The sequence below is a fragment of the Desulfocastanea catecholica genome, from assembly GCF_054657295.1.
This window is the reverse complement of sequence record NZ_BAAHYZ010000008.1, coordinates 115344-173014: the sequence shown is the minus strand read 5'-3', so window position 1 is coordinate 173014 and position 57671 is coordinate 115344. Positions and strand designations below refer to the sequence as shown.

Sequence of the window (57671 nt, the reverse complement as noted above, 5' to 3'; positions counted from 1 at the left end):
GGTCTGGCTGAACCTGCTCAACAATGCCGCAGATGTTATCGGCCAGGATGGTGAGATACATGTGCAATCGAAACTCCATGCCGACGAAGGCAGGCTGGTTGTCAGTATCGCCGACACCGGCAAGGGGATTGCCGCGGAACACCTGGGCAAAATCTTTGATCCGTTCTTTACCACCAAGCAGGTCGGCAAGGGCACTGGTCTGGGGCTTTCCGTCTCCTTTGGCATTATCAAGGATCATGGCGGTAAGATCTTTGCCGTCAGTCCGCCCGCGGAAGAATATCTGCCAAAGGATTTTTCAAGAAGAGACAATTTCGGCCCCGGCGCCGTCTTTGTCGTCGAACTGCCTTTGGCAGATGGCCGAAAGAATGCAACCGGTAAAGACCGCAAAAGCGAGGAGGAGAAGGCAGAGGAGGCCTCTCTTTTTTCTTGATCTGCCGCTCCCGGATATGCTTTTCTTCCTGCGCTTCTCTGGCCGTGAAAGCGCAATGAGGGCAGAGGCCTGTACAAAAATAATCAAACAAAAAGGTGAAACACCATGAGACAAATGACAGAAAAAAATCGTCGTATCGTACTGGCCTCGCGCCCGGTCGGTGCCCCGACATCAGACAATTTCCGCCTGGAAGAAGTGGCCGTTCCGGTGCCGGCAGAAGGAGAGGTGCTGCTGCGCACCATCTACCTGTCCCTTGATCCGTATATGCGCGGCCGGATGAGTGATGCCCCATCCTATGCGCCGCCGGTCGAAATTGATGCGGTCATGGTCGGCGGCACGGTTTGCCAGGTTATCGAGTCCCGCAATGCTGATTTTGCGGCAGGAGAATGGGTGCTTGGCCAGAGCGGCTGGCAGCTCTATGCCGTATCGGATGGCACGCAGCTGACCCGGCTGGGTAAAAATCCGGCACGTCCGTCCTATGCTTTAGGGATTATGGGCATGCCTGGCTTTACCGCCTATATGGGCCTGCTGGACATTGGTCAACCAAAGGCGGGTGACACCCTGGTGGTGGCTGCAGCCACCGGTCCGGTTGGGGCAACCGTAGGGCAGCTTGGCAAATTGAAAGGCTGCCGCGTGATCGGCGTTGCCGGCGGGGCTGAAAAATGCAAATATGCTCAAGAGACGCTCGGTTTTGATGCGTGTCTTAATCACAAGGATGAAGATTTTGCCGACCAGCTGCGACAGGCCTGTGCCGACGGCATCGACATCTACTACGAGAATGTCGGTGGAAAGGTATTTGATGCCGTTTTGCCCTTACTCAATGTCGGCGCAAGGATTCCGGTCTGCGGTCTTGTCTCAAGGTATAATGCGACAAAACTGCCGGACGGGCCTGATCGTCTGTCGCTTCTCATGGGCAAGATTCTGGTCAAACGAATCAAGGTGCAGGGCTTTATCATCTTTGACGATTATGGCCATCGCTATGATGAATTTGCCGAGGAGATGACGAAATTGCTGCGCGCCGGGAAAATACACTACCGTGAACAGATTGTTGACGGCCTCGAGAACGCGCCGGAGGCATTTATCGGCCTGCTGGAAGGCAAAAATTTCGGCAAACTGGTGATTAAAGTCGCTGATGCGCAGTAATGAGAGAGCAGGGCGGTGCCAAGAGGGCAGTAAAATGGTTCTTGCCCTGGGCCACAGTCCTGCCTGTCTGTATCGACCTGTAAACGTATCATTGCTACCCTAGGGCTAACCGAGATTTCTTTCAGTGCCCCTTGCAGGGCACCAAGGAGGACGCGATGGAGGCATCTCATAACAGCAGTGACAACAACAAAGCATGTGATCGTAAAACTATAGACAAGCTGAAACGAGGTTTTGCCTATAAGCTTTTTTACCAGCAGGGGGTATGGGCCCAGAACGCATCACTCAACGATTATTATCTTGCGGTAAGCTATACGGTTCGGGACCGCATGCAGCAGCTGTTCATCAACTCGATTCGAGCTCTCCTGGAAAAGGACAGCAAGATCGTCTGCTACCTGTCCGCCGAGTTCCTGATGGGACCCCATCTGCACAATAACCTGATCAACCTGGGCATCTTTGACCAGATCGCCCAGGCGGCCGCGGAATCGGGACTTGATCTGCAGCAGATCATCGACCATGAAGAGGAACCCGGCCTGGGTAACGGCGGCCTGGGCCGGCTGGCCGCCTGCTACATGGATTCCTTGTCCAGCCTGCAGATCCCCGCCATAGGGTATGGTATCCGTTATGAGTTCGGCATGTTCGATCAGACCTTCGAGAATGGCTGGCAGAAGGAACTGAGCGATCGCTGGCTGCAGCCGGGCAACCCGTGGGAGTTCAAAAAATCGGACATGGCCGTGGAAGTAGGCACCGGCGGACATACCGAACGATACACCGACGACCAGGGCAAATTCCGTGTCCGCTGGGTACCGGGACGTCTGGTCAAAGGTATACCGTACGACACGCCGGTGCCGGGCTACCGGGTTAATTCCGTCAGCCTGCTCCGGCTGTGGAGTGCCGAAGCGCCAAAGAGTTTTGATTTTGACGACTTTAATACCGGCGACTATTTCGGTGCGGTGGAGGAGAAGATGCTCGCCGAGAACATCACCAAAGTTCTCTATCCCAATGACGAGCAGTTCAAGGGCAAGATGCTCCGCCTGCGTCAGCAGTATTTCTTCGTCTCCTGCTCACTACAGGACATGATCCGCATCCATCTGCTCCAGTATCCTGATCTGGACAATTTTCACGAGGGTTTTGCCGTCCAGCTCAATGACACCCATCCGGCCATTGCCGTGCCCGAATTTATGCGGCTGCTGGTCGATATCCATCACTACGACTGGGATCAGGCCTGGGGGATCGCCACTCGCACCTTTGCCTACACCAATCACACCCTGCTCCCCGAAGCGCTGGAAAAATGGCCGGTAGCGATGCTGCAGCAGCTGCTGCCCCGGCACCTGGAGATCATTTACGAGATCAATCAGCAGTTCTGCGACCAGGTTCGGCTGAAGTATCCCGGTGACGAGGATGTGGTGCGACGGATGTCGATTATTGATGAATCGGGAGTGCGCTATGTCCGCATGGCCAACCTTGCCTGTGTCGGCAGTCATACGATTAACGGGGTGGCCGAACTGCACACCAGGCTGCTGAAGGAGCACACCCTGGCAGATTTTCACCGGCTGTGGCCGGGCAAGCTGATCAATGTCACCAACGGGGTCACGCCGCGCCGCTGGATGGTGGTCAGCAATCCGCGCCTTGCGGAACTGATCACCTCCGCCATCGGTGAGGGGTGGATTACCGACCTGAACAAGTTACAGGCGCTGGAATCGCTTGCCGACGATGCTTCATTTTGCGAGCAGTGGATGCAGGTAAAGTTCGAGAACAAGCAGAATGTCTGCAGCATGTTCGCCTGCGACGGGATACCGCTTTTCAATCCACATGCCCTGTGCGACGTCCAGGTGAAACGGATTCATGAGTACAAACGGCAGCATCTCAATCTGCTGCACATCATCACCTTGTATAACCGCATAAAAAACAATCCCGGCCTGGATATTCCCCCGCGGTTTTTCGTCTTCGGCGGCAAAGCCGCCCCGAGTTATTCCATGGCTAAACTGATCATCAAGCTGATTAACTCGGTGGCCGAGGTGATCAATGGCGATGCCGAGGTCAACGATCGTCTGCAGGTTTTTTTCATCCCCAACTTTAATGTGCAGATCGGCCATATCATCTATCCCATGGCCGACCTCAGCGAACAGATCTCCCTGGCCGGCAAGGAGGCCTCGGGTACCGGCAACATGAAGTTCTCCATGAACGGTGCCCTGACCATCGGCACCCTGGATGGGGCGAATGTGGAGATCCGTGAAGCGGTCGGTGCGGAAAATTTTTTCCTCTTCGGCATGAACGTGCAGGAAGTCCAGGCGCGGCAGGCCATCGGCTATGATCCGCAGGCGATTTACCGCGAAAACGACGAACTGCAAGCGGCCATCAACCTGATTGCCACCGGCCATTTTTCCCATGGCGATCACGGCCTGTTCCAGCCGCTGATCAATTCTCTGCTCTATGACGATCCCTACATGGTCCTCGCCGATTACCAGGCCTATGTCGAATGCCAGCACCAGGTGGGCGCGGTCTTTCGCGACCAGCAGCGATGGACGAAAATGGCGATTCTCAATGTCAGTCGGATGGGCAAATTTTCTTCGGATCGTTCGATTGCCGAGTACTGCCAGAAAATATGGGATGTCAAGCCCTTCCCGGTGCCCCTCAAGCTCCAGCGGCTGCCGGAGAATGGCATTAAATTTCCCAAAAGAAGCAGAATTATTCGGACCTGACCGAGGAGGTTTTCCGAGAATAGGCTAAAGCTGTACAGAGATATTTCGGCAATAGGTCTCGCGCAGGCGGAAAGAGCCGAGGGCGGCGATGACGGCAAAGATCAGCATCAGCAAAAAGCCGTGGTAATAATCCGTCTCTGCATAGATGCGCAGACCATTTTCCATGGTTCCGTCCCAGGAGAGATCGGCAATATAGCCAAAAAGCGGCTGCATAAGCGCGGTACCGATAAAACAGCCGGTATTGACCACGCTCACCGCCATGCCGGACAGGTTGGGGTGGATGATCTCTTTGGCCGCGGCAAAGGTCAGGACAAAACCTGAGCCGGCAAAGCCCATAAAGCCAAAGAGCGCCAAACCGCTGAAACCCGGGGACCAGGGGAGGTACATCAATGTGAGCCAGGAGAGGATGTAGCCGAGCACACAGGCGATGAGGATCGGTTTTCTCCTGCCGATCCGGTCGGAAAACCAGCCGAAAAAAAGCGCCCCAACGGCAAAGGCGAGCAGCATGGTGGTCATATGACTGGCCGCAGAGGCCCTGTCCAGTCCGTGAACATCGCGCAGGTAGGGGATGCCCCACAGCCCCATAAACGAGTAGAGTCCGCCGATCATGCCGAACTGTACCCAGAAGCCCGGCCACAATCGAAGAAAAGAAACAACCGAGGCCAGGTTTTTCAGCCAGTTGCCAGCCAGGGCGCCGCTCTGGGTCTCGGCATGCACATTCGGCGCAGCAAAGCCGAGATCTTCAGGCCGGTTTTTGACAATAAAAAAACCGAGGACGGCAAGGGCCAGGGAGAGAAAACCGATGCCGATAAATACCGTCCGCCAGGCAAATATCGTCAGCAGCGCCGATAATGGCGCCGCGGCCAGCACCGAGCCAAGATTGCCGATGAGCAGGGTCAGACCGCTCATGAAGCCAAAGACCCTGGCGGGAAACCAGACAGAGTTGCTTTTCATGATGGAGATAAAAACCACCGAAACACCAAGGCCGACGAAAAAACGGCCGACACAGGCCACCTGAAAACTGTCGGCCATACCGAAGACAATCGAACCGATTCCGGCAACAAGATTGCCGCCGATGACCGAGGTCCTGGTACCGAGGGTGTCGGCAATGACCCCCGAGGGAATCTGCATGCAGGCGTAGACGAAAAAATAGATGGCCGACAGCGTGCCCAGCTCAGTGCCGGTGCTCTGGAAGGCGGTCATAAGATATTCAGAGACCACCCCCGGGGCCATACGATGGAAATAGACGAGGATATAGGTGAGGATGAGAACGCTGAAGACCGACCACTTGGCCAGGGCAAAGGTCAGCAGGCGAGGTGTCCTGGCGGTAGAAATGTTCTGCATGGCTGGTGTTCCTTTGTGGGCATGAGGTGCGGGCTTATCGCGGATTTGTCGTTTTTTGTCGAGCAATCCTGCTTGCGGCGTGCACTGTACAAAGAGGACAGGGCGCTGTCAATAAACTTATAATGTTTTAATATTACAAATGCTTATGTGATAAGTATAAGTGGCACGCAAGGGATTGGTCTGTGGGACGAGGCTGCATGAAAAGCTGACGACACTTCAGGGCCGAGCTTGACTGTACATTCTTTCGACCTATATTTTTGGCGTCTTATCAAACAAGGCAAACTCGTAAAACCCAAAATTTTCCATGCACATAAACTTTTTCTCCAACAGGAACAGACGACTATGGTTGATATGAATAAACTTCTTGGCCAGCTGCTTGGCAGTGGCGCGGCCAGTGGCTTTGCCGGGGGATTGGCCGGCGGCCTTGCCGGAAACATGCTGTCCGGCAAGAAGGGGCGCAAGCTGGGCGGAAAAGCTCTCAAACTAGGCGGACTGGCTGCGGTCGGTGCACTTGCTTATTCAGCATACCAGCGTTACAGCGAACAAAATGCCGGAGCGTCCCCATCGCCCCAGTTGTCCCGGGCAACCGCTCCTGCGAGTCTCACGCCAGCTCCAGCCGGCTCTGCATTCATGCCAAGGGAGAACGATGTTGCCGCCAAGGAAGAATTGGGACTTCTCCTGGTGCGGGCGATGATAGCCGTTGCGCGAGCCGACGGTCGTCTTGATGCACAGGAGAGCCAGGCCATTTTTCAAAAGATCCAATCCTTAGGGCTGGACCCGGAAAGTCAGAATCTGCTGGTACAAGAGATGGGCCATCCTGTCGATATGGACGCTATCGTCAACAGCGCCACCAGTCCCGAGGTTGCGGCAGAAATCTACGCGGCATCACTGCTGGCCGTAGAGGTCGATTCCGCCGCGGAAAAAGCCTATCTCGGCATGCTGGCTGCACGCTTAGGGCTCCCTGCGCAACTGGTCGTCGAGCTTGAGCGGCAGGTGGAAGTGCAAAAAACATTCGCCGAGTAGAATATATTTCAACCTTCAATGTTGATCACTGCTGCTCGAGCCTGTCCTGCACCCGTGCACTGGCATTGATAAGGGTTCTGCGCAGTTCGGCTTCAAGAGTTTCAAGCTGGATCGCTGCTTCGGCGCGTTTTCTGCGTCCTTCGTCGGCGATACTCAGGCTCTCCTCAATGGTTTCGATCAGGGAGGCATTGGCCTGCTTCACTGCTTCGATATCAAATACGCCGCGTTCGATCTCGCGCCGCGCTTCGATGTTGCCCTGCCTGAGGTTGTCGGCATTGGCTTTGAGTAATTCATTGGTCAGATCACTGGCAGAGCGGATGACGTCGGCCGCCTCGCGGGAGCGGTGTATGGTCACCGCCTGGGCCAGTTGCTGTCGCCACAGAGGCAGGGTGTTGGCGGTGGTGGAGACGATTTTGTTGATCAGTCCCTTGTCGTTCTCCTGGACCAGACGGATGCTGGGCAGACTCTGCATGGCTACCTGACGGGTCAATTTAAGATCGTGTACACGCCGCTCGAGGGCATCACGATTGGCACGCAGATCGCGTAATTGCTGTGCCACGGTCATAGAGCTTCCTTCCTGTGCGGCGCGTTCCATCGCTGGGATATCCTGTTCGTCGAGCTGCTTGAGCTTTTCTTCCCCTGCGACAATGTAGCGTTCCAGGTGATGGAAATACTCCAGATTGGCAGCGTAGAGACGATCAAGCTGGGCGATATCTTTCAGGAGTTGCGTTTTGTGTCGCTCCAGGTCATCACCGATGGCGTCGATCTGGTTGCGTACCTCCTCATAGCGCTGGAGGAACTCAGCCACAGGCTTGGTTTTTCCCAGCAGGCGGGCAAAAAATCCAGGCTTGCGATTGGGATCAAGCGTACCCAGGTCGAAGTTACGCACCGTACCCACCATGCGGTTCAGTGCCTCTCCGGCAGGTCCCGTGTCTTTGTTGCGCACACCCTCGAGCATGTCGTCGGAGATGCCGGCTAACTGCTGCTGGGCCGGTGCACCGAAATAAAGCAGGGAGTGGGTGTCGTTGAGGTCAATCTGCTTGATCAGCGCATCAATCTCCGCTCGCTCCGGAGGAGCCGCCTGGTGGTAAGGCACCGGTGGCCTGCCCTGCAGCAGACCTGCTTCAATACTTTTACGTTCTGTTTCGTTTATCATCCTTCCTCTTCCCTTTTTAAAATGAGTGTGCCGGAACCTTCAGCAGCCGAAGTAGTCATTAATTCAGCCCTTCACTCTTGAGCTGATTCTCCAGCACCTCCATATCCACGTCAAGATCACGCAGGTCATTCTCCAGCAGGCGCTGGTACTGCTGCCCGAACACCTCCTCTATGGTCACCAGTACCCGACGGAAATTATCCTCCAGGGTCTGGTTGCGAAGATGTGTATGCGTCTCGGCATAGCCGTTGACGACACGTTGCGCACCATCAAGATAGGTGTTGAGGAATTTGCGTGCACGGCGAAAATCTCTCGGGTCTCGGGCTATCTCCGTCAGAATGTCCCGGGCAAGAGCGATAATTCGAGTGAGGCGCTCGTTCAGCTCGGGCTGGTCGATGCGGCTATTGGCCTGCTCAATGCTGAAAATCTGCTGCTCCGCCTGCTGCAGCGCCTCTGCGACATGCTGCATGTTACCGGTATACTCTTTCACTTTAACCGTCAGCTGCCGTGCATCGACACCGTAAAGCAAAACAAAAGCAACAAAGGCACCTCCTCCAAAACCAATGGCGATGGGCAGGTCGTGGCCGGCACCTGCCCATGCAGTCAAGGCCGTAGCCAGGGCCGTTGTCAGTCCGCCCATGGTCTTCAAAGGCCAGCGGATACTCTTTTGAAATCGCCGCTGCCGTTGGTTTACCTCCTGGCGAAAGCCATGGCGGGTGAGCATCGCGCCGGCGAGAAACAGGCCATATGAGCAGGCGTTGCCGACAAAAGCAGCAAATTGCCCGCCGGCCAGGGCAAGCAACAGAGCAGGAATCAGCGGTAGAGGCAGCAACCATAACAGTGTACATTTACGCGGCGTGAGGGCAGCCGCCCGCTGCCTGCGTTGCCGATAGCTCTGCACCGCTTGTGCTTTCTGCCGAGCCAGTTTTTCCAGGTCGGCCACTCCTCTGGGAAACCATTGCCCAAAGAGCTTGCTCCCCTCCGTGGCCATTGATGCAAGGATCCGGGTCCATTCTTGATGTGGTCTTTTGCCCATGATTATACGGCCAATAACGCCTGCACGGTCGCCACACCAACTGTGGCAAACAACAGGATCAGTCCGAGAAATTTACGTAAAAATTTTGACACCGTGGCTTTCCTCCTCAAAGAGTATTGCGCATATCCTGCCCGTCAAATTCACCTTTTGTCACTTTAGATTAAGGAAAACGGCGAAATGAAGACATTCCCGCTGGTTATTTCTTGTGCATGATATGGTAAGTATGAATTCTGTATGCGTGAATGGCTGCAGTAAAATTTGCAGTTCAGGTTGTTGTTCGGCAGGAGTTGAAAAATAACGATGAGGCGTGATATGTCGCTTGACAACAGAACGGGTGAGCGGGCTCCGGACTTTACTTTGCAAGACGGAGATGGCCGGGAAACCCGGCTGCAGGATTATGCGGGAAGCTGGCTGCTGATGGTCTTTCACCGCCATTTTGCCTGACTGCCCTGTCGCGAGCATCTGTCACAGTTGTGGCAGCAAAAAGCAGATTTCGCACAACTGAACATCAAGGTGATAGTCATCACTTTTGAGCCGGTACAACGGCTGGCTTTTCCAGCCGAGAGGGAGGCGATGGATTTCCCTTATTATGTTGATGAAGAGAAAAAACTGTATAAATATTATGGGTTGTTCAAGGCAGGATTCTGGGATTTGTGGGGGGTTCGAACCTGGGTGACCTATGTGCATCTGCTGCTGAAAGGATGGAAAATCGTAAAATCCACCAGTGATATTTATCAACGCGGCGGTGATGTGCTCATTGATCCCCATGGTGTGATTCGTTTGCATCATATCGGCAGGGGCCCTGCCGACAGACCCGACCCTGCCCTCATCTGCAAACTTGTTGAAGACAATTCCTGAGCAAAAACAGAAGAAAATCTGTTTGCATTGATTCAAGCCACAGAAAAATGCATGTTTGGCGGTGATGGTCTGAAAAATACGGGTTAATCGGGCAGACCGAGGACGCGCTTCGCGTTGGCAGTGGTGTACTGCGCGGTAACTTCGCTTGGTTCACCGCGTAGAGCTGCCAGCGCTTCCAGCACCTCGGGGAGGTAAGCCGGGTGATTGCTTTCGCCCCAGTGACTGGCCGGCGGGATGTCTGGTGCGTCCGTTTCCACAACCAGTGATTGCTGTGGAAGTTCCGAGGCAACCTTCCTGATCCGTCTGGCGCGATTATAGGTAATTGTCCCACAGATACCGATGGCAAAACCGAGCTTGATAAAGTGACCGGCCTGCTGCAAACTGCCGCTGAAGGCATGGACGATCCCGCCATGAACAAAATGTTTTCTTCGCAGAGTCGCCAGTACCTGGTCATGGGCTTTGCGGACGTGCAGAAGAATCGGCAGCTGGGCGGCCGCGGCTATATTCAGTTGTTGTTCAAAGAGTTGCTGCTGGGCTATACGGTCAACGCCGTCGACATAGTAATCAAGGCCGATTTCTCCGATAGCCACCGGTCGGCGGGAGTTGCCTGGCTGACTTCTGCCGACCAGCTCCTTCAGTTCTTCCAGGTGCCCCGGCCGATGGTGAGCAAGATAGAGTGGATGCAAACCTGGTGCGGCAAATAAGCCCTGCTCTCTGCTGCACAGCGCCATGAGTCGTGACCATCCTGCCTGCGTCACCCCCGGTAAAATGAATTTTTCAACCCCTGCAGCTCTCGCGTCGGCGAGAGCTCTTATGAACTGTTGAAAATGTGCCTCCATGTCAAGGTGGCAATGGGTGTCGATTAATTCCATCATTTGTGTCGGAGTAAATTTTTTCTCTGGTGGTTCGGCAAGAGGTGCATTTGCGGAAATATACCATGGTCGACCTCTTTTTTACATACTGCCGACGGCTGTTTGGCCTGTTCGAGACGATCATCTCGACTCGTTCATGAATATCATAAAATAAAGATAAAAATTCAGTAGTACTGCATTTTCATCTTTATTTTCATTTTAAATAACTTTTTCTTTGAACAATTTTGCATTATGTTATAAATACACAGTGTGAATGTCGCAAAAACACAACATATTTTTCGAATCCATCGAAAAGGGGTAGATATGTCTTTGCAAAAGAAGAAGATCCATATTCTCACTATTCTTTTTAAGAACCTTCGGAAAACCAATCCCCAGCTTGTGCCTTCTGCAACTATTGCCGCTCAGGTGGGTATAAACCTGGCGGAACTGCAACCGATATTAAAGAGTATGGAGGGCATAGGCATCATACAGTCCGATCCCGATCTGCAGTTCAATCTTATTACCAGAAAAGGACTTGCCTGGCTCGATCAGCGAAGTTCGTACCTTCACGCTCCACGCCAGAAAGAATGTGTGGTGAGTAGCCCGACGTTCACCTGATCTGAGTTATCCGCTCTATTTTTCCAGTCATCCTCCCCCCTCGAAGTAGCCCTTGAATACTACTGCCATGTAGTGGTATGATCGCCTGATACCTTTTTTTTACCACAAAAAATCAGCAATAATTTTCAGTATGGACAAGTCGAGTCAGCAAACGCACGATCATTATATCAAAGCCTTGATGGACATCAGCCAGGCAATCACCTCGGATCTTTTTCTTGAGGATCTCTTTAAACTGATTGTCATGGTCACCGCCAAAGTCACCGGCGTTGAGATCTGTTCACTCTGGCTGGTTGATGAAAATTCAGACCCCCCGGTTATCCGGCTGAAGGCAACCCAATCTTTTGAACCGGCCTATGTGAAAGATCGTGTGTTGCAATTGCACGAGGGGGTTGTCGGCCTTGTCGTATCCACCCAGCAACCCTTGGTTATCGATGATGTCCTGAAGAACGAAAGGTTCAAGGAAAAAGAGATGGCGAAGAAGCTCGGGCTGGTGTCCATGGTGGGTGTGCCGCTTCAGGGTAAGGAAAATAAAGTGGCCGGGGTCCTGAACTGTTTCACCTCCAAACCCCACGTTTTTTCGGCAACGGATATCAATATGCTGACGGCCGTGGCAAGTCAGGCGGCAGTGGCCATCTATAACACCAATTTAATTATCAAGACGAACATAATCGAGCAGGAGCTCAAATCGAGAAAAAAGATTGAACGGGCCAAGGAAATCTTGATGAAAAGAAGAAATTTGAACGGCGAAGACGCCTACCGCTGGATCCAGAAGAGAAGCATGGATACGCGCAAGACCATGCTGGAGGTTGCCGAGGCTATTCTCCTGGCCGATGAAATCTGAGTCGAGGTGTCATCCACCTGGCATGTTTCCCGTTTACCGGGGGTATTTTATTTTTTCTTGACATCAATCTTTAGTTGTACTAAAAACTGTCAGCATAATTAATTGCTGTACAACGGCGTACGGCAAGCTCATTTTTAGACAAAGGCGTCTGTTTCTCCATTTGGGGACAGGTGCTTTTTTTTTGCCCGCTGGAAGGCATGCAAATTGAGGATCTGCTCCCTGGGTAATTAATGATTCTGAAAAGGAGGATGCCCTATGCGTTTTGAAAAAATTAATGATGTCCTGGGGACAGCGAACAGAGGAAACCCTGCTGAGTCCGGATTGTGTACTCTCTGCCGGGCGGACTGTGCCGGCAAATGCGAAACCTGGAAATCAAGCCTGGAAGGTCGAAAACTGCTGTACCCCCGCGATTTCGGTCTGGTCACCGCCGGCGCGAATAATAACACCCACGTCGGTGTTTCCTATAATTCCCTGCGGATTCAGGGGTATGCCTATGGTTCGATGGGTCTAGCCGAACAGATGACCCATGACCCGGACGACTGTATCTTTCCCAATGTTGACCTGACAACCGAGTTCGGCAATACCATCAAGACGAAATGTCGCCTGCCGCTGATGACCGGGGCTCTCGGTTCGACATTTATCGCCGCCAAGTACTGGGACTCTTTCGCAATCGGCTGTGCCCTTACTGGAATTCCCATTGTCATAGGTGAAAACGTTGTCGGTGTCGATAAGGAGTCAACTCTCGGCGGCGGGAGAATTACCAGTGCGCCCGAGCTCGACCGCCGGATCGATACCTATCTGCGCTATTATGAAAACTATGGGGCGATTATTGTCCAGATGAACGTTGAAGATACCAGAAATGGTGTTGCTGAGTACGTTGCGGAAAAATACGGCAATAAGTGTATCATCGAACTCAAATGGGGCCAGGGCGCAAAAAACATCGGCGGTGAAATTCAGGTAACAAGCCTTGATTACGCCATTTTCCTGAAAGAAAGAGGCTATGTTGTCGATCCTAATCCAGCGTTGCCCGAGGTACGGGAGGCTTTTGCCAAAGGAGCCATTAAATCCTTTGCCAGACACAGTCGATTAGGTGGAACGAATTTAAGCACGGTGGAAATGGTCCGAGAGGATTTCATGAAATCGGTTGAATATCTGCGAAGCCTGGGTTTTGAGCGGATTTCCTTGAAAACAGGTTCCTACGGCATGGAAGAACTGGCCATGGCCATCAAGTTTGCCTCGGATGCCGGTCTTGATCTTCTGACCATCGACGGTTCCGGCGGCGGCACCGGCATGAGTCCGTGGAACATGATGCAGAGCTGGGGCGTGCCATCGATCAATCTGCATGCAAAGGCCTATGAGTATGCCGCGCTGCTTGCGGCAAGAGGTAAAAAGGTGGTTGATCTCTCTTTTGCCGGCGGTTTTGCCCTGGAAGACAGCATCTTTAAGGGACTGGCTCTGGGGGCGCCCTTTACCAAACTGATCTGCATGGGACGTGGCATAATGATTCCCGGCTTTCTTGGCGCGAACATTGAAGGTGTTCTTCATCCTGAAAGAAGGGAGCGGGTGAACGGCAACTGGTCGTCCCTGCCGAAATCGGTTGCCGACCTCGGCGATTCCCCTGAAAAAATCTTTGCCTCCTATTTTGATGTGCAGGAAAAAGTGGGCAAGAAGGAAATGGCGAACATCCCCTATGGCGCTATTGCCATGTGGACCATGGCCGACAAGCTCGCATGCGGTATCCAGCAGCTGCTCGCCGGCGCCCGCAAGTTCAAGATTGACCAGTTAAGCCGTAATGACATTTTTGCCGCCAACAGGGAAACGGCCCGGGAAACCGGTATTACCTTTATAACGGAGGCCAATAACGAGAGTGCCCTGCGCATTCTCGCCTCGTAAGTCAGGCTGAAAACAGCCTCTGACGTGCCGTTTACGGCAGGTTTGCAGCAGACCGGAAAAAACCGCCGGTCTGCTGCAGCCTTCTTGTCAACCTTCGACGCGTGCGGGCCTCAGCAGCCGCTCCGGCTGTTTTGCCGGGATATTATTTGTCGAATTTAAACCAGAGCAGTTTCGCCGGCGTTTCCGTGGTATTTCGCCACTGACCAGGGATATTCTTGTTCAGATAAATGGTATCACCGGAATTGACGGTATAGGGCTGATTGTCGACGGTCATTTCCAGACGGCCTTCCAGGAGATAGCCCAGTTCCGCCCCTTTATGCGAGAAAAAGTGGCCGAGAAGTTTTTTTCCGGGCGCAATGGTGATGCTCACCGCTTCCACCGGTGCGTCAATATCCGCCGGCAGAAGTAATTGCGCCTCAGCATCCTGGGGGGCGATATTTTTCAGAGATGTGGTCGATCTTTCCTCGGCCGAGTAGATATACACATTCCCCCCAAGTCCATGGCCGCGAAAAAAAGTGGCCACTTCCACCGAAAGACTCTCGGCAATGCGGAACAGTGCGGGCAGCGAGGGATAGATGAGATTTTTCTCAACCTGGGATATGGTGCTGGGCGTTACCCCGGTCAGTCCGGCGAGGTCTTTTTGCGAAATACCCCGCATAAGCCGCATGCTTCTGATTTTTGCGCCAAGATCAAACTTGGTCTTTATCTGCCGCTGACTTTCAAAAACAATATCCGTGTCTTCGCACAGATAGATATGATGTTCATTGAGATATCTGGAATCGCGTTTTTCCGCCTTGAGAATCTTCAGGGAGGACTTGCCGCGGTGTATCGAAAGATCGATGGCCACCTGGGCGATTTTATTAATATTTGCCTTTAACCTGTTGGAGTGGGCGCCTTTCTCGATTAACCAGTAGGCTATCGTGTCCAACTCATACAGGCGAGGACAGGTTTTTGCGTAGAAATCGACAACCTGCTCTTCTCCGCCCCAGAGGGATTGCATGCCGGTCAGGCTATCGAGAATAAAATGGACATCTCCGGACAAATTCCTGTGCAGGCCGTATATCGCTTCGCCGACGCGGCTGGAATTGTCCGGTTCGTTGACCTTGATGACCTGGTAAGGCCAGAGAGCGCCGTCTTTCTCATAGAATTTGTCAAAAACCTCGGATCTGTTGCCTTTGCCATTGGTAAAACAGTCGAGGATGGTCAGATTCTGGCTCTTCGCCAAAGGGCCAAGAAAAGAAACGACATTTTTCGGCGACCGGTCGAAGGTTACGTAGATGAGGGGTTTTTTTGCGGCCAGCGATTCCCGGATAAAATGAAGCGCAAAGACGGCGGAAAAGCTTCCGGCGTCCTCGTACCAGAGGACATTGTCGCCGATATACAGATCCCCGAGCAGGGTGTCCAGCTCGGCAATGCCCGAGGAGACACGTTTTTTTTCGCCGCTATTTGCCGATGTTTTAGGAAGAGTCATATGTCCCGAAAGGAAGAGGAATTGGTTGTCATATGTGTTGCCTGTCGACCTTTGGTCACCTGAGCGATAAATTTGCTCATAGATCCCAGCACAATTGGCTGGGCCTCCAGGTGCGGGATATGGGCGCAGTCGGCAATGATCTCCAGCTGGACATGACCTGCACTGTGCAAAGCAATAGATTCGACTTGATCAATTAAACCATAATGGTCTTTCTTCCCGTGAATCGCCAATATCGGCACCGCGATACTTGGCAAAAGATATTCGATATTCCAGTGTTTGAATCCTTCGGAGAGCCAGATTTCCGACCAGGCCCTGAAGACCGTTTCTGTTTTTTCTCCATGATATTGCGCTAGACCCTGGAGCTTGCCTTGCGACCACGCTGCCGCGGCACCTTTAATTCCGGCAATGGTTTGCTGATCGACAAAGACATGGGCCGCCTCGGAAATAATTCCCCGCAAAAAAGATGGCTGCTCCGCGCCATAGATTAAACTGATGCTTCCGCCATCGGAATGGCCGATTAAAATAAAGGGCGTCTCGGGAATAATACTGTGCAAAAGTTTTGGCAACTCCTGCAGGGCGGCGGTATGCATAAAATGAATGGTAAACCCCTGCGTCAAGGGAGAAGATTTGCCGTAGCCCATGCGATCGTAGACCAGTCCCGGGCAGCCGGTCGCTTTACATAACAGTTCGGGAAAGTCGCGCCACATGGCTGTACATCCCAATCCTTCGTGCAGGAAGACGAGATACGGCAGAGCCGGATCGCCCTCAAGCAGCTGGTAATGAACGAGGTGGTTTTCTTCGATTTTCAGGGTTGGCATAGCCTGCTCCTTGTGGGGTATATTCTACGAACTGTCAATATTTACCAGTGCCGGAGATGTGCGAAAGAGGTCTTTACACTGAACCTTGGGTACGGGTAAAGGCAGATGACAAAGCAGATTCGGTGCTGGTGGATGTTTACAAAAAATAACCAAATTTGTAGACAAATAACAAGCAATACAATAGATTCATGGGGCTAAAGGAAAAGGCTGTCAAGTTTTTGGGAAATTTGACCTGTCTTACATTATGACTTCCCATCATTTTGCAGGAGAGCAATGGGTTGCGAGACGCATGGTGATGAATCTCATCCGCAGATCAATAGAGACGAGTGTAAAGGGTGCGGCAGGTGTATCGACGCCTGTCCGAAGGATTGTCTTCGTTTTTCAGAGAAGATGAACGTGAAGGGATATGTCCCCGCGGAATATATTGGCGAGGGATGTATCGGCTGCGCTATATGCTTCTACAATTGTCCCGAACCTTACGCCATTGTGGTGTACAAAAAGGACAAGGAGTAATCGTTCATGAGAAAATTTATTAAAGGTAATGAAGCGGTCACCGTCGGTGCTTTGTACGCGGGCTGTGAGATTTATTTCGGCTATCCGATCACTCCGGCGAGCGAAATTGCCCACTCGGCCGCATTACTTTTCCCGCAAAGAGGCAAGGTTTTTCTGCAGGCGGAGTGTGAGACCGCTGCTATCAATATGATTTACGGTGCGGCAAGCAGCGGCAAGAAAGCGATGACGGCGTCTTCCGGTCCGGGGATGAGTTTGATGTCTGAGGGCATCTCCTACCTGGCCGGCGCCCAGCTCCCGGCGGTAATTATCAATGTGCAGAGAACCGGTCCCGGCCTTGGCAACATCGGCCCGGAACAGGGTGACTATAATCAGGCAGTCAAGGGCGGCGGTCACGGTAACTATAAAGCGGTTGTCCTCGCCCCTTCGTCGGTGCAGGAGATGTGCGACCTGACCATCAGGGCCTTTGAGCTTGCCTATAAATATCGTTCTCCCGTCATTGTCCTGGCCGATGCCGTTTTGGGGCAGGTTATGGAATCGCTGGAGATCCCGACGCACAAGCTCTCCGCTCCCGATGTGACCGACTGGGCTGTACGGGCGGACAGTGCCACGCGACAAAACCTTATCACCTCCATCTATCTGCAGAATGACATTCAGGAAAAACATAATTGGCTGCTTGACGCCAAGTATGCCTCCATGCGGGTTGACGCCGCATCGGAAACTTATTTGACCGAGGATGCGGACATCGTGTTGACCGGCTACGGCTCTTGTGCTCGTATTGCCCGGTCGGCCGTGGACAACCTTCGCGGACGAGGCATCAAGGCGGGTTTATTTCGGCCGATTACCCTTTTTCCCTTTCCGGAAGAGGAACTGCAGCGAGTCGTCAAGGGGAAGAAGATCCTCGTGGTCGAGCTGAGTAACGGCCAGTACCGGGATGATGTTCTCCTGCATCTGGAGAGAAAGGAATATATACCTGTGGCACTGGTCAACCGTATGGGCGGCAATCTGCTGACGACGGAGCAGGTTGTCACTGCCGCGCAAAAACTCATGGAGGCAGGCGAATGATCAAGAAGGCAGAAGGATTTTACGAATACTTCGTGAGAAAAGACGGCAGTAAAACCAAAGCGACACACTATTGCGCCGGGTGCGGCCACGGCATCATTCATAAGCTTATTGCCGAGGCGCTCGCCGATTTTGGCCTGCAGGACGACACTGTTTTTGTTTCACCGGTCGGCTGCGGTACTTTTTGTTACTACTACCTGGACTGCGGCAATGTCGCGGCGGCCCATGGCCGGGCCTCGGCCGTGGCCACCGGTCTTTCGCGGTCTCTTCCCGGCAAGGTGGTGATTGCCTACCAGGGTGATGGTGACTTGGGCGCCATCGGGTTCAACAACGCCTTCCAGGCGGCCAATCGAGGCGAAAAATTTGTCTGTTTTTTTATCAATAACGCTATTTACGGTATGACCGGCGGGCAGATGGCGCCGACCACCCTGGCGGGCCAGAAAACAGCGACCTCACCCATGGGCAGAGACGTGGCGACGGACGGCTATCCGCTGCATGTCTGCGAGGTATTCAATCAGCTGCCTGCCCCGGTCTTTATTGAACGAGTCTCGGTGGCGGATACCAAAAGAATTTTAAAGGCCAGAAAGGCCATCCGAAAAGCCATTGAGATCCAGAAGGAAGGCAAGGGCTATGCCTTTGTCGAAATTCTTTCACCCTGCCCGACCAACATGAAAATCAGCGCGGTCGATGCGGCCCAGTTCACCATCGACGCCCTGGAAAAGGTATTTCCCCTGGGCAATCTTCGTGATCGAAGTGCTGAGACCCCGCTGCAGCCGCATGTTATTCCGATCAAACCGTTACATGAACTCATTGTGGCGACCAGCTCGGATGCGGTTGATGCCGGAGAATTTGCCGAAAAAGAATTCAAGTTTTGCGGCTTTGGCGGACAGGGGATACTCAGCCTCGGACTGGTGGTCGCTCATGCCGGCAATGATGCCGGCAAAAATGTCTCCTGGTTTCCAAGCTATGGCCCGGAGCAGCGTGGCGGCACCGCGTCCTGTTCGGTGGTATTGAGCAGCAAGGACATCGGTTCGCCGACGGTCGATAGACCGGATGTCCTGGTGGCGATGAATCAGCCGTCTCTTGAAAAGTTTGCCCCAACCGTCAAGGACGGCGGGGTGATCATCTATGATGCGCAGATACCGGTAGAGTTTGATCTGCCCGAGAAGGTGACGGTGTATGCCTTTCCGGCGGCGGAAATAGCCACGTCGCAAGGTGTGCCAAAGGCGGCTAATACCGCTCTGCTTGGGGCGCTTATCTCGCTTGATCTGATCGGCCTGCCGGAAGAGGTTGTGCTGACCGCCTTAAAAGACAGTTTTGCGGAAAAGCCCAAGTTGATTCCAAAGAACATCGCCATCGTCGAAGCGGCAAAGGCGTGGATGCGGGATAATCTATAAAGTGTGGTACAGGGAGCAAAGAGCATGAGCGATTCAGCAAAAATAGGCAAGCGGATCAAGACATATCGAGAAAAACTGCAGATGAGTGTCGACGATCTTGCAGAAAGAACCAGCCTGCCGGCAAGCCTTATTGAAGAGATTGAAGGCGGTAATTTATCTCCTGCCCTGGGGGTCATGGTCAAGCTTGCCCGGGCCCTGGGCCAGCGGGTCGGCACCTTTATGGACGACCAGATTGTCAAGGATCCGATTATCACCAGATCCGCGGCGCGCGAGGAGGGGGTTGCCGGTCATAAAGGCAAAACGCAGGGGCATTATCGTTATCACGCCCTGGGCGCCGGCAAGGCTGATCGTCACATGGAACCGTTCTTTATTCAGATCACCCCGACAGAAGATCGAGCCACCTCCTCCCATGAAGGGGAGGAGTTTGTCGTGGTCGTCGCCGGCGAGGTGGAGCTGGTATACGGTAAGGAGACCTATGTCTTAAAAGAAGGCGACACGATGTATTACAATTCCCTCGTGCCGCACTGTCTCAGTGCCGTTGGTGGGGATGCAAAAATATATGCGGTAATATTTACCCTTTAGCAGGTGATGACTATGCCAAGAGATGAAATTGTCAGGGAGATCACGCTTGGTCAGATCCTTGCGGAAACTGTAGCGAAATATCCTCATGAGACAGCGGTTGCCTACGCGGAAAGAGAATACCGGCAGACCTGGCAGGAGTTTTCCGATACGGTTGATACCATGGCCAAGGGCTTGATGGCCATGGGCATCCAAAAGGGCGAAAAAGTGGCGGTGTGGGCGACGAATGTGCCGCACTGGGTTGCCCTGCAATTTGCCACGGCCCGCATCGGGGCGATACTGCTGACGATTAACACCAACTATCGCTCGGCGGAAATTGATTATGTCTTGAAGCAGTCAGACTGTGAAAACATATTTATTATCAATGGCCTGCGTGATGCGAATTATCTGGAGATACTCTATGGCCTGATCCCCGAGCTGAAGACCCACCCGCGAGGTGACCTGCATGCAAGTGGTTATCCCTGCCTGAAAAGAGTCTTCTTTCTTGGGCCGGAGAAACACCGGGGACTCTATTCCATGTCCGAGGTTATGTCGCTGGCGGTAGCCACCGATGATGCCGAGTACCGGCAGCGGCAGGACTCTCTTTCTCCCCATGATGTCATAAACATGCAATACACTTCAGGGACGACAGGTTTTCCAAAAGGTGTCATGCTGACGCATATCAACATCGGCAACAACGGCTACTGGCTTGGTGCGGGACAGAATTTCAGCCATCTTGACCGCATCTGCATCCCTGTCCCGCTCTTTCACTGTTTTGGCTGTGTGCTGGGTGTCATGGCCTGCGTCAATCACGGGGCAACCATGGTCTTTGTCGAGACTTTTGACCCGGTTGATGTGATGATGTCGATCGAGATGGAAAAATGCACCGGGGTCTATGGCGTGCCGACGATGTTCATGGCCATGCTCGACCATAAACTTTTCAAAAAGTTCGATTTTTCCTCGCTGCGCACCGGAATCATGGCCGGATCTCCCTGTCCGGTTAAAACCATGAACGACTGCATCGAGAAGATGCACATGACCGAGGTGACCATCGTCTTCGGTTTGACCGAGGCGTCGCCGGGCATGACCCAGACCATGTACAATGAACCGTCCATCCAGAAAAAGTGTGAGACGGTGGGCAAGGCCATGCCCGGCATCGAGGTGAAGATCGTCGATCCCAAGACCGGCGCCCTTCTGCCGCCGGGGCAGCCTGGCGAAGTAATGTGTCGGGGCTACAATATCATGAAGGGCTATTATAAAATGGAGAAGGCCACCGCCGAGGCAATAGACAAAGATGGTTTCCTGCATTCTGGAGACATTGGCGTGATGGATGAGGATGGCTATTTTGCCATTACCGGACGCATCAAGGATATGATTATCCGTGGCGGAGAGAATATTTATCCAAAGGAAATCGAGGACTTTCTCCATCATATGGATGGAGTCAAGGATGTCCAGGTGGTTGGGGTGCCCAGCAAGAAATATGGCGAACAGCCCGGCGCCTTTGTCATTCCATACCCGGATGCGGATATTTCTCCCCAGGATATTATTGATTTCTGCCAGGGCAAGATAGCCTGGTTCAAGACACCGAAGTTTGTTCACTTCTTAAACGAATTTCCGCTTACCGCCAGTGGGAAGGTGATGAAAATCAAACTGAGGGAACAATCGGCTGAGCTTTGGCCGAACGCTTAACTCGAGCGTATCCGCAGCACCCCTGCCTGCTTTTCGCACCTGGTGCACTTTGAGTCAAGGAGAAAATCAGGCAGGCTGATGGCAAAAACCATCGACAATGCCGTGGCATTTGCATGCGCTGCCGACCAACAGCGGCGTGCCTGGCATCGATCTGGCCCGGGCGAGCAGCTGCCATAAATCTTCCGGGAAAAAACCGCCGACCCCGGCAGCAAACTGACGGCTTCTGACGATGAGCGGCGTGAAGCTGCCGCAATCCATTGTTTCGAGCAGATGGAACAGAGGCGTCGGACGCGGTCGCCGGGTGGAGGAACAAAGTTCATCCGGTTCGGCACAGTTCGGGGGACAGATGAAATCGGCATGGGACATGACGATTTGACCAGGGCTGAGGCGCATGGGATGTGGAAAGCGCAGCAGCAGGTCCTCCGGTATGTCCACCGCCCGGACGTCGGCTCCTTCCTCCGCCAGTTTTTTTTTCAGCCACTCTGCCGCCAGATGCCTGGGGATTGCCGGAATAATCTTGGCGACACGGGTTTGGGGGACAAAATGTTCGACCAGCCATGCAACGCCATCGGCGCGGACACATTCCACATCGGCCGGCAGATCGCTCAGCGGTTGCCGGTCTATCACCACAAGATTCACTCCAGGGGCAGCTTTTCTCAGGAGGTCAACGGCGCGTTGACCAAACTGACCCCCGCCCAGCACCCAGACAGTTTCATCCGATGATGCATCGCTTTGTTGTTTGCCGGCCATCTTTATACTTCTCCCTGTTACATGTACGGCTCGAAAGATTTCCTGTCTTTTCGTTTCTTCGGTAAATGGATACAAATTATACACTCCCTGCTGCTTTTTTAAAAATGTTTAATAAAATCGAAAAACTTACCCCCGTTTGAGTACGTTGCGGAGTTGGGCCAGCGATTTTGTATTTGCCACATCGTCTGCTTCCAGCCAGCCGCGACGGGCCTGGCCGATGCCATAGCGGCGATAGCGTAAATGGTCAACCTGATGGGCGTCCGTCGAGATGACGATTTTAACGCCTTTCTCTTTGGCCATTTTGCATTGAATCGCCGACAAATCCAGCCGATCCGGATGTGCATTCAATTCCATCAGGCAGCCCTGTTCCCTGGCTGCGTCAAGGATCTTTTCCAGGTCGATTTCATAGGGGTCCCGTTCATTGATGAGCCTGCCCGTCGGATGGGCGAGGATATTAAAGTAGGGGTTATCCATCGCTCGGATGATCCGCTCGGTCTGTCTGGCCTTCGAAAGCTTGAATTTATAATGTATCGAGCAGACCCGCACGTCGAGTTGTTTCAATACCTCATCCGGGAGATCCAGCGATCCGTCTTCAAGGATATCCACTTCACAGCCTTTTAATATGGTGAACTCGGTGAATCTTTCATTGAGTCGGTCGATTTCCTCGATTTGCCTGCGGAGGTCCTCGGCGGTCAGCCCCCCGGCAACGGTGACATGCTGGGAGTGATCAGTGACGGCCATATAACGATACCCCATTTCCCGTGCCGCCTGGGCCATTGTTTCAATAGTATTGCGGCCGTCGCTGTAGGTGCTGTGGACGTGTAAATCGCCCTGGAGGTCGGCATCGGTGATCAGTTTCGGCAATCGATCGTATTGGGCCGCCGCAAGCTCGCCTCGGTCCTCCCGCAATTCCGGCTCAATATACCGCAGATTCAAGGCGTCATACACCTCGGCTTCGGTTTTTCCGGCCACGCGACGGTCCCCTTTAAACAGGCCGTATTCGTTCAGCTTCAGGTTTTGCTGTATGCCGATCTTGCGCAGGGCAATATTATGCTGCTTGGAACCGGTAAAATAAATCAGGGCGGCCCCATAGCTGACCTGTGGGACCACGCGCACATCGACTTGAAAATTTGAACGTAGCAGTACGGTAGACCGGGTCGTTCCCTTTGACACCACTTTTTCAACATCTTCATACCGGGTCAAGTGATCGATGAGATTTGCGCCCTTCTTGCAGGTAACCAGGATGTCGAGATCCTTGACTGTTTCCCTGCGGCGGCGGAAACTGCCGGCAAGATCAACCTGTTTGACGCCGTCGGCTTTTTTAAGGTAGGCAAGAAGCGGCCCGGCGATTTCCTCGGCCACGCTGAGCTTTTTCCGGATGGCGGTGGCTTTTCCTAAACGGGTTACTTCCTCCCGCAGGTTCTGCTCGGTTTTTTCACCAAACCCTGCAAGCTGGCGAATGGTGCCGGCATCGAGGGCTTTTTTTAAATCCGCCAGACCGGTGATATGCAATTCCTTGTAGAGCCGCTTGATGCGTTTGGCGCCAAGGCCGGACACATCCATCAGCTCACCCAGCCCTGGAGGAAGCTCATGGCGCAGTTCATCGAGCAATGCACACCGGCCGGTGTCGACGATGTGCTTGATTTTGCAGGCTAAATCTTTACCGATGCCAGAATATTGCGTCAGGTCGTCGCCCTCGGTGATTAATTCGGCAATGCTTCGTGATAGACTCTGGATGGTGCGCGCGGCGTTTCGATAGGCCCGCACCCGAAACGGATTATCGCCTTTGATCTCCAGCAAGTCGGCGACCTGGCTGAGCATCACGGCAATGTCATTGTTATGAATCGGCATCGTCTCTTTGCCATCCTGTATCTGCCGCAAAAATGCCCTTTCACAGCTTCTTGCGGATCTCCTGATATTCCTTGAATAACCTGTCGGTGTCTTCTCTGCGGCACAGCTGTGTCGCCTCGGTGATCAAGGCCGCCGTTCCTGCGGCCATGCCGTAGAGCAGGGCGTCCGTCAGTTCCTCTCCACGCTGCAGAGCCAGAACCATGGCGCCGACAAAGCTGTCGCCGGCACCTATGGAGCTGATCTCGTTGACCTCGAGACCGGGGATACGAACCTGCTCCTTTGTAGAGGTGAGCAGAGCGCCATCCTTACCGAGAGTGAGTACCAGGACTTCACACTTGCCTCGGGCAACCATGTCGCGGCACATCCTTTCCTGGTCCTTTTCCTCGGCAAGAGAGCAGTTGCAGATATATTCCAGTTCCCGCAGATTTGGTTTAATCAGATAGATTTCCTGCTCCAGAGCGTTTTTCAGAGCATCTCCGGAGGTGTCGAGAATGACCCTGGTAGGGCTGTCTTGAAAAAGACCGGCAACTCTGCCGTAAAAATCCTCGGGTGCTCCAGGTGGCAGGCTGCCCGAGGCAACGACATAGTCCGCCGCCTTGCCCTGTTCTCCCATTATCTGCAAACATTGAAGCCATTCTTCTTCACTCATCTCCGGGCCAGGGAGGGAAAATCGATATTGCTGCCCGCTTTTTTTCTCGCGGATAGCGAAGTTCTGTCTGTTGGCGCCGGTTATGGATACCGGTATACTTTTGACGTCTTCTTCGCTCAGCATCGCGTCTATGCTTCTGCCGGTGCTGCCTCCTGCCGGAAATACGGCGGTAGACGTGCCGCCGAGCAGGGTGATTGCCCGGCTGACGTTTATGCCGCCGCCCCCGGGATCAATCATGACATTGCGGCAGCGCATTTTTTTAGTGGGTTCGAGGGTATCAACTTCGGCGCTTATATCGAGACTGGGATTGATGGTAAGGGTGACGATTGGATTGTTATCATTCATATTGATTTACTCCATCAATGGACTGTGAAATTGTGCGTGAAGCCTTGTTCCTGGCATGCTCACGATATTGGTCAAACGGCGCAAGAAGTCCAATACCGGCGGACTCGTCCTATTGCTCAGGAAAAAAACACAGCTGCAGACACTTCTCTTTCTGGGAAGAGTAGCCGTCATCGCTATCCCCCAATGCCACATTTTGCTTTTTATCTTACTTCGAGCCATCCTTTGTTCTATCAAAATACAGCAAAATATGTGCCAGCTGGGCTGTCTGGCAAAATGCTCATGATCCCCTGTGACCCACTGTCATGATATTGCGGTTGTGGTTCTGTGAAATTTGCCTCCACGACAGGCTCGACTGTCGAGAAATAATGGTTAAAGAATACGTTATACCTTTTTTGTACTTTGTTCATCCGTCAGGAAACCTTACACTGTAATGCCCGGAAGGACAGAGTCTTAACGGAGAAGAACATATGCAAAACGTCAATGTACCTATTACGCGGAGTGCAATGCCTCAACGGGAAACAGAGCAATGAATCATTTCCGACATATTCTTTCAACCGGTCTGAGCCGCTGCTATAACGAAGATGGTGACCCGATAGACTGCCGGGACACCGGTCAGGATGGTGAATTTCTGCCGGGCATGGGCTGGCCGGAGGAACGGTTTGAGAAACTGGGCGACCACCTCATTCGGGACCTGGCAACCCAGCTTATCTGGACGAAAAACAGCTGTCCATCCGAATACCCTTTGAGCTGGATGGAGGGGCTGGAGTTTGTCGAGCAGATGAATCGAGATGCGAAATACGGCAGAAGTGACTGGCGTATGCCGAATCGCCGCGAATTACGAAGCCTTATTGATCACAGCACCAAAAAGCCGGCCCTGACCAGGGGACATCCCTTTCAAAACGTATTTCTAGGCTGGTTCTGGACCTCTACCACCGCTGCTATCGCGCCGTCCTACGCCTGGTATGTCCACCTTGAGGGTGGTCGAATGTTTTACGGGAATAAGGACGGTTACTACTGGATATGGCCGGTTTGCGGTCGGTCGGAGGTCCTAGCCGCTACCGGAGCAAGGCTGTGTTACGACGAGCAGGGTGCGGTAATAGCCTGCAGCCGGAGCAGGCAGGATGGATCTCTGCTGATGGGCACCCCCTGGCCCAGGCCCCGTTACATGCCATGCAGGTTAGGGGTGTTGGACAGGCTGACCGGTCTTACCTGGCAGACTCAGGCCGGATTAGGCGGCGAAACGGCCACCTGGAGCGAGGCGCTGGCAACCGTTTGTTCCTATGCAAAAAAAACCAGTCTGCCCTGGCGGATGCCGACCATCAATGAGCTGGAGAGCCTGGTCGATGCATCCGCCCATAGTCCGGCGCTCTCTCCTGGGCATCCCTTTACTGCTTTGCAGCAGGCCTATTGGTCTTCGACCACCAGTGCATTTGAAACCGACTGGGCATATGTTCTGTACCTGCATAAAGGCGCCGTTGGGGTGGGGTATAAGAAAAACCGTGATTTTGCTCTCTGGCCGGTTATGTCGATACCGGTAACTGAAGGAAACTAAAATGCCACCGGCAAGCTGAAATATTTCTCCACTTCTTCTGGTTGGACTGGAAAATCTCCCTGGGTGCACTATACTATTAACAAATTTATTCAGCTGAATAAACTCAAACAAAGGAGGAAATACAATGTCTTTAAAAAAAATGGACGATGGCTGGAGCCCCTATCTCGCCGGCGCGCTTCTCGGACTATTAGCTATTATTTCGGTCTATGCCAGCACAGCGCTTCTCGGCAAGAGCAACTACTTAGGGGCTTCGACTACCTTTGTCCGTGCCGCCGGTGTTGTTGAGAGGAGCGTTGCCGCGGACCATGTCACGGCAAATGAATATTTCGTGAAAACCAAGGTAAAGGTAGATTGGCAATTCATGCTGGTCGCAGGCATTTTTTTGGGAGCATTGATTTCTTCAATAACCGATAAAAGTTTTAAAATAGAACATGTACCCTCGATATGGCAGCAGCGCTTTGGCCCGTCCATCGGTAAAAGGGCGGCCGGAGCGTTTTTCGGTGGAATTGTTGCCATGGTGGGAGCCCGCTTAGCGAGCGGTTGCCCCAGTGGTCATGGTCTGAGCGGGATGATGCAGCTCTCAGTCAGTTCTTTTGTGGCCCTGGTGATGTTTTTTGCAGTGGGTGTTGTGGTTGCGACATTTGTCTATCGAGGGAGGTCACTATGAACACAGAGCAATGGTTGGGATTGATTACCGGTATTCTGTTCGGTTTTTTACTGCAAAAAGGTCGAGTGCTTCGTTTTGATAAGCAAGTTGGCGCCATGCTGCTGCAGGATATGACCATTTTAAAATTCATGCTGTCGGCAATTCTCGTCGGCATGGTGGGCATTCTTTTCCTGGCGGACCAGGGGGTCACTACCCTGAGCCATAAGCCGATGAATGTCGGGGCTATTCTGATCGGCGGTGCGCTTTTTGGTGCGGGATGGGCGGTAATGGGGTTTTGTCCCGGCACCTCTGTTGGCGCCTTGGGTGAAGGACGCTGGCATGCCGCCTTTGCCATCATCGGTATGCTTGCCGGCGCGGCGCTCTATGCAGAGCTCTATCCCTTCTTCACAACAACGGTATTGGCCTGGAAAGATTTCGGAAAAATAGGCTTGCCGGAGGTATTCACGGTGTCGCCATGGGTCATTGTTGCGGTGTTCTGGGCCACCACGCTGGCAGCGTTCGTCTGGTTTGAGAAAAAGGGGCTCTAAGCCCGCAGGACTCAGACGGGAAAATCGGCTTACAGTAGTCCTCTGCATTGGACAAATATCGGGTTAATGTTGGCAAAGTTGATGCAGATAAAGTAAAATCATCAGCCGTGACAACATTATTGGTGCGGCACGCATTTTTTACGCACCCCCGATAAATGGGGCATACAGCAGCGTGCCTCATAACGCCTCCCAAAGGAGAGAGACAATGCCAGGTAAAGATATGAAAATTGGAGAAAGGATCAGGGGTCTGAGAAAAGCAAAAGGACTGTCGATAGCCGATGTCGCCGAACAATCCGGCATATCCGAATCGACCATTTCCGGCATTGAACGGCATATGGTCTCTCCGCCTCTCGGCAATATTATCAGTCTGGCAAAGGTTTTCGGCATCTCGGTGAGCGATTTTTTTGGAGAGAGCGGCGACTCTCCCTACTGCATCGTCAGAAGCGGCGACAGAAAAACTGTCTCCCGTTTCAACTCAACCGACGGCACGTCCGGTGGATACAGCTATGAGTCCCTGGGCCAGCAGAAAAAAAACAGGCACATGGAGCCTTTCCTCGTGACGCTTAAACCGATGACGTCACAACAGGTTGAGCCAAATCAGCATATTGGTGAGGAAATTCTTTTTATTCTGGAAGGCCAGGTCGAAATCCGCCTGCTCGATAAAACAGAAATCCTCAATCCGGGGGATTCTATTTACTACGACTCAACCATGCCCCATGTGGTCCTGTGCCATGGCGATGCGCCGGCAACAATGCTGGCAGTGATTTATGCCAAAGAAGAGATGATCATCTTGTAGATACTAGTGTCGATGGTCTTATCGTTCAAAGAGCGACTGTTCGCACCGCGCCTGAAAATATTGGGGGGCCTTCTTGTGGAAGAAGGCCCCCTGAAATCTTTTACGGGGTATTTTTATGGTAGCGGCTCGATCCAGTTGAAGGCGTCTTCCGCTCTACCGTATTGGATGTCCGTAAGATGGTGGAACAGTTTGGCGGAAAGTTGCCCTACCTGGCCATTGTTAATGGTGATTTCCCTGCCGTTATATTTAATGTTTCCGACAGGGGAGATGACCGCCGCGGTTCCCGAACCGAAAACCTCCTTCAGTTCCCCCGAGGCATGCGCTGCGTAGATTTCATCGATGCTGATCTTTCTTTCAGCAACTTTAACCCCCCAGGAGGTGGCCAGCTTTATCACCGAGTCCCGTGTCACACCGGCAAGGATGCTTCTGTTTAACGCCGGGGTAATCAGTTCGTCACCAATAACAAAAAAGATATTCATGGAGCCGACTTCTTCAACATACTTCAGCTCGACTCCGTCAAGCCACATGACCTGGGTATATCCTTCTTTATGCGCAAGTTCCGTCGCATAGAGACTCGCCGCATAATTTCCGGCGGTTTTTGCCTCGCCGACGCCGCCTCGCACCGCGCGGACATACTCCGTCGTTACCCAGATTTTCACCGGATTAAATCCTTCGGGATAATATGCGCCGACCGGAGACAAAATGATAAATAATCTGTAGGTATTCGAGGTACGAAGACCGATATAGGGATCGGTGGCGATGATGGTCGGCCGAATATACAGCGAGGTTCCTGTCGCGGCCGGGACCCAGCTTTTTTCAATTTTTAAAAGCTCTTTAAGTGCTTTCAGAATAAAGGCCTCGTCCAGTTCCGGTATACAAAGCATATGTCCAGATTTGTTGAGACGCTTTATATTATCCTTTGGCCGGAAAAGCTGCACGTCGCCGCTATCGGTGCGGTAGGCCTTCAAGCCTTCAAAAATTGCCTGCCCATAATGCAGCACCATTGTTGCAGGATCCATGGCAATCGGGCCATAAGGTTCAATACGGGCATTATGCCACCCTGCTTCGGGGCTGTAATCCATATTAAACATGTAATCTGTAAAGATTGTTCCAAAGCCGAGGCTCGATTCCTCGGGATGCTCCTTCAGCATTTCCGCTTTTGTAAATGTGATGTCCACGTTGACCTCTGATAGATAAAATTATATGGAAGTTTTCCTTGAAATAATCCGGATTTTGCTCGAATAGCTTAATATTGTCAGACGGAGTATACTCCTTGTTGCCATATTTAATCAATGATGGCGTGGTAAAAATGAAAAAAGTATGACAAAGGATAGACTATGGCGCGTACCTTTTTAGAAGGCAATGAAGCGGTCGCCCGAGCGGCGATGGCGGCGGGATGCGAATTTTTTGCCGGATATCCCATAACCCCGGCAACATCGATCTATCATCAGATGTTACAGCTCCTGCCGCCTTCCGGGGGCGTCTGTCTGCAGGGCGAAGACGAGATTGCCTCGATCGGCTTCTGTCTCGGGGCATCCATGGGCGGAAAGAAGGCCATGACCGCCACCTCGGGGCCCGGCATCAGTCTATATAGCGAACAGATCTCCTTTGCCATCGGCGGGGAGATTCCCCTGGTTATCGTCGATGTCCAGCGGCTGGGGCCATCGACCGGTTCGGCGACGAAAGGTGCCGACGGTGATATTCAGTTCCTGCGCTGGGGCAACAGCGGCGGTCTGCCGGTGATCGTGCTCGCTCCGGTCGATGTGCCGGACTGTTACCTGCTGACCATGCATGGCTTCAATCTGGCGGAGCAGTTGCGCTGCCCGGTCTTTATTGCCTCCAATAAAGAAATCGGCATGACCCGTGAGAGTGTTGATCTGGATGCACTGAAGACCCCGGCGATAGTGCAGCGTGTCACCTGTCCCGCCGACCACTCCGGGCATCCTTTTGCCCCGCTCGCAGGTGAGCTGGTGCCACCCTTTTTGCCCATGGGGGGCCGCCGGCTGTCGCGGCAGACCTCATCGACCCACGGACCGGAAGGCTATATAACCACCGATCCGGCAATTATCGAGACCGGTATTACACGGCTGCAGGCAAAGCTGCACCGCTCTGTTGATGATTTCACCTTCTTTGACCTCGACGGTCGGACAGACGATCCGATCCTGCTCATTGTTTACGGGGTGACTGCCCGGGCCGGCAAAACCGCCGTCGAGGCACTCAGGACCAGGGGCCGGAACATATCTCTGTTGATCCTGAAGACCCTTTACCCGGTCCCGCAAAACCTTCTGCATCGTGCCATGGCCGGGAGAAAAGAGATCGTCGTCATTGAGATGAACCTTGGCCAGTACGTCAGGGAGATCGAAAGGTTGGCCGGCTCCGTGCCGGTTCGTTTTTATGGACAGATGAACGGGGAGCTGATTGCACCGGAGACGATCATCAAGGAGGTCAGCGCATGACAACCTATTTAAACACCGGACGGCCGCCGCTATTTTGCCCGGGCTGTTCCCATGAAAAGGTCGTGCATGAACTTGACCGGGCGCTGCAGACGCTCGAGCTGCGTGGAGACAATGTGGCCATTGTCAGTGATATCGGCTGTGCCGGCCTGTTTGACACCTTTTTCAACACCCATGCCCTGCATGGCCTCCATGGCCGCGCCTTGACCTATGCCGCCGGGCTGAAGATGGCCCGGCCCGAGCTGACGGTTGTCGTGATCATGGGTGACGGCGGACTTGGCATCGGCGGTGCCCATGTCCTCAGCAGCTGCCGACGGAATATGGATTTCACCCTGCTGATATTGAACAATTTCAACTACGGCATGACCGGGGGGCAGTGTTCGGCGACGACCCCGGTTACTGCGCACACCACCTCGAATTTTCTCAATCAGCTGGAAAAACCACTGGATATCTGCCGCGTCGCCGATGCCGCGGGAGCAGCCTATGTGGATCGAAGGATGGCCGGCGACAAGGATTTAGCCGAGCAGATAGCCGCGGCTATACGCTACCCCGGATTTTCCCTGATGGATATCTGGGGTCTTTGCCCCGGCCGCTATTTGAAACGCAACCGGGTCACCCTGACACAACTGGCCGCAGAGCTGGACAGGATGACTGCGGCCAGGGGTGTCATTGCCGCCAATGAGCGGGAGGAGTATAGTGTTCACTATCGACGACTGGCCGCGGCAAGTCAGGCCCCAGGCGAAATGCCGCGCATTGCCGCCGTCTGTGCTGCGCCGATGGTGGCAGAGCGGAGCGAGGTGCTGCTCCTTGGCGCGGCCGGGCAGTATATCAACACCGCCGGCGAGATTCTCTGTCTTGCCGGGATGAGCGGCGGCCTGCACGTCACCCAGAAAAATGATTATCCGATCACCGTGCTGCGCGGTCATTCCGTATCCGAGGTGGTGTTCGCTCGGAAACCGGTCGGTTACACCGGCATCAGCAAGCCAGCGGTCATTTTGTGCCTGGCCCCGGAAGGTGTTGCCAGGAAAAAAGCGCTCTTTGCCTCTCTCACCGAACAGACCCTGGTTATCAAGGGCAGCGAGATGGCTCTGCCGGCAACCGGCGCGAAGGTAATTGATATTGATTTTACAGCGTTAAACATCAAGGGCTCCCAGCGGGCTCTGGCCGCCCTTGCCGTCTTGACCGAGGCGGGAGCCCTGCTCAGTACAGAGATGCTGCTGGCCGGTATCTCGCATCGTTATCACGGGAAAATGCTGCAGGAGGCCCTGGCCGTCCTGACCAGGTTTGCCTGACCGCAGGTTCTTCTTTCGAGTCGGCAGGTTCAAGGCTCGGCATAACAGGCGTGCTACGCATGCCGGCATGCATTTCTTCCTGTGCTGCTCTGCAATCAGACGATCCAGCGTCTTCTGATATTATGCAGGCTGACCATAAACAAGGCAATACAGAAGGCGCCGAGAACGATCAGATCGACGGCAAAAGGCATGCTATGCTGACCGTGGATGGATCCGTGCAGCACATCGACCCCATAGGTCAGGGGCAGTACATAGGAGAGAGGTTTGAGTAATATCGGCAGTTTTTCGATGGGAAAGAACAGGCCGCAGAGAAAGATCATCGGAAAGCGAAAAAAATTGGAGAAAGTCTGGGCTTCAAAGACCTCGCTGACCGCCACGGCAATGAACAGGCCAAGAAATGCCGATGCCACGGCAATCAGGACAACGGCGGAAAAAAATGCGCCCCATGCCAGCTGCGAGAGATCGACGAGAAAAGCGGCCATGACCACCGGAACAAAGGCGTTCGCTATGCCGAACAGGATGGCGCCGCTGGTTTTTGCCAGCATGAGGATCTCAAAGGGCAGGGGAGCAAGCAGCAGTCGTTCGAAGGACCGGTTTTTCTTTTCAAAGGTCACTGTCACCGCCAGCATCGAGGTGGTGCCAAAGAGAATGGACACGGCGACGACGCCCGGCAGCACGGTGATAATATTTTCCAGGCCGCTGCCGGATTTGATAAAAAACATACTTGTCCAGGCCAGCGGAAAAATGATGCCCCAGCTGATATTCGGCGGTTTGAGATAATAGGTGCGCATGTCCTTTTGCAGGATGCTCCAGAAGGCGATCCACAGTTTCATTGGTTTCCTCCCTTTTTTTCTTTTTCCTTGCGCATGGCATCCACCTCAACACCGGTGATGGCGACGAAGACATCTTCCAGGCTCGGTCTGATTTTTTTTGCCTCGGACACTTCACAGCCCTGATCCTCGAGAAAGCGCACCAGCGGACCAACACGGATCGGCTCGTCGGCCTCGACGCGAAGGAAGTCCTGCTGTGGGTTGATGAATTTCTGGCTGGGGAAGGCGTCGGCAATTTTCTCCAGGATATTATTACATTCGCCGGCAAAAGCAATCTGCATGACATGCTTGTCGCGGATCGGCTGGACCAGGTTGGCGACGGTGTCGATGCGGGCAATGCGCCCGGACAGGATGAAGGCAATGCGATCACAGAGGCGCTCCGCCTCTTCTATGTAGTGCGTGGTCAGGAAAATGGTCGTGCCGCCCCGGTGCAGTTCATCGATAAGTTGGCGCAGTTGCCGGGCGCTGCTGACGTCGATACCTGTTGTCGGTTCGTCGAGAAAGAGGATCTTCGGCTTGTGGATGATGCCGGCGGCAATGGTCAGCTTGCGCTTCATGCCCTTTGAATAACCGGCAAACTTTCGCCCGGCCGCCCTGGTCAAATCAAAGAGCTCCAGCAGTTCCCGCGCCCGGGCCTGCCGCTCAGTCTTGCCCATGCCATACAGGGCGGCACAGAAACACAGGTTGTCAAAACCGCTCAGTTCCGGATACAGATTGCTTTCGTCCGGTACCACGCCGATCAGATGCTGTGCGGTACGCGGGTTTCTCACGCAGTCGATGCCGTCGATATGGATGGTCCCGGCATCCGGTCGAGCCAGACCGGTGAGGATGTTGATAGTCGTCGTCTTGCCGGCGCCGTTAGGGCCAAGAAAGCCGAACAGTTCGCCGGGATAAACGTCGAAACTGACCTCGGCGACCGCCTGCACCTCCCCAAACCGTTTGGCCAGCCCTCGCACTTCGATCGCCGCATGGTTCTCACTGATCATATCCGCGTCTCCTGTTACCCGGTTGGGCAAAAAGGTTTTCGCTCAGCTCGGTGACTGCCTGAGCCGTTTCGGCCTCTTAAGGGCTGACAAAGAACTGATGGAGCATTTTCATGGTTAAGAGGAACAGAAGACAACTCAACATGATACGAATGCTTCTTCCTTGCAGACGGGTACTCATAATCCGTGCACCGGCCTGGCCGCCGATAAATGAGGCAACCGCGGCCGGCAGGATGAAGGCCCAGTTGATTCTTTCCATGGAGGCGTAGCCGAGAAAGCCGGTCAGGGAGGAAAAACAGACAATGAAGGTTGACGACGCAGCGGCAATTTTTGTTGGTGTTTTCAAGACATAGATCAACAGAGGCACAACAAAAACACCGCCGCCGATACCGAGCAGCCCGCCGAGAAGTCCGATGCAGGCGCCAATAGCCATGCCGCCAACGATTTTTTGTGCTGTTTTGATGTCGGCATTGTCGACGGCAACCGGTGGCGGCAGCAGCATGCGCAGACCGGCCAGGGCCAGGACACCGGCCATGATAAGCAGAAAGGGTTTGATATCAAGACGGACATTCAAAGAGGAGCCGATGGGTGCGGCAAGACTCGATGCGATAATCAACGGAACAGCCAGGGAAAAATCGACCATCTTTTTGCGTGAATAGGCATAAGATGCGGAAGCGGCGGCAATCAGGTTGAGAAAGAGCGAGGCTGATGCCGCCTCGGCCTTGGCCATGCCGAGAATAACAAAGAGAGGGGAAAAAATCAGGCCTCCGCCCAGGCCGACCATCGTCAGCAACAGCGAGATCAGGAAAATGGCCCCGGCAAGTAAAAAGGTGATGTGCATGGGAACAAGCTGTAATGAAGGTTTGTTTTATAGTGTAACCGAGCATCGTTATGCTGTGTTACACTGAGTCGAATAACATAAATCATGCGCTTCGGCAACAACTCGCACAGACATCGCCTCTTTCTTTTAGGACTGCCGTAAATTATAATACTGCTGTCCGTCTGAAGATGAGCACTGCCGGTCAGAGCCTCGCCGACAGGCGCGGATAAAGAAAAGTCCACGGAGGAACCATCATGACCATTCGTCGAATTGCCAAGATTTTCAAGAGCCAGCCGACCATCGAAGGGGCTGGGGTGCATCTCAAACGTGCTTTCGGGTATTCCCAGTTACCCCAGTTCGACCCGTTTTTAATGCTCGACGATTTCCATAGCAGCAATCCGGAGCATTACCTGCCGGGGTTCCCCTGGCATCCGCATCGCGGCATCGAGACCGTCACCTATATCCTCGAGGGGAAGGTGGAGCATGGCGACAGCATGGGCAATAAAGGCATAATCGGTGCTGGCGACGTGCAGTGGATGACCGCCGGCAGCGGTATCATCCATCAGGAGATGCCCAAGGAGAGCCCCACCGGGACCATGTGGGGGTTTCAGTTCTGGGCCAACCTGCCGGCCAGTCATAAGATGATTGCCCCGCGGTACCAGGAGGTCAAGGCCACCGACATTCCAAAGCTTACCCTGGACAGCGGGGTAATCATCAAGGTGATTGCCGGGCAGGTCGGCGGCGTCGAGGGCCCGGCGCAGAATATTATCATCGAGCCGGAGATGCTCGACATCACCGTGCCGCAGGAGACGGTATTTACCCATGCCCTGCCCGCCGGGCATACTGCTTTTGCCTATGTACTGGACGGTGCCGGATATTTTGATGACCGTCGTGACGCCTATGCCTATGAGGTGGTGGGCCATGGCTGGACCGACCTGGAGCGCCGATGTATCTGTGAACCTGAAAGGCTGGTGCTGTTTGAGCATGCCGGAGAGAGTGTGCAGGTAACCACCACCGACAAGCCGCTTCGTTTTCTGCTCGTTTCCGGAAAACCGATGAAAGAGCCGATAGCCTGGTACGGTCCGATCGTCATGAACAGCCAGGAAGAGTTGAAGGTCGCCTTCGAGGAGTATCACAACGGCACCTTCATAAAATAGGCGTCAATCTATCAGTTTCAGAACGCAGGGATAGTCTGCCTGGATGCAGATGTGCAGGCGGACGGCAGGCTGGACTGGTTCATCAAGTGGACGCTCAATCCGCATATTTCCTGATTTCCAGGTTAAATCTTGATCTTCATTTTTCTGATAAAAAGATCAGTGGCGATGCCGATGGCAAAGGCCCAGCCCATGTTCGGGACAACCAGGGCGATACCGGCGATGAGCAGGGCAATGAAATATTCCTCATTGGTCTTCAGATTTCTCAGCAGCGGGCAGAGTTCCAGTCCGGCAAAGACCAGAAGAACCCCGAGAACCGACTTGGGAATCGCCGCCAGCAGCGAAAATCCAAGTTCGCCGAACAGCAGGGCCATGACCACAAAAAAGATGCCGATCATGATTGGCGCACCACCGGTTCTGGCCCCGAATCGGTAATGCGCCGCCAGGCCGCCTGTGCCATGGCACATCGGCACAGCCCCGAGCAGGCCGGCGGGCAGGTTCATTATCCCCATGGAAAAGGCGAATTTGCCGGCCTTGGCCTTGGCCAGCTGCGGATTGCCGGTAAAGAGGCTGCTGCAGGTATCGGCGGTTCCAACGCAGGCGTTGCCGATGGTCAGAGGGATCTGCGGCAGGATTAACATGATCAGGGCCGTCCAGTAATCAGCCATGGTCGGTTTGACGAAATGCATCTCCGTCGGCCCGAAGGAAAGCGTTTGTCCGGCAAAACCACCCAGCCCAATGCCGCAAACGATGCCAACAGCGAGAGCGGCCAGAGCCGCCGGATATCGCTTGTTGTCCAGCAGGAGCAGCACCAGGCAGAAGACGGCAATGCCGATGAGCAGGTTAACCGGAGAGCCGGCGAATCTTCCCGGCAGCCCGGACATAAAAATATCCTTATCGATAATGAGTTCGATACCCTTTTTGAGGAAAATCAGTCCCAGGGTAAATTGAATGCCCCGGACAACGGCCGGAGAAAAAAGTCTGGCGATGCGGTCAATCATGCCGGACAGCGACAGTACCAGCAGGAAGGCTCCGAAAATGATGCCTGACGCCCCGATGACCGATTCGGTGATGACAGCGGGATAGGCAATGGCGATAGCGCCGACCGCCTTCAACGGCTGCACGGGGATCGGTAAACGGTAATAGTATCCGGAAACCAGGTAAAAGAGGCCGAAGGTTAAGAAGACCGAGGAGGGACTCAATTTGTTGATAAAAATCATGGCGACAACTATCGGCAGCAAGGTGCCCAGATCGCCAAAAGCACCACCCATCTCCACCCGGTCAAAGCGCAGGAGCCGGGAGGCGGCAGGGGAGGGTGTCTCGTCGTTATGCCCTGTATCCATTAGAGTGACTGCCTTTTTTCTTCTTTTTACCATAAATGAAGGACGGAGAGAGTGATATCGAGATGGTGTATGACATATTACGGTTTTTCCAGCTCGACATTAAACGTAATATCGAGCTCTTTGCCTTCTTCATCGATAAAAGAATTGCCAAAAAGGTTGTGCTCGTCGATTTGTTTAATGAAATCGTTTGTTTCTTGATATGCAAAGACAAGGTCGGTAATGATTTGCAAACTATCACTATCTATTTTTTCGGTTTTAAATCCTAAAACCCCACCCTCCTGCCTGACCAGATAGGCCGCAATGCTGATTTTTTTCCCATCCGTGAAAGTTATAATGATGTCGTAGGTGTCTTCGGTGAGGGGCACATCAGGGCTGGTTATGGCGACCCCTCCGTGGCTGATATCAATTGTCTGCGCCCGGATGGATGTGTCTTTGCAGGACAGCAACAGGGCTTCACCCTGGATTGGCACTCGTACATGGATTCTTTTGTAACTCATATGATCAATGATGGTTAGTTTTTGGCAGCTTTTTGTTTAATAATTAAGTACTGATTGATCGGAAAACGCTATCACAAAATTATCAGAAAAGAAATATTTATCATGAGGATGAGTTGTGAAATTATGGCAGATATTCCAGTTTACATGGTTGTCAATCTGATCGTCACTGATGCAGATGCATACCGAAAATACGAGAAAGGATTTTTTCCAATCCTGAAAAAACACCAGGGCGAGTTTGTCACCTACGACGATCAGCCGATCCACCTTGAAGGGCATTCGCCACGTGAAGGCCGTATTATCATTTTCAAATTCCCATCAGAACAGGCGGCCAAGGATTGGTATGCAGATGCCGACTATCAGGCGATATCAGAATTTAGAAGGGCGGGAACCTCCATGGTCTCTCTGACGTTGGTGCATGGGTTGCCACCGAGGAAATAAAAACCAAGGATGTCGTTGTTAACCGACCCGAAAAAGGCGATCCTTTAACCGGCTGTTTGACCAGGCTGCAGGGAACAAAGTAACCGACAAGGCTCTCAGGAAAAAAGATCCCGGCGGATATGGCTGCGCGCGGGAAACCTCGTGCGTATTTCCCGTATGCTGTCAAGGTCGAGCTCGGCGGTTATGGTCGATGCTCCGTCCGGTGCCTGGCTGACGACCAGCCCCCAGGGGTTGACAACCATGCTTCTGCCGAAGGTCAGATTATCTGGAGGAGACGGTCCCCATTGTCCGGCGGCGGCGACCCAGCACAGATTTTCCACGGCCCGGGCCCGCAGCAGCAGTTCCCAGTGGTCCCGGCCGGTCTGCAGGGTAAAGGCCGCCGGCAGCAGGAGGACATCGGCGCCCATTTCCGCCAGACGCCGGAAGAGTTCGGGGAATCTCAGGTCATAACAGGTGGCCATGCCGAAGGTGAAATCGCCGATGGAGAAAGTAACCAGCTCACTGCCGGGGGAGATGGCATCTGATTCGCGGTAGCTTTTGCCGCCGGGGATTTCCACATCAAAGAGATGGATTTTGCGGTACCTGGCAATGCGCTCGCCGGTAGCATCGAAGACGACCCCGGTGTTATAAAACCGGCTGCCGTCCTGTTCCATAAAGCTGCCGATATGAACATGGACTTTCAATCTGGCGGCCAGATTGCGCATCCGGTCGAGGCTTGGCGACTGGTCGAGAGGTTCGGCATTGTCCCGCCGGAGCGCTTCCAGGCCCATAAAATTGAAATTTTCCGGCAGCATAATCAATGTTGCCCCCTTTGCCGCCAGTTGCTCTATGGAGCTTTCGGCGGCGGCCAGGTTGTCCTGTTTGTTGTCGCGGGAGTTCATTTGCGACAAACCGATGGTTATTGTCATAGCTGCCATTGTATTCACCTGTAGTAGAGCAGACGTCGAGAGCACCTTGTTGCGTTCGTTTCGCCGCGGCAATGACGCAGATTCAAAAATTCACCCGTATCGGGAGAGCTTGCTGTTGCAGAGTAGCAAACAATATGGTCGAAAAAGAATATTGCCAGGCTGCGGCGGCCACTCCCTTGTTTTGTACAAAAGATGATGCATTTTAGACGATCAACGCCCTTGCGGCAACTTTTCCCCCTTGATCATAGCTTAACTCTTGTGCCTGGCGTTACGCGACAAGGGCTGATGACAAAAAATATTCGATGCCGGTGAACGTGTACATGATGTAAAGATCGGCTATAGTATGCAGACCAGGCCGAACGGTCGGTTAAAAAAAGACAGTATTAAAAGACGGTGTGCCACAAGCCGCACCGTGTCGGATGGGTAAAGAAAAAGGAAGATCTATGCGTGTATTGAGTCTGTTTCTTGTGGTTTTATTGTCTCTGTGCGCCGTTGCCGCAGCGGAAGAAACGGTACAGCTCCGGCCGTATCAACGTTCTCTGCAGCTGACCGGCTTCACCAGAGCGAAAGCGGAAGTAGCCATAGCCGGAGAGGTAAGCGGCCGATGCAGCAAAATCCACGTCGATCTCGGCGATACCGTGCCCGCATCCGGAGTGGTGGCCGAGCTGGACAGCACCCTGGTTCGGCTGGATCTGGTCAAGAACAACATAGCCCGGGAGCAGGCCGGTCGACAGCTGCAGCTGGAGAAGAAGACCCTTGATCGCTATACAACTCTGATGGAAAATAAATCCGCTGCCCAGGCCACCTTTGACGAAGCAACTCTTCGCGCCGATATCCTCGAACTCACCCTGCAGGATCTGGTCAATGAAGAGGCGCGGCAGAAGGAGATGCTTGACCGGCATACCCTGCGCGGGCCTCCCGGCTGGCAGGTGGTCGAACGGTTTGTTGAAGAGGGTGCCTTCGTGCATCAGGGGGAGGCGGTTATGCGGCTCGGCGATTTTCGGCAACTGCTCGTCAGCTTTATGCTCAGCTACGAAGAACTCGATCTCTTGCGCAAGATGGAGAAAATCACCTTCCGCTTCCCCGAGCTTGAGGTGACGGCAGAGGCGCGGATCCATCGTGTTTCTCCCGGTTTTGATGCAAAGAGCAGGAAAATCCCCGTCGATCTGATAGTGTCGCCGGAGACATTTTCCTCGGACGTGGAGCTGCGCGGCGGCCTGCGGGTCAATCTCACCATTGTCGGCAAGGAGGAAACCGGTTCTTTTGTCGTGCCGATGAGTGCACTTGTCAGCCGGTACGAGGCACACTGGCTGGTACAAACCGACGGCCGGCGAAAAAAGGTGATCCTGCTCGGCACCGATGCCAAGGGTCAAGAGGCGATTATTACCGGAAAAGAACTGGCCGCGGGCGAATCCTTTCTCCTCTTTCCAGCGGATGCCGCGCCCCCGGAGCAGGATCAGCCGCAGGGTTGACGATACCCTATGCAGCGATTTATCTCCTTTACCCTGGCGCAGAAGGTTTTTTTCAATCTGCTCTTTGTCTTGTTGATGGTCATCGGCGCCGTTACCCTCTTGCGCATGCCGGTGGAGCGCTATCCCAATATCCAGTTCGGCAAAATGTACGTCAATACCTATCTGCCGGGGGCTTCGCCGGAAGAGGTCGAGACGCTGGTCACGCGAAAAATAGAAGAGGGGCTGGAAGATCTCGAGGATGTCGAATATGTTCGTTCGAGCAGTTATCGGGAGCGGTCCTCCATTGTCATCAAGTTTGTCGACGACAGCGATTACGAGAAGCGTTTTGACGATGTGCGGTTAAAAGTGCTGTCCATCGTCGGTGATCTGCCGGAGCGGACGGAACCTCCCATCTTTAATTTTCTTGATGTCAACGACTGGTTTCCAGCGATAAGCGTCAATGTCGCCGGCGAACATGAGAATGTCACTCTCGCCCTTGTCGCTGAAGAAATAAAAATAACCCTGGCCCAGATTGCCGGAGTAAAAGAGGTGAAGGTCAGCGGCGACTATACCCGCGAATTTCACGTCATTCTCTCGGAAGACAAACTCAAGAGAACCGGCCTCACCTTTATGGACGTCGCGGCGGCCCTGCGCAAGGCGAACATCACCCTGCCGGCCGGTCATGCCGCGACCAAACTGGGGGAGTTTGTCGTCAGGGTCGATGAGCAGTTTACCGGCAGAGACGATCTGTTCGCCACGATCATCCGCCGAGACGGCGACGGTGCCGTCGTGCGCCTCGGTGACCTTGCCGAGGACGGCTATTTTTCCTACCTCGATCCCTTTATCATGGCCTCGGTCAACGGGGCGGATTGTGTCACCCTGCAACTCCTCAAACATGCGGACGGCAATGCTCTTTTTATCGCCGAGCGGGTCCGGGAGGCGGTCGGCGAGCTGCAGCCGATCTATGCCGCGCACGATATCAGTCTCACCGTCACCCAGGATTCGAGTAGCAAAATTGAGGATTCGATCCGGGTACTCGGCGTCAACCTGCTGCTCGGTATCATCCTGGTCTGCGCGATCATCTGGCTGTTCATGGGATTTCGCAACGCCGCTCTGACCACCATCGGCATTCCTTTTGCCTTCCTGGTCACCATGGTGATCATGTACGCGACGGGCAATTCCATCAACGAGGTGTCACTTTTTGCCTTCGTGCTCGTCTCCGGCATTATCGTCGATGATGCCATTGTCGTGGTTGAAAACATCTATCGCCATCTGCAGAGCGGAAAACCCCTGGTCGAAGCGATAACCGACGGTACCTCCGAGGTTTTTCTACCGGTCATCAGCGCAACGCTGACCACCATCGTGGCCTTTCTGCCCATGCTGATCATGACCGGCATGGTCGGCGATTTTTTTGCCATCATCCCGAAAACCATTGCCTTTGCCTTGACGGCCTCCCTGCTCGAGTGCCTGCTCATTCTGCCCTGCCATTATATGGAATTCGGGCCGCGCCGCGTTGTGGTCCATGAAGACCGGGGGGACCGCTCGAATACAGAGCATGCCTTCTTCTCTACGGCAAAAGAGGGCTGGAGTATGCGCCTGATACGGTCGATCTTTCATCGATTACTTTTGCTGGCGCTGCGTTTTCGTAAAAGCTCGCTTGGCCTCCTCGGCCTGATATTTTTCATGGCCATGGCCATCTTTATCCTTTCCCTGCAGGGCAGAACAGGCCTCATCCGCATCCAGTTTTTTCCCGACAACTACTCTCTTTTTTATGCCGAACTGACCGGCCCTGCCGGAACACCGATTGAGACCACCCATGCGCTGATCAAAAAGATGGCTGCCCGGATCTCTCAAGAGAATGAGGGACAGGCGGAATCGGCACTTGGTTTTGCCGGTTATTATATCAATGAGGATTTCAACCCCCAGTACGGCAACAATCTCGGCTATGTCGCCGTCACTCTGCCTTCCGTCGCCAAAAGGCATTTTGCCGACTTTCCGGAAAACGATGTCGTCGCCCATCTTGAGACGGTGCGGACCATGCTCCAGCCTCTTTTACCCGAGGGTTTTGCCTTGTCTGTCCGCCCGGAAAAAGACGGGCCGCCGTCGGGCAAGGATGTGAATATCCGGGTCCTCGGACAGGATTCGGCTAATGTATCGGCCCTGGCCGAGGTCTTGGGCGACTATCTTCGCGAAGACCGGGAGATATCGCCCTGGCTCGTCGATTTCCGCGACGACCGGGGCAGTGATGCCCGGGTGTTTCGCATCAAGATCGACGCCGAACGGGCTGCGGAATGGGGCTTATCTGTTGCCGATGTCGCCGGTCTTGCCGCCTCGGCACTGCAGGGGCAGATAATCGGCGAGATGAAATTGCCGGAAGAAATGATCGATATCCGTCTGAAAACCGCCAACGAGGCGGCCATGCCGATGGCTGCCGCCCTGGATATGCTGGTCGTTGATGTACCAGCAGGCGAGCTGCGCCTCGGTGATCTGTGTCGGCCGGAATACAGTTTTGAACCGGGCTACCTCAATCGTTTTCAGCGGCAGCGGGCCATTACCCTGACCGCCAATTTACAGACCGGGGCGCCGCTGACCAGTGCCATGGTGGTGAAAAGGGTCGAAGCGTTCTATTCGACAGTCAGAGGTGCATATCCCGGTGCATCGCTCAATTTTGCCGGAGAGTATGAATCCACCCAGAAGTCCTTCACTTCCCTGGCCTATGCCTTTGCCATTGCCGTGGTGGTTATCTATCTGATCCTCGCCGCCCAGTTTAAATCCTATGTGCAGCCGCTGATCATTATTGCCGCGGTGATCTTTGCCTTGACCGGAGTGGTTCTCGGCACCGGGCTGTCCCGAACCGTGTTTACCATCAACAGCTTTGTCGCTGTCATCGGGGTTACCGGGGTGGTGGTCAATGATTCCCTGGTGCTGGTCGAATTTATCAACAAATGTTACCTCAAGGGCATGAGCAGGCGAGACGCCCTTTTGTGGGCAACCCATATCCGCCTGCGACCGATTCTGTTGACGACCCTGACCACCACCCTGGGGTTGTTACCGATGGCCCTGGGCATTCCTGAATATTCTCTTATCTGGGGCAGTATGGCGATGACCTTTGTTACCGGCCTGTGTACGGCGACCTTTCTGACCATCGTCATTATCCCTGTACTCTGGGATATTACAGAAAAAAGACGGGGGCCGCGGCAAAAAAAGAAAACAACGGAATACTCCCCGATCGAATCTTGAAAAAACTTGCCCGGGCCGGCAAAAATAGCTAAGATGCGAGCCTTGAATGAGTACCTTACAGATAAAAAACAAGCAGGAAGAAACAGTTCAACAACCGCCAAACGCAATTAACAACAAAGGAAGGGGAAAATGGTTAAAAAAAATGTGCTGCTTTTTTGTAGTCTTCTGGCCCTGGTATGCGCCGGTCACGCTTTTGCCGCGGAAAAATTGGTCAACGGCATCGACGCAAACTTTCCACCCTTTGCCTACATTGACCAGACCGGTCAGCCCAGCGGTTTTGATGTCGAGGCGATGAACTGGGTGGCCAAGGAGATAGGCGTTGAAATCAGCCACCAGCCGATCGAATGGGACGGCATTATCACCAGTCTTCTCACCAAGAAAATTGATATCATCGCTTCCGGCATGAGTATCACCGAGGAACGCGCGCAAAAGGTAGATTTTTCCGTACCATACTGGATCATCAAGCAGGTGATGGTCACCAAGAAAGGCTCCCCGCTGACCATCGATGACATTCTCACCGGCAAGAAAACAGTCGGCGTGCAGCAGGGAACATCCGAGGCCAAATGGCTGAAAGAAGAAGCGGCCAAGAAGGGATGGAATTTTGAACTTCGCTACTACAGTTCTTCTCCGCTCGCCGTCGAGGATGTCTTGAACGGCCGGATCGACGCGGCGGCAATGGATGATGCACCGGCAAAAGACGCCGCTTCGAAAAAAGATGTCCAGCTCGTCGGCACTTTCGGCATGCATGAAGAAGAATTCGGCTACGCGGTTCGTAAGGATGATAAAGAGCTGCTTGAAAAAGTAAACAAGGCGCTGACCAAACTGATGGCAACGCCGGAATGGACCGAATTGATCAACAAGTACGAATTGAACAAATAGCAGTTTTTATTGACGGGCGTATATCCCAGGAGGAGTGCGCCCGTTTTTTTTTCCATTATAGCCGTCATGGCTGGACCTTTCTTGTCTCCACTCCGCAGGTAACTCGATGCCACACGCCTTAGCTGTCGTCTTTGATTCCTTGCCGTATCTTCTCCAGGGGTCCTTTCTGACCATCGGCATAGTTGTTGCCGCGATGTGTCTCGGGTTGGTTCTCGGCATCTTCATGGCGGTCGGTCTGGTCTACGGCAACAGATTCGTCAGATACCTGTTCACCGCCTATGTGTGGATTTTCAGGGGAGTGCCGGTAGTGGTGCTGCTCTTTCTCTTTTACTTTGGCCTGTTTAATTTTCTCGATCTGCAATTCAGCGCTTTTACCGCGGTGACCATCGTCCTTGGCATGACCACCGGAGCCTATCAGGCGAATATTTTCCGAGGGGCCATTCTGTCTCTGCCCAAAGGGCAGTTTAACGCGGCGATCGGTCTCGGCATGAGTGAGCTCCAGGCGATAAAAAACATTGTTCTGCCGCAGATTCTCCGAATGTCCATCCCGGCCTGGTCCAATGAATATTCCATCATCCTCAAGGATTCGGCGCTGGCCTTTGTCATCGGCGCACCGGAGATCATGGCCAGGACCCAGTTTGTCGCCTCCCGCACCTACCAGCACCTGTCCCTGTACATTACCGCGGGAATTATCTATTTTCTGCTCACCTGGGCCGGGGTGATCGCTCTTCGAAAACTGGAGAAGTATCTCCGTATCCCCGGCTATTCGCACCAAGGCAACCAATAATGACCGCAAGAATGACCGATATAATGACCGAAACAGATCAGATTCTCCGGGTGACCGATATCAACAAGTCTTTTGGCGGCAACACCATTCTCAACGCGGTCAGTGTCAAGCTGGCCAAAGGCGAGATCAAGGTGCTTATCGGCCCTTCCGGCGGAGGCAAAAGCACCCTGCTGCAGTGCATCAACTGTCTGGTCGTGCCGGATGGAGGGACAATCGAGCTGGAGAATGAGGCGATCGATTTCACCCGTAAGCAGGATCTCTACAAGCTGAGACAGCAGGTCGGCATGATTTTTCAGGACTTCAATCTGTTTGACCATCTGAGTGCCCTGGATAATATCACCATTGCCCTGCGCAAGGTGAAGAAGATGGATAAAAAACAGGCCGAACAACGCGCCCGGCTGGAACTTGACCAGGTGGGCCTGGCCGACAAAGAGGCACTGTATCCGGCGCAGCTGTCCGGCGGTCAGAAACAGCGACTGGCCATTGCCAGGGCGCTGGCCATGGACCCGAAGATACTCCTGCTCGATGAACCGACTTCGGCCCTCGATCCGACCCTGATCGGCGAGGTGATCGCCGTCATCAAGGGGCTGGCGGTCAAGGGGATGACCATGATTATGGCCACCCACCAGATAAGCCTGATTTATAACCTGGCCGATGAAATACTCTTTATGGAAAACGGCCGAATCGTCGAACAGGGCCCGCCTGCCGCCTTACTGGCCGCCGGCAACAAGAGCAGGTCGCAGGGGTTTTGCGACCGTCTCAACGAACTTGCCGAGGTGGACGGCTGATGTTCGAACTGTCGCCCTTTTACCAGGATCTGCTGACCAGTCTTAACCGGGGGCTGCTCATGTCCATTGCCCTGATCATCCCCTCGGCCATCGGCGGGGTGCTGATCGGCATCATTGCCGGTTCTCTCCGCACCTTCGGCGATCGGTTTATCAAGACCATCGGCGACGCCTATGCGGCAATATTTCGCGGCACGCCGCTGGTCATCCAGCTGTTTATCCTCTATTTCGGCCTGCCGAATATCGGCATTTACCTGTCGCCCTATGTGGCGGCTGTGGTCGGTTTTACCCTATGCAGCGGCGCCTACCAATCGGAATATGTGCGCGGGGCCCTGCTGTCGATTAAAAGCGGCCAGTATCTTGGCGCCCAGGCCCTCGGATTTACCACCTTGCAGGCCATTTTCTGGATCATTGTCCCCCAGGCGGTGCGCCGGGCCATCCACGGTTGCGGCAATGAGATCATCTATCTGATCAAATATTCCTCCCTGGCCTTTATCGTCACCTGTATCGAACTGACCGGAGAAGGGAAAACCGTCGCCACCGAGTACTTTCGCTATACCGAGGTCTTCACCATTCTCGGTCTCTATTATCTTGGCCTGGTCAGTCTGGCCATGATCATTTTGAAAAAAATCGAACAGCGGCTGTATGTCCCCGGCTTCGGCCACGGTTGACAACCTGTTCTACAAGCTTTAGATCATTTGCCATGCCGCACTATGCCCGCATTACCGAAGAAATAACCGCCGCCATCCGGGCGCGGCTCGGTGCCGAGGCCATCGACACCGCCCCCGATACCCTTGCCGAATATGCCGGTGATGCCTCTACCCTGCATTTTCCCCCCGAGCTGGTCGTCCGGGCGAAAAGCGTCGCTGATGTGCAGGCCCTGCTGCAACTGGCTAACATCTACCGTTTCCCGGTGACCCCGCGGGGGGGCGGCTCGGGTCTTGCCGGCGGCTGCCTGCCGTCACTGGGCGGCGTGGTGCTGTCGACCATGGGGCTGAACCGGATCGAGCGCATTGACACGAAAAATTTCATCATGCAGGTGCAGCCGGGGGTGATCAGCCAGACGGTTCGCCAGGCGGCCGAGGCCGCAGGCCTGTTTTATCCGCCGGATCCGGCGGGCATGGACCAGAGCACCATCGGCGGCAATGCCGCCACCGATGCCGGCGGTCCGGCCTGTGTCAAATACGGCACTACCCGTGATTATATCCTCGGACTGGAAGCGGTGCTGCCGAGCGGCCAGTTGATCACCACCGGGGTACAGACCAGAAAAGGCGTGGTTGGCTATGACTTGACCAATCTGCTGGTCGGCAGCGAGGGCACCCTGGCGGTGATCACCTCGCTCATTTTAAAACTTCTGCCCAGACCGGCGGCGACCACCGGCATGATGTGCGTCTTCAGCGACATGGTTTCGGCCATGAACGCCGTGGCGGCGATCATGGCCGACGGACATCTGCCCAGTGCCATAGAATTTCTCGACCATAAATGCCTCGCCCTCATCGGCGAACTGCTGCCCTTTGCCTTGCCAGGCGACAAGCCATCCATTCTGATTATCGAGATAGACGGCCCGCAGAGCCAGATTGACGCGGAAATGGAGGCTATCTGTTCGCTTGCCGGCAAGGCCGGGGCGGTCCAGCTGATCAAGGCGGCAACTGCAGAGGAGCGGCAGAACATCTGGGCGGTGCGGCGTCAGGTCAGTCTGCGCATCCACGACTATGCCAAACTGTATATCCCGGAAGATATCGTCGTCCCCCTGACCGCCATCGCCGAACTGGTCGATGCCCTGCCTGCTTATGAACGGCAGTACGGCATTGAGGTCTTTGCCTTCGGCCATGCCGGCGACGGCAATATTCATTTGAACATCACCACCCAGGATCCGGCGGGAGAAGAGATGGCCAGAGAGGGAACCAGAGCCCTGCTTGAATTGACCCTGCGCCTGCAGGGCACGATTTCCGGCGAGCATGGCATCGGCATCGCCAAGTCGCCCTATCTGAGCATGGAACTTTCCGCGAGCAGCATCGAACTGCAGAAAAACATCAAGAAGCTCTTTGACCCCAACCTGATTCTCAATCCAGGCAAAATTTTTCCCGCTTGCTGAGGCAATACCATGGTCCCTGCTGCACACTTCCCCCATCATTATCCGGTCAGTCGGCGGGTACGCAACATCGCCCCGTCGGCCACCAAGGAAATGGCGCTGGTCGCCGCCGGTATCGAAGGGTGTGTTTCCCTCGGTCAGGGGGTCCCGTCCTTTGCCACGCCCGCGCACATTGTCGAGGCGGTCACCAGAGTGCTGCAGGAGGATCCCGGCAGCGGAAAATATTCCCTGCAGACCGGGATGGCCGCGCTGCGAAGACGGATCGCCGCCTATCTGCTGGCGGAAAAAAATATCCGTGTTGACCCGGACAGGGAGATATGTGTTACCGTCGGCGGTATGGAGGCCTTGCTGACGACCATCCTGACGGTGGTCGATACCGGCGATGAAGTCATCCTGCCCTCGCCGACCTATGCCTCGTATATTGAGCAGATCACCCTCGCCGGGGGCATCCCCATATTTGTCCCGCTGACCGACACCTGGGGCCTGGATCTGCCGGCTATCCGAGAGGCGATAACGCCCCGGACCCGGGCGATCATTCTCTGCAATCCGGGTAACCCGACCGGCACGGTGTTCAGCGATGATGAAACCCTCGCCCTCTGCCGGCAGGCGGTGGCCGACAACTTCATCATCATCACCGATGAGGCCTACGACTATATGGTCTATGATGGCAAGATGCCGCTCAGCCCGCTCTGCATGGACGAGTTCCGTGACCAGGTCATCTCGATCTACTCGCTGTCGAAAAAATACGCCCTCACCGGCTGGCGGGTAGGCTGGGTGGCTGCGGCCGGCGGCTGGATGGAGCAGATCATGAAGGTGCATGACGCGACGACCATCTGTGCTCCGACCCCGTCGCAGTTTGCCGCCCTTGCCGCCCTTGACGGCGACCAGAGCTGTGTCGCGGCCATGCGGGCAGAACTGGTCAAACGAAAAGAGCTGTGTTGTGCACGGCTGGATAGATTGAGCAGCTCCTTTTCCTATGTCCCGCCGAAAGGGGCCTTTTATATCATGGCCAGGTACCTTTTTTCGGAGGCCTCTTCCCAGGAGCTGGCCACCCGAATCCTGCAGGAGGCCAGGGTGATCACCATTCCAGGCGGCTGTTTCGGCACCGGCGGCGAGCAGCACCTGCGTCTGTCGTTCGGCGGCGAGCCGCAGGTGATAGAGGAGGCCTTTGATCGTCTTGAAGCCTGGTTGGCGAAAACAGGAGTGGCGTAACAGTGACGCATCGATGTACAGGTTCAGGTAACGCGAAAGCGAGGTTTCCACCCCGGCGCCGAGGGTGTTCAGCGTCTGCATTTTACTCTGCACAGTTGTCCACCAGTCATTGTCTTCCGGAGGAACGATATTCACCTGCGCAAATTCTTCGATGAATATGTGTGAATTTTTGGAAAGTTTTTGAAAATGAGCGGCATACTCAGGGTAATTTTCTGCAAGAGGCCAAGGTGATCGCCAACCCCGGCGGCTTTTTCTCCTGCCTCGCAGCTGCCAAAAGAATAAAAGAATACATCTGAACAATCTGATCGTGAAATGGCTAAAAAGGAGTGAAATGAAAAGATCTACGCTCGCTTCACTCTGACCGAGACCATCGCGATTCCGCCAAGCGTCAGCACCCCGCCGACGACCAGCTTCCAGCCGATTTCATCGTGAAAGAACAGCACCCCGAACCATGAGGCAAGAACCGGTGCCAACAACATCAGCGGAGTGACGATGGCAACAGGATAGCGCCCGAGCAGACGATAGACGATGCCATGACCGACAACCGAGGCACCTATCGCCGAGTAGAGGGGCGTCCAGAAATCATACAGTCCGGCAGCCGTAAGAATCTGCAGATGGTTCGACTCGAAAATCAGGCTGAGCAGCAACAGTGATGGAGTGGCGACCAAGGCTATCCATGCCTGCAGCTTGAAAACGCCAAGTTTGGGAAACTGGCGCATCATGATGGTGGCAATGGCCATCATCATGGCCGCGCCCGCTACCCAGAGCATGGCGTCAAGATGATTGAACACTACCGGGTCAAAACCAATAACCATCACCCCGAGAAGGGCTGTCAGAATGGCAATGATCCTGATGACCGATATTTTCTCCCGAAGAAAGATTGCGGCGAGAATTGCGGAAAACGGTACATACAACTGGGTGGTAATCGCCACCGAAGCGATATTGCCGCCGGCGTTCAACCCGATGAACATCATACTGAAATGACCGACACCGAGCAGGAGCGCCACCCGTAACATCGGCCACATAGAGCCGGGAGCCGGCCTGAGCCATGGCAGCATCACCAGCAGCAGAAAGAGAAAACGAAGAGAGGTGAACAGAAGTGGTTGGAATTGCGCAACCCCTACCTTACCGGCAATAAAGTTGAAGCCCCAGGCGAAATTGGCCAGCAAAGCAAGTAAAAGGTCGGTGACATGCATGTTCGATAAAGTGGAAATCAGTGGTAATCACGCCCGGGATACGTCTCCGGTCAGAAAGATGGGGCATGTGGACAGAACAGCCAGAATTTTCAGGGAATAAGGCACTGAAGCAAGGTACGACTGCCAGATGATTTTTCCCCACTATCCATTAACTCCGTTTCTTTGATACACCAGTTCCACTCTTTCCGCCATACCTCATCATCCCAGCCAGAGATAGGCTACCGCCGACAGGCAGAGCAGAAAGGCCGGCGGCATAAACATCTGCCACGAAGGCCGGGCCATGAGCAGACGGGAGATGATGCGCCTGGTCGCATAAAGCGAGGCGAGCAGACCGCCGGCAACAGTGATGAACTGAAGAATGAAGGTGGCATCATGGCTCATCATTCGTCTGGGTATATACTCCCCACCCATGCCGATTAGGTCTTTGACATTGTCGGCCAGCAGCCAGAGGCCACCGACAAAAATTTCCAGGTGTGCGGCCATGAAAGCACCAAGCACCAGAGGAATCATGCCGTAGCCAAAAATTGATGCGGTTACCTTCCAGCTGTTGCCGGTAAGCCGGGCCATGATCTGTGACAAGGCGGCGTAACCGCAGAGATAGATGACAATGCAGGTAAAAAAGAGCATGCTTGCGACCAGAGGCGGGCTATGGGGTAAGCCGAGGCTGTGCAGGGCGCCGGCCCAGCTGTCGATTACCCCTGGATAGTTCTGATTAATGGTGAACGGAAAAAAGATTGCCGCCAGGCTGACCACCAGAAAACTATCGGCAAGACGCGGCGATTGCTGGTTCCATAACTCCTGGGGAGCGAGGCGAAGGTTGAGGTGAATCGAGTTCAACCTGCAGTTCTTGACGCATTGCATGCACAGGATGCAATCCCGGTTGTTGTCGACCAGGAAAGGATGACGGAACATCGGGCAGCCGGCCACCCCGCCTTCACCGGTATAGCACAGGTGATCGGTACAGCGATTCATGCACATATGGGTGTTGGATCTGAGTTCCAGGATGGAAGGCATGGAAAACAAAGCATTCAAAGCGCCGAGCGGACAAAGATATCGGCACCAGACCCGGCGCTTAAAGAACACACTGAAAAACAACGCAGCCAGGGTGATAGAGGAGATGATCCAGGCGGTCAGCCGGGGAGAATGGTAGGCATCCCAGGTGGTTTCCAGCCAAAACAGGAAAATGCACAGCACAGTCATGATCCACCCGGAATACTGTTTGATGAACTGCGGGGTTGGTCGTTCCGGTTTGACGATGTGCTGCGCCAGCCAGCCGGGCACGGACAAACCACAGACACTGCACCAGGTCCGGGCCAGGAAAAAGAAGGTGAATATGAGCAGAGGCCAGCCGACCACCCAGCTCAGAGTCAGGCCGACATTTTTTTCGGCGGTGACTGGACCAAAGAACAGCACGGCGAGAATAAAGGCGAGAAAAATGCCGACTACCACCCGTGGCAGCACCGGAAAGAACCGGCTGGTGAGCAATGCCCGGATGGCCGGCAGCCGCAGCAGATTGAATTCCCACTTGCCTTCGGACTTCGGTATGCCCAAAAGTACCTGATCGTTGAGGGGCTGGTTGTTTTTGCCGAGAATCACCGCGCGCTGGATGACGCTGGTCATTTCCGTCAGATTGCCTGGCCAGTCGTAGTTCATGAACATGCCCAGGGTCTGGTCATCCACCTGCTTGATGGTCTTGCCATACTGCCGGCTGTAGCGTTTGAGGTAATACTGCACCAGACGTGGGATATCCCGGCGATGCATGCGCAAAGGAGCTGCCTGAAAATGCTGCTTGGCCACCAGGGCATAGAGCGTGGGCAGCAGTCGGTTATGACCGTCCTGCCGGCGCAGGGTGTCGGTACAGATGAAGATGATTCGTGAATGCAGTAATAGTTCGCTATCGTTGCCTGTCCTGGTGAGGGGCGTTTTTCTGATGAGTGCGACAAGCTGCCGCTGGATGTCCGGTTCCAGGTGTTCGGCGTTATAAAGAACCACCGTCCCCCCCTGTAACCGCTCGAAAACGCCAAGTTGCTCGATTTGCGAGAAGGCGAATCCATCCCGTTTATAGCCGAAAAGCTTTCCATCCAGTTGCTCCGGGTCGATGCCGCGGATGTCAATTTCGGTGTAGGGACCATTCTTGCAGGTGCTGGCCCGGTGGATTTCCTGGGCCACCATTCGTCGGCCGGTCCCGGCCTCACCGGTAATAAGGATCGGTTCAAGGTTATCAGCGAATCGGCTGACTGCCTTCATGATCTGGCGTAAAATGGTTGATTCGGGCAGGCGAATCTTACCGTCTTTGTTCAGGGAAACTTTTTCCGGTAAATGAGATGCCGGCAAATCGGTAAAAAAAGTCGCATCGAGATTGTGATCGGCACCCATCGGGCCCTGCTGCATTTTTTTCAGCGAGTCGGCATGGTCATGAAAGGAAACCCGCAGGCGATCGGCCAGGGCAAGAGTGAGCTGATGCTCTATGGCATGGTTGGCCTGCAGCAGCGTATGGAAATCTTCGGCATGAAAATACACCAGAGTAAGGCGGGTGAGGGCTCGGGCATTGATGCAGTTCGTGCGGTTGGTCAGCAGTGATGTTTCGCCGAAGTGGCCTCCCAGGCCAATATGGCTGACGATCAGTTGGCCGTCGTTCGCCATATTCATGGTCAGTTCCACTTCTCCCCCGGCAACGATGTAAAAACGGCGGTTATTCTCGCCCTGCCGGTAGACGTACTGCCCCTGTTCAACGATTTGCCAATGGGCGGCAGCGATGAGCTGTCCGACGACTTCGGCATCGAGGTCTTTAAAAAGTTCAGACGTATAGAGGCTCTGTCTGAGCCTGTCCTGTTCGAGCATAGCTCTATGGTTGCATCGACACCTTGTTGTCATACTGAGGGCATTCTGCGCGTTGCCATATTCGTTATAGCATGAATCGTGCCGAAAAATCGACCTCAAGGCAAATCCGTCGGTGGCCGAGGATTATCCCCGCGGCGCGGACATTTCCTGCCGTTGATCTTCGGACGGGCCAGGTGTTGGCGCATCCGACCTTGTCGGTTTGTTTTACATTTCGGCAAATATCTGGACACGCTTTCTTCTCAACATGTTTGCAAAAAAGTCCGTGGCCTGGGGTGCACCGCCGGGCACAGATTGGCCGGTGCAATTTAAAGTCGTTTTTCTGCAGGGTGAGGGGTAAGATATGGTTGGAAATTTCCATCCCCACTGCCAACACAGAATGATCCACAAACCATTACGAATCTTCAAAAACGTATCCCTGACTTAGAAAGTCTTGTCTAATCATTAATTGAAAAAATTGCATTGAATTAACTGAGCAACATAGGTTCAGAAGAGCAAGGCTTCAAAATGGGACGAACAAGGTGCTTTTAAGGTCTAGAACAGGGGTTCTTTTGAAAAATAATTCTATGATATCAGCCTGCCGAATAGATCCATCTTTAATCTCCACTCATTTTCGCGTTCTTTTTCAGTTTTTCCGGAAAAACGAACCGAAATTACGGAAATCCGTCTAGCAATTGTTTGCAGTGACAGGCTTATTTAATGTATCTGCTGGAAATTTATGCATATAAGATAATGCCAGGGTTGTGGCAAGAAAATTGCATAAATCTACCTGTAAATACGAAGTGCAATCGATTTCTCATTTAGCATGGGGTGAGGAGAAAATTAACAAGTTCGGAATATGCAATTTATTTAAAGTCGAGGGGACTTTCTTAAGAAAACCTTGAGAAAGAACAGTAGCGTGTTTTTTTATCTGATGGCTGGTTGACAATGAGAGCACATCGGGAAAAAATGCATCATTCAAATGAAAGGGAGAAATTAAATGAAAAAAACATTAGTAGGTTTGGCTGGTACTGCCATTTTACTATCCAGCAGCCTGGCCATGGCAGATCAGATACAGATTATCACAGATCAGTTTTATTCGGTCGGCAACACGTATGATAGCTTGGGTACTAACACTGGCACTTATAATCCTTCATCACAGAATTTGGGAGTCAATACCTACCAGAGTCCGGATGGACAAGTCGATAGTTTCGGTCTTGGCAGTCTTCTCCGCATGCAAGATATGGACACCCAAACCAGCATCTTTCAAGCAACGACAGCCCAGGGGATGAGCTTTGTCATTAGTGGTGCTGATGATGTCCTGTTTAATCCGACCGGTGGCACCTCAGCGAATTTGTATTCCTTAGGCGTGAATGTCAAAGTATACACCGATACGCCCCCCAATTTTGATGCGACGAATCCTGCTACTGCAAGTGACGGAACTCTGTTACTGGATCTGCAGGGGCATGCTCTGTCATTAGCGGGTTTAGGGTTTGACCTGACGAACGGCGACCAGTATGACCTTGAGGAAGATTACAATTACGGTACCGGCAGGTACACCGGGTCCGCCCTCTTGGACGTGATCGGCGGATCCTGGATGTCATTATGGGATACCAATATGGAGCTTGACGGTGCCGACTTGGCATTCAGCTTCTCGCTCGACCCGATCAATACTCCTCTTGGCATGTTTACCCTGTCCGGTACCGCCAACGGTGTTGGGAACACAACAGCTCCTCCTATTCCTGAACCGGCAACGATGATCTTGGTCGGCATAGGTTTATTCGGCTTTGCAGGCTATAGCAGAAGGAAAATGCGCAAATAAGAAGTAATAACGCAGGTAGGTTGTAAAAAGGAGCCGGAGGGATTTGCCCAGCTCCTTTTTTTTGTCTGAGCTAATGCTTAGGAGATGTCAGATATTCTTGAACTTCCGCTCGTAGTCGAGTTCCATCGAATAGGGAAAGGTCTGATACGCATATAGCTGCAACTTAAATGGAGCGGAAATATGGGTCGAGATCGCTTTTACGAACGCCTTCTCAAGCTCCGGCGAACATTCAATTCCTTTCTTCAACTGGACCTCTATCACAAAGGCATGGTCCTTTATGGCTAGACGGAAATAGCCGGTGGTTGCAGCGGCAACGGCAAAGTCTGTATACATCCCCTGCTTGACGGCCTCCGGAGCAATGGAGGAGTTTTTGATTATCAATGCACGGTTCTTCCTGCCGCCAACCGAAAGCATCGGCAGTTTCAATTCCGGACAGAGGTGGCCATAGCCGCAGTCCTGCAGGATGGTTGCAATTTCGTTATAGGAGTAGATGCGGGCGACATCCTTCACATTGTAGCGGATCAGCGGAATCAGCAGCGCCTTGCTTAACATCGAGACCACCAGTTCCGGCGAGCCGTCGCCGCTTTCCACCACCTCAAGGAAGGTACGGTGCGGATAGTAATGAAAGAGCGTCGGCTGGATATCGCAGCCTTCGCCGTAGAGTGCGTAGCGCAGGTGCTTGTCGGCCAATGCCGCCCGTTGAATACGGATCGAGTCCCGTGATTCGTGAAAGAGGTTCAGATCAAGTTCGGCTACTCCCATCGTTCCGCCGATCAGTCCCCTCTCCATCTTTTCCCAGTCCGTTCCCAGCATGCTGCCCAGATAGCTGCGAAAGGTCTCCGGTATCCAATCTTCTCCGGTGATCAAATGCACATTCTGTTTTTTCCAATCGATCCCCTGCTCGATGCCGTCTTCCAAAATCTTTTTCAGGAAATGCGGATCGCTGAGGATAATTATCTGGTCGAATCCGGGAGAGAATTTCTTGAAAATCGCCAGTGCCATATCCCAGCGGATGCTGGTATCGGCCACTGGGAGCGAGGTGGGAACCCGAACGCCCATCGGCAGGCTGTTTATAAAAAGGGTTTTTTTCTTTGAGATATCAAAAAGGTAGTCAAGTGCCGTGTCGATGGCCTTCACCGCATTGCGATGATTCTCATCGGTATTGATACCGAAAGAATAGACTCCGGAAAAACCGGAACTGGACATGGCGCTGCGGATCCGTCCGATGCTGCCATCCAGGCAGAGATCCTCGATAGCATATTTGGGAAAGACATCCTCCTTGGTAATCAGCGGCACCATATCCTTAAATGCCGCAATCGACGTCACCTTATCCGGGGAGCACCCCGCTTGTTGCAGGATCTGCCTATAAGCCGGAACACGAGCCGCCGTCCGTTGAAAGGCCTTCAGCAACTGCTCCTCCCCGTAGGCAACAATCTTTTCCGGGGCGGTGGCAGTCAATAGTTTCAGCGTTTTTCTACGCTCAAAAAGTGTCAATTCCTTTCGAATCTTCTCGCCTAGCCTCATTTTCTCTCCTGTGGATATCCATATAAGCTGGTGGTGAACCTGCTAGCTGCCCGAAAGCGATTCTCACGGATTCGTAAGATTAATTTTACCACGAACGTCACGGAAAATACGAAAATATACAACGAAGATTTCAGTATTTTTTAGGAGTGTGAACTTAAGAATAAGCCATTTGTTCACTGAAAAAAGAGAAGATTTCAGGATTCCGCCTGTTCATCTCTACTTCTAAATGCTCTATGGACGCCCCATAGACTCTAACCTTACCGTAGTAATCTATCTCGTCCGGGATAAGGAGTTTAAAATGAACACCGTATCGTTCCAGCAGTCGATAGAGGGGGTCTTCAAAGGTAGCGACCCAATGGGTTATGCCGAGATCATACTTGCTGGCAAGATACATGCTTTTAAAGAGTTCCAGTGTGACTACCGGTAATTTTCTGCGTAGACCGCCGCTGTCTACGTAGCCTTCCAGGCCGGTCAATCCATCCCTCGTTCGCCTGCGATACTGCTTGGTAATGCAGAGGCGTGAAATCTCGGCGGTGGAATCGAGTGGAAACCCCAGATGCTGCAACTGCTCAGGAAGTGAGCTGAGATGCTCAACCGTTGGGAAGGTGAGATACTCC

At 53.6% G+C, this 57671-nt stretch carries 50 protein-coding genes (2 of these 50 cut by a window edge); 30 read left to right on the top strand and 20 right to left on the bottom strand.

What is annotated here, in order from left to right; translation table 11 throughout:
* From ACYQ8U_RS09760 to ACYQ8U_RS09750, 3 genes are all read left to right on the top strand, one after another.
* Window positions 1–430 carry the 3' portion of a two-component system sensor histidine kinase NtrB gene (locus ACYQ8U_RS09760; protein WP_459945351.1) on the top strand. Its footprint begins 1655 nt before the window's first position, so 430 of the gene's 2085 nt are visible here — the last part of the coding sequence; the start codon falls outside the window, past its left edge; its stop codon occupies window positions 428–430.
* A gap of 105 nt (window positions 431–535) precedes the next feature.
* Window positions 536–1573: an NADP-dependent oxidoreductase gene (locus ACYQ8U_RS09755; RefSeq protein WP_459945350.1), complete on the top strand. Its 1038-nt coding sequence runs from the start codon at window positions 536–538 to the stop codon at window positions 1571–1573.
* Window positions 1574–1728: 155 nt separating this feature from the next.
* A complete protein-coding gene (locus ACYQ8U_RS09750) occupies window positions 1729–4272 on the top strand; it encodes a glycogen/starch/alpha-glucan phosphorylase (protein WP_459945349.1) in 2544 nt (847 codons plus the stop codon).
* Window positions 4273–4296: 24 nt separating this feature from the next.
* Here ACYQ8U_RS09750 and ACYQ8U_RS09745 read toward each other — a convergent pair whose 3' ends face one another.
* On the bottom strand, window positions 4297–5616 hold the full coding sequence (locus ACYQ8U_RS09745; protein ID WP_459945348.1) for an MFS transporter: 1320 nt from the start codon (window positions 5614–5616) through the stop codon (window positions 4297–4299).
* A 342-nt stretch (window positions 5617–5958) separates the two neighbouring features.
* Here ACYQ8U_RS09745 and ACYQ8U_RS09740 point away from each other — a divergent pair, with 342 nt between their 5' ends.
* Complete coding sequence (locus tag ACYQ8U_RS09740; RefSeq protein WP_459945347.1) at window positions 5959–6639, top strand: tellurite resistance TerB family protein; 681 nt, start codon at window positions 5959–5961, stop codon at window positions 6637–6639.
* Between the two features lie 25 nt (window positions 6640–6664).
* On the opposite strand, the gene ACYQ8U_RS09735 is transcribed toward ACYQ8U_RS09740, so the two are convergent.
* Both ACYQ8U_RS09735 and ACYQ8U_RS09730 read right to left on the bottom strand, forming a co-directional pair.
* Complete coding sequence (locus ACYQ8U_RS09735; RefSeq protein ID WP_459945346.1) at window positions 6665–7795, bottom strand: toxic anion resistance protein; 1131 nt, start codon at window positions 7793–7795, stop codon at window positions 6665–6667.
* Window positions 7796–7853: 58 nt separating this feature from the next.
* A complete protein-coding gene (locus ACYQ8U_RS09730) occupies window positions 7854–8828 on the bottom strand; it encodes a 5-bromo-4-chloroindolyl phosphate hydrolysis family protein (protein WP_459945345.1) in 975 nt (324 codons plus the stop codon).
* A gap of 300 nt (window positions 8829–9128) precedes the next feature.
* Between ACYQ8U_RS09730 and ACYQ8U_RS09725 the strand changes: the two genes are divergently transcribed.
* Window positions 9129–9686 (top strand): SelL-related redox protein, encoded by a 558-nt coding sequence (locus tag ACYQ8U_RS09725; protein WP_459945344.1) that lies wholly within the window; start codon window positions 9129–9131, stop codon window positions 9684–9686.
* Window positions 9687–9769: 83 nt separating this feature from the next.
* On the opposite strand, the gene ACYQ8U_RS09720 is transcribed toward ACYQ8U_RS09725, so the two are convergent.
* Window positions 9770–10561, bottom strand: coding sequence for a TatD family hydrolase (locus tag ACYQ8U_RS09720; RefSeq protein ID WP_459945343.1), 792 nt, complete (start codon window positions 10559–10561; stop codon window positions 9770–9772).
* A 300-nt stretch (window positions 10562–10861) separates the two neighbouring features.
* On the opposite strand from ACYQ8U_RS09720, the gene ACYQ8U_RS09715 reads away from it, so the two are divergent.
* The 3 genes from ACYQ8U_RS09715 to ACYQ8U_RS09705 all read left to right on the top strand — a co-directional run bounded on the left by ACYQ8U_RS09715 (window position 10862) and on the right by ACYQ8U_RS09705 (window position 13889).
* Window positions 10862–11155: a hypothetical protein gene (locus ACYQ8U_RS09715; protein ID WP_459945342.1), complete on the top strand. Its 294-nt coding sequence runs from the start codon at window positions 10862–10864 to the stop codon at window positions 11153–11155.
* Window positions 11156–11285: 130 nt separating this feature from the next.
* Window positions 11286–11996 (top strand): GAF domain-containing protein, encoded by a 711-nt coding sequence (locus ACYQ8U_RS09710; protein WP_459945341.1) that lies wholly within the window; start codon window positions 11286–11288, stop codon window positions 11994–11996.
* 255 nt (window positions 11997–12251) lie between these two features.
* A complete protein-coding gene (locus tag ACYQ8U_RS09705; RefSeq protein WP_459945340.1) occupies window positions 12252–13889 on the top strand; it encodes a glutamate synthase-related protein in 1638 nt (545 codons plus the stop codon).
* A gap of 142 nt (window positions 13890–14031) precedes the next feature.
* On the opposite strand, the gene ACYQ8U_RS09700 is transcribed toward ACYQ8U_RS09705, so the two are convergent.
* Both ACYQ8U_RS09700 and ACYQ8U_RS09695 read right to left on the bottom strand, forming a co-directional pair.
* Window positions 14032–15360, bottom strand: a complete 1329-nt coding sequence (locus ACYQ8U_RS09700) for a cupin domain-containing protein (protein WP_459945339.1) — start codon at window positions 15358–15360, stop codon at window positions 14032–14034.
* A complete protein-coding gene (locus ACYQ8U_RS09695; RefSeq protein ID WP_459945338.1) occupies window positions 15357–16178 on the bottom strand; it encodes an alpha/beta fold hydrolase in 822 nt (273 codons plus the stop codon). The genes ACYQ8U_RS09700 and ACYQ8U_RS09695 overlap by 4 nt, the downstream gene beginning before the upstream one ends.
* Before the next feature lie 273 nt (window positions 16179–16451).
* Here ACYQ8U_RS09695 and ACYQ8U_RS09690 point away from each other — a divergent pair, with 273 nt between their 5' ends.
* Genes ACYQ8U_RS09690 through ACYQ8U_RS09670 form a run of 5 tightly spaced genes read left to right on the top strand, consistent with a single transcriptional unit; the run spans window position 16452 to window position 21394 of the window.
* On the top strand, window positions 16452–16691 hold the full coding sequence (locus tag ACYQ8U_RS09690; protein ID WP_459945337.1) for a 4Fe-4S dicluster domain-containing protein: 240 nt from the start codon (window positions 16452–16454) through the stop codon (window positions 16689–16691).
* Window positions 16692–16697: 6 nt separating this feature from the next.
* Entirely contained in the window at window positions 16698–17753 is a 1056-nt protein-coding gene (vorB, locus tag ACYQ8U_RS09685) for a 3-methyl-2-oxobutanoate dehydrogenase subunit VorB (protein WP_459945336.1), read from the top strand.
* Entirely contained in the window at window positions 17750–19147 is a 1398-nt protein-coding gene (locus ACYQ8U_RS09680) for a 2-oxoacid:acceptor oxidoreductase family protein (RefSeq protein ID WP_459945335.1), read from the top strand. The genes vorB and ACYQ8U_RS09680 overlap by 4 nt, the downstream gene beginning before the upstream one ends.
* Window positions 19148–19171: 24 nt before the next feature.
* Window positions 19172–19729 carry a helix-turn-helix domain-containing protein gene (locus tag ACYQ8U_RS09675; protein WP_459945334.1) on the top strand — a complete coding sequence of 186 codons (558 nt, stop codon included), beginning with the start codon at window positions 19172–19174 and terminating at the stop codon, window positions 19727–19729.
* Between the two features lie 12 nt (window positions 19730–19741).
* Window positions 19742–21394 carry an AMP-binding protein gene (locus tag ACYQ8U_RS09670; protein WP_459945333.1) on the top strand — a complete coding sequence of 551 codons (1653 nt, stop codon included), beginning with the start codon at window positions 19742–19744 and terminating at the stop codon, window positions 21392–21394.
* A gap of 66 nt (window positions 21395–21460) precedes the next feature.
* Here ACYQ8U_RS09670 and ACYQ8U_RS09665 read toward each other — a convergent pair whose 3' ends face one another.
* The 3 genes from ACYQ8U_RS09665 to ACYQ8U_RS09655 form a co-directional block, all read right to left on the bottom strand.
* Window positions 21461–22144, bottom strand: a complete 684-nt coding sequence (locus tag ACYQ8U_RS09665) for a potassium transporter (protein ID WP_459945332.1) — start codon at window positions 22142–22144, stop codon at window positions 21461–21463.
* Between the two features lie 126 nt (window positions 22145–22270).
* Complete coding sequence (gene polX / locus ACYQ8U_RS09660; RefSeq protein WP_459945331.1) at window positions 22271–23995, bottom strand: DNA polymerase/3'-5' exonuclease PolX; 1725 nt, start codon at window positions 23993–23995, stop codon at window positions 22271–22273.
* Window positions 23996–24035: 40 nt separating this feature from the next.
* Window positions 24036–24989: a 1-phosphofructokinase family hexose kinase gene (locus ACYQ8U_RS09655; protein ID WP_459945330.1), complete on the bottom strand. Its 954-nt coding sequence runs from the start codon at window positions 24987–24989 to the stop codon at window positions 24036–24038.
* Window positions 24990–25515: 526 nt separating this feature from the next.
* Between ACYQ8U_RS09655 and ACYQ8U_RS09650 the strand changes: the two genes are divergently transcribed.
* From ACYQ8U_RS09650 to ACYQ8U_RS09635, 4 genes are all read left to right on the top strand, one after another.
* Window positions 25516–26541, top strand: a complete 1026-nt coding sequence (locus ACYQ8U_RS09650) for an Lcl C-terminal domain-containing protein (RefSeq protein ID WP_459945329.1) — start codon at window positions 25516–25518, stop codon at window positions 26539–26541.
* A 124-nt stretch (window positions 26542–26665) separates the two neighbouring features.
* The gene (locus ACYQ8U_RS09645; RefSeq protein WP_459945328.1) at window positions 26666–27208 is read left to right on the top strand and encodes a YeeE/YedE thiosulfate transporter family protein; all 543 of its coding nucleotides are present in this window, start codon (window positions 26666–26668) and stop codon (window positions 27206–27208) included.
* A complete protein-coding gene (locus ACYQ8U_RS09640) occupies window positions 27205–27735 on the top strand; it encodes a DUF6691 family protein (RefSeq protein WP_459945327.1) in 531 nt (176 codons plus the stop codon). Before ACYQ8U_RS09645 ends, ACYQ8U_RS09640 begins: the two co-directional genes overlap by 4 nt.
* 205 nt (window positions 27736–27940) lie before the next feature.
* A complete protein-coding gene (locus tag ACYQ8U_RS09635; protein ID WP_459945326.1) occupies window positions 27941–28531 on the top strand; it encodes a helix-turn-helix domain-containing protein in 591 nt (196 codons plus the stop codon).
* 113 nt (window positions 28532–28644) lie between these two features.
* Here the strand turns inward: ACYQ8U_RS09635 and ACYQ8U_RS09630 are convergent, their stop codons facing one another.
* Window positions 28645–29709, bottom strand: a complete 1065-nt coding sequence (locus ACYQ8U_RS09630) for a branched-chain amino acid aminotransferase (protein ID WP_459945325.1) — start codon at window positions 29707–29709, stop codon at window positions 28645–28647.
* Between the two features lie 159 nt (window positions 29710–29868).
* Here ACYQ8U_RS09630 and ACYQ8U_RS09625 point away from each other — a divergent pair, with 159 nt between their 5' ends.
* Together ACYQ8U_RS09625 and ACYQ8U_RS09620 are read left to right on the top strand one after the other, a co-directional pair.
* Window positions 29869–30987, top strand: a complete 1119-nt coding sequence (locus ACYQ8U_RS09625; protein ID WP_459945324.1) for a transketolase C-terminal domain-containing protein — start codon at window positions 29869–29871, stop codon at window positions 30985–30987.
* Window positions 30984–32276, top strand: coding sequence for a thiamine pyrophosphate-dependent enzyme (locus ACYQ8U_RS09620; protein ID WP_459945323.1), 1293 nt, complete (start codon window positions 30984–30986; stop codon window positions 32274–32276). Before ACYQ8U_RS09625 ends, ACYQ8U_RS09620 begins: the two co-directional genes overlap by 4 nt.
* A gap of 95 nt (window positions 32277–32371) precedes the next feature.
* On the opposite strand, the gene ACYQ8U_RS09615 is transcribed toward ACYQ8U_RS09620, so the two are convergent.
* The 3 genes from ACYQ8U_RS09615 to ACYQ8U_RS09605 all read right to left on the bottom strand — a co-directional run bounded on the left by ACYQ8U_RS09615 (window position 32372) and on the right by ACYQ8U_RS09605 (window position 34930).
* The gene (locus ACYQ8U_RS09615) at window positions 32372–33109 is read right to left on the bottom strand and encodes an ABC transporter permease (RefSeq protein WP_459945322.1); all 738 of its coding nucleotides are present in this window, start codon (window positions 33107–33109) and stop codon (window positions 32372–32374) included.
* The gene (locus ACYQ8U_RS09610; protein WP_459945321.1) at window positions 33106–34092 is read right to left on the bottom strand and encodes an ABC transporter ATP-binding protein; all 987 of its coding nucleotides are present in this window, start codon (window positions 34090–34092) and stop codon (window positions 33106–33108) included. The genes ACYQ8U_RS09615 and ACYQ8U_RS09610 overlap by 4 nt, the downstream gene beginning before the upstream one ends.
* Before the next feature lie 76 nt (window positions 34093–34168).
* Window positions 34169–34930 carry a sulfite exporter TauE/SafE family protein gene (locus ACYQ8U_RS09605; protein ID WP_459945320.1) on the bottom strand — a complete coding sequence of 254 codons (762 nt, stop codon included), beginning with the start codon at window positions 34928–34930 and terminating at the stop codon, window positions 34169–34171.
* 233 nt (window positions 34931–35163) lie between these two features.
* Here ACYQ8U_RS09605 and ACYQ8U_RS09600 point away from each other — a divergent pair, with 233 nt between their 5' ends.
* Window positions 35164–36066 (top strand): pirin family protein, encoded by a 903-nt coding sequence (locus ACYQ8U_RS09600; RefSeq protein WP_459945319.1) that lies wholly within the window; start codon window positions 35164–35166, stop codon window positions 36064–36066.
* Window positions 36067–36188: 122 nt separating this feature from the next.
* Here ACYQ8U_RS09600 and ACYQ8U_RS09595 read toward each other — a convergent pair whose 3' ends face one another.
* Together ACYQ8U_RS09595 and ACYQ8U_RS09590 are read right to left on the bottom strand one after the other, a co-directional pair.
* The gene (locus ACYQ8U_RS09595; protein ID WP_459945318.1) at window positions 36189–37406 is read right to left on the bottom strand and encodes a putative sulfate/molybdate transporter; all 1218 of its coding nucleotides are present in this window, start codon (window positions 37404–37406) and stop codon (window positions 36189–36191) included.
* 77 nt (window positions 37407–37483) lie between these two features.
* Window positions 37484–37903, bottom strand: coding sequence for a PilZ domain-containing protein (locus ACYQ8U_RS09590; protein ID WP_459945317.1), 420 nt, complete (start codon window positions 37901–37903; stop codon window positions 37484–37486).
* A gap of 123 nt (window positions 37904–38026) precedes the next feature.
* Here ACYQ8U_RS09590 and ACYQ8U_RS09585 point away from each other — a divergent pair, with 123 nt between their 5' ends.
* Window positions 38027–38341: a DUF1330 domain-containing protein gene (locus ACYQ8U_RS09585; protein ID WP_459945316.1), complete on the top strand. Its 315-nt coding sequence runs from the start codon at window positions 38027–38029 to the stop codon at window positions 38339–38341.
* Between the two features lie 95 nt (window positions 38342–38436).
* Here ACYQ8U_RS09585 and ACYQ8U_RS09580 read toward each other — a convergent pair whose 3' ends face one another.
* On the bottom strand, window positions 38437–39258 hold the full coding sequence (locus ACYQ8U_RS09580) for a carbon-nitrogen hydrolase family protein (RefSeq protein WP_459945315.1): 822 nt from the start codon (window positions 39256–39258) through the stop codon (window positions 38437–38439).
* Between the two features lie 434 nt (window positions 39259–39692).
* Between ACYQ8U_RS09580 and ACYQ8U_RS09575 the strand changes: the two genes are divergently transcribed.
* From ACYQ8U_RS09575 to ACYQ8U_RS09540, 8 genes are all read left to right on the top strand, one after another.
* Window positions 39693–40721, top strand: a complete 1029-nt coding sequence (locus ACYQ8U_RS09575) for an efflux RND transporter periplasmic adaptor subunit (RefSeq protein ID WP_459945314.1) — start codon at window positions 39693–39695, stop codon at window positions 40719–40721.
* A gap of 9 nt (window positions 40722–40730) precedes the next feature.
* Entirely contained in the window at window positions 40731–43940 is a 3210-nt protein-coding gene (locus ACYQ8U_RS09570) for an efflux RND transporter permease subunit (protein ID WP_459945313.1), read from the top strand.
* 129 nt (window positions 43941–44069) lie between these two features.
* Window positions 44070–44819 carry an ABC transporter substrate-binding protein gene (locus tag ACYQ8U_RS09565; protein ID WP_459945312.1) on the top strand — a complete coding sequence of 250 codons (750 nt, stop codon included), beginning with the start codon at window positions 44070–44072 and terminating at the stop codon, window positions 44817–44819.
* A gap of 106 nt (window positions 44820–44925) precedes the next feature.
* Window positions 44926–45606, top strand: coding sequence for an amino acid ABC transporter permease (locus ACYQ8U_RS09560; RefSeq protein WP_459945311.1), 681 nt, complete (start codon window positions 44926–44928; stop codon window positions 45604–45606).
* Window positions 45606–46394, top strand: coding sequence for an amino acid ABC transporter ATP-binding protein (locus tag ACYQ8U_RS09555; protein ID WP_459945310.1), 789 nt, complete (start codon window positions 45606–45608; stop codon window positions 46392–46394). The genes ACYQ8U_RS09560 and ACYQ8U_RS09555 overlap by 1 nt, the downstream gene beginning before the upstream one ends.
* A complete protein-coding gene (locus ACYQ8U_RS09550; RefSeq protein WP_459945309.1) occupies window positions 46394–47062 on the top strand; it encodes an amino acid ABC transporter permease in 669 nt (222 codons plus the stop codon). Before ACYQ8U_RS09555 ends, ACYQ8U_RS09550 begins: the two co-directional genes overlap by 1 nt.
* A 32-nt stretch (window positions 47063–47094) precedes the next feature.
* The gene (locus ACYQ8U_RS09545) at window positions 47095–48486 is read left to right on the top strand and encodes an FAD-binding oxidoreductase (protein ID WP_459945308.1); all 1392 of its coding nucleotides are present in this window, start codon (window positions 47095–47097) and stop codon (window positions 48484–48486) included.
* Window positions 48487–48495: 9 nt separating this feature from the next.
* Window positions 48496–49695, top strand: coding sequence for a pyridoxal phosphate-dependent aminotransferase (locus tag ACYQ8U_RS09540; RefSeq protein WP_459945307.1), 1200 nt, complete (start codon window positions 48496–48498; stop codon window positions 49693–49695).
* A 341-nt stretch (window positions 49696–50036) separates the two neighbouring features.
* On the opposite strand, the gene ACYQ8U_RS09535 is transcribed toward ACYQ8U_RS09540, so the two are convergent.
* Both ACYQ8U_RS09535 and ACYQ8U_RS09530 read right to left on the bottom strand, forming a co-directional pair.
* The gene (locus ACYQ8U_RS09535; protein WP_459945306.1) at window positions 50037–50891 is read right to left on the bottom strand and encodes a DMT family transporter; all 855 of its coding nucleotides are present in this window, start codon (window positions 50889–50891) and stop codon (window positions 50037–50039) included.
* Between the two features lie 198 nt (window positions 50892–51089).
* Window positions 51090–53732 (bottom strand): sigma 54-interacting transcriptional regulator, encoded by a 2643-nt coding sequence (locus ACYQ8U_RS09530; RefSeq protein WP_459945305.1) that lies wholly within the window; start codon window positions 53730–53732, stop codon window positions 51090–51092.
* Window positions 53733–54708: 976 nt separating this feature from the next.
* Between ACYQ8U_RS09530 and ACYQ8U_RS09525 the strand changes: the two genes are divergently transcribed.
* Window positions 54709–55530, top strand: a complete 822-nt coding sequence (locus ACYQ8U_RS09525; protein WP_459945304.1) for a PEP-CTERM sorting domain-containing protein — start codon at window positions 54709–54711, stop codon at window positions 55528–55530.
* 87 nt (window positions 55531–55617) lie between these two features.
* Here the strand turns inward: ACYQ8U_RS09525 and ACYQ8U_RS09520 are convergent, their stop codons facing one another.
* Both ACYQ8U_RS09520 and ACYQ8U_RS09515 read right to left on the bottom strand, forming a co-directional pair.
* Complete coding sequence (locus tag ACYQ8U_RS09520) at window positions 55618–57054, bottom strand: phenylacetate--CoA ligase family protein (protein WP_459945303.1); 1437 nt, start codon at window positions 57052–57054, stop codon at window positions 55618–55620.
* 154 nt (window positions 57055–57208) lie between these two features.
* Window positions 57209–57671 carry the 3' portion of a PEP-CTERM/exosortase system-associated acyltransferase gene (locus tag ACYQ8U_RS09515; RefSeq protein ID WP_459945302.1) on the bottom strand. Its footprint extends 191 nt past the window's final position, so 463 of the gene's 654 nt are visible here — the last part of the coding sequence; its start codon lies beyond the right edge, outside the window — the gene reads right to left on this strand; its stop codon occupies window positions 57209–57211.

Bases quoted from the DNA above. Each gene is read 5' to 3' on its own strand.
- ACYQ8U_RS09700 (WP_459945339.1), bottom strand. From the start codon at position 15,360: ATGACTCTTCCTAAAACATCGGCAAATAGCGGCGAAAAAAAACGTGTC.
- ACYQ8U_RS09590 (WP_459945317.1), bottom strand. From the start codon at position 37,903: ATGAGTTACAAAAGAATCCATGTACGAGTGCCAATCCAGGGTGAAGCC.
- ACYQ8U_RS09655 (WP_459945330.1), bottom strand. From the start codon at position 24,989: ATGAATGATAACAATCCAATCGTCACCCTTACCATCAATCCCAGTCTC.
- ACYQ8U_RS09750 (WP_459945349.1), top strand. From the start codon at position 1,729: ATGGAGGCATCTCATAACAGCAGTGACAACAACAAAGCATGTGATCGT.
- ACYQ8U_RS09640 (WP_459945327.1), top strand. From the start codon at position 27,205: ATGAACACAGAGCAATGGTTGGGATTGATTACCGGTATTCTGTTCGGT.
- ACYQ8U_RS09570 (WP_459945313.1), top strand. From the start codon at position 40,731: ATGCAGCGATTTATCTCCTTTACCCTGGCGCAGAAGGTTTTTTTCAAT.
- ACYQ8U_RS09525 (WP_459945304.1), top strand. From the start codon at position 54,709: ATGAAAAAAACATTAGTAGGTTTGGCTGGTACTGCCATTTTACTATCC.
- vorB (WP_459945336.1), top strand. From the start codon at position 16,698: ATGAGAAAATTTATTAAAGGTAATGAAGCGGTCACCGTCGGTGCTTTG.
- ACYQ8U_RS09675 (WP_459945334.1), top strand. From the start codon at position 19,172: ATGAGCGATTCAGCAAAAATAGGCAAGCGGATCAAGACATATCGAGAA.
- ACYQ8U_RS09645 (WP_459945328.1), top strand. From the start codon at position 26,666: ATGTCTTTAAAAAAAATGGACGATGGCTGGAGCCCCTATCTCGCCGGC.
- ACYQ8U_RS09600 (WP_459945319.1), top strand. From the start codon at position 35,164: ATGACCATTCGTCGAATTGCCAAGATTTTCAAGAGCCAGCCGACCATC.
- ACYQ8U_RS09755 (WP_459945350.1), top strand. From the start codon at position 536: ATGAGACAAATGACAGAAAAAAATCGTCGTATCGTACTGGCCTCGCGC.
- ACYQ8U_RS09680 (WP_459945335.1), top strand. From the start codon at position 17,750: ATGATCAAGAAGGCAGAAGGATTTTACGAATACTTCGTGAGAAAAGAC.
- ACYQ8U_RS09585 (WP_459945316.1), top strand. From the start codon at position 38,027: ATGGCAGATATTCCAGTTTACATGGTTGTCAATCTGATCGTCACTGAT.
- ACYQ8U_RS09735 (WP_459945346.1), bottom strand. From the start codon at position 7,795: ATGATAAACGAAACAGAACGTAAAAGTATTGAAGCAGGTCTGCTGCAG.
- ACYQ8U_RS09540 (WP_459945307.1), top strand. From the start codon at position 48,496: ATGGTCCCTGCTGCACACTTCCCCCATCATTATCCGGTCAGTCGGCGG.
- ACYQ8U_RS09635 (WP_459945326.1), top strand. From the start codon at position 27,941: ATGCCAGGTAAAGATATGAAAATTGGAGAAAGGATCAGGGGTCTGAGA.
- ACYQ8U_RS09625 (WP_459945324.1), top strand. From the start codon at position 29,869: ATGGCGCGTACCTTTTTAGAAGGCAATGAAGCGGTCGCCCGAGCGGCG.
- ACYQ8U_RS09715 (WP_459945342.1), top strand. From the start codon at position 10,862: ATGTCTTTGCAAAAGAAGAAGATCCATATTCTCACTATTCTTTTTAAG.
- ACYQ8U_RS09670 (WP_459945333.1), top strand. From the start codon at position 19,742: ATGCCAAGAGATGAAATTGTCAGGGAGATCACGCTTGGTCAGATCCTT.
- ACYQ8U_RS09740 (WP_459945347.1), top strand. From the start codon at position 5,959: ATGGTTGATATGAATAAACTTCTTGGCCAGCTGCTTGGCAGTGGCGCG.
- ACYQ8U_RS09730 (WP_459945345.1), bottom strand. From the start codon at position 8,828: ATGGGCAAAAGACCACATCAAGAATGGACCCGGATCCTTGCATCAATG.
- ACYQ8U_RS09745 (WP_459945348.1), bottom strand. From the start codon at position 5,616: ATGCAGAACATTTCTACCGCCAGGACACCTCGCCTGCTGACCTTTGCC.
- ACYQ8U_RS09720 (WP_459945343.1), bottom strand. From the start codon at position 10,561: ATGATGGAATTAATCGACACCCATTGCCACCTTGACATGGAGGCACAT.
- ACYQ8U_RS09560 (WP_459945311.1), top strand. From the start codon at position 44,926: ATGCCACACGCCTTAGCTGTCGTCTTTGATTCCTTGCCGTATCTTCTC.
- ACYQ8U_RS09595 (WP_459945318.1), bottom strand. From the start codon at position 37,406: ATGGATACAGGGCATAACGACGAGACACCCTCCCCTGCCGCCTCCCGG.
- ACYQ8U_RS09615 (WP_459945322.1), bottom strand. From the start codon at position 33,109: ATGAAACTGTGGATCGCCTTCTGGAGCATCCTGCAAAAGGACATGCGC.
- ACYQ8U_RS09555 (WP_459945310.1), top strand. From the start codon at position 45,606: ATGACCGCAAGAATGACCGATATAATGACCGAAACAGATCAGATTCTC.
- ACYQ8U_RS09520 (WP_459945303.1), bottom strand. From the start codon at position 57,054: ATGAGGCTAGGCGAGAAGATTCGAAAGGAATTGACACTTTTTGAGCGT.
- ACYQ8U_RS09710 (WP_459945341.1), top strand. From the start codon at position 11,286: ATGGACAAGTCGAGTCAGCAAACGCACGATCATTATATCAAAGCCTTG.
- ACYQ8U_RS09705 (WP_459945340.1), top strand. From the start codon at position 12,252: ATGCGTTTTGAAAAAATTAATGATGTCCTGGGGACAGCGAACAGAGGA.
- ACYQ8U_RS09620 (WP_459945323.1), top strand. From the start codon at position 30,984: ATGACAACCTATTTAAACACCGGACGGCCGCCGCTATTTTGCCCGGGC.
- ACYQ8U_RS09695 (WP_459945338.1), bottom strand. From the start codon at position 16,178: ATGCCAACCCTGAAAATCGAAGAAAACCACCTCGTTCATTACCAGCTG.
- ACYQ8U_RS09690 (WP_459945337.1), top strand. From the start codon at position 16,452: ATGGGTTGCGAGACGCATGGTGATGAATCTCATCCGCAGATCAATAGA.
- ACYQ8U_RS09545 (WP_459945308.1), top strand. From the start codon at position 47,095: ATGCCGCACTATGCCCGCATTACCGAAGAAATAACCGCCGCCATCCGG.
- ACYQ8U_RS09550 (WP_459945309.1), top strand. From the start codon at position 46,394: ATGTTCGAACTGTCGCCCTTTTACCAGGATCTGCTGACCAGTCTTAAC.
- ACYQ8U_RS09535 (WP_459945306.1), bottom strand. From the start codon at position 50,891: ATGCATGTCACCGACCTTTTACTTGCTTTGCTGGCCAATTTCGCCTGG.
- ACYQ8U_RS09565 (WP_459945312.1), top strand. From the start codon at position 44,070: ATGGTTAAAAAAAATGTGCTGCTTTTTTGTAGTCTTCTGGCCCTGGTA.
- ACYQ8U_RS09605 (WP_459945320.1), bottom strand. From the start codon at position 34,930: ATGCACATCACCTTTTTACTTGCCGGGGCCATTTTCCTGATCTCGCTG.
- polX (WP_459945331.1), bottom strand. From the start codon at position 23,995: ATGCCGATTCATAACAATGACATTGCCGTGATGCTCAGCCAGGTCGCC.
- ACYQ8U_RS09530 (WP_459945305.1), bottom strand. From the start codon at position 53,732: ATGCTCGAACAGGACAGGCTCAGACAGAGCCTCTATACGTCTGAACTT.
- ACYQ8U_RS09580 (WP_459945315.1), bottom strand. From the start codon at position 39,258: ATGGCAGCTATGACAATAACCATCGGTTTGTCGCAAATGAACTCCCGC.
- ACYQ8U_RS09650 (WP_459945329.1), top strand. From the start codon at position 25,516: ATGAATCATTTCCGACATATTCTTTCAACCGGTCTGAGCCGCTGCTAT.
- ACYQ8U_RS09665 (WP_459945332.1), bottom strand. From the start codon at position 22,144: ATGGCCGGCAAACAACAAAGCGATGCATCATCGGATGAAACTGTCTGG.
- ACYQ8U_RS09610 (WP_459945321.1), bottom strand. From the start codon at position 34,092: ATGATCAGTGAGAACCATGCGGCGATCGAAGTGCGAGGGCTGGCCAAA.
- ACYQ8U_RS09575 (WP_459945314.1), top strand. From the start codon at position 39,693: ATGCGTGTATTGAGTCTGTTTCTTGTGGTTTTATTGTCTCTGTGCGCC.